This is a genomic window from Klebsiella sp. GB_Kp047 (assembly GCF_040065235.1).
Lineage (GTDB): Bacteria > Pseudomonadota > Gammaproteobacteria > Enterobacterales > Enterobacteriaceae > Klebsiella > Klebsiella quasipneumoniae.
Genome location: NZ_JBEAJG010000031.1, coordinates 57,427 through 114,615, shown reverse-complemented (window position 1 = coordinate 114,615; position 57,189 = coordinate 57,427). Strand labels below are relative to the sequence as shown.

Annotated in this window: 50 protein-coding genes and 1 pseudogene (2 of these 51 cut by a window edge); 23 read left to right on the top strand and 28 right to left on the bottom strand. The window is 62.0% G+C overall.

Annotation, left to right across the window (positions count from 1 at the left end):
- On the bottom strand, positions 1-127 hold the 5' portion of the coding sequence (gene ivy / locus ABLV76_RS13240; RefSeq protein ID WP_017899040.1) for an Ivy family C-type lysozyme inhibitor. It extends 320 nt beyond the left edge of the window; only the first 127 of its 447 coding nucleotides appear in the window; the start codon lies at positions 125-127; the stop codon falls past the left edge of the window.
- Positions 128-352: 225 nt separating this feature from the next.
- Between ivy and ABLV76_RS13235 the strand changes: the two are divergent.
- Positions 353-773 (top strand): annotated as a pseudogene (locus ABLV76_RS13235) (hypothetical protein).
- Entirely contained in the window at positions 674-1,609 is a 936-nt protein-coding gene (locus ABLV76_RS13230; protein ID WP_276418254.1) for a mechanosensitive ion channel domain-containing protein, read from the top strand. Before ABLV76_RS13235 ends, ABLV76_RS13230 begins: the two are co-directional and overlap by 100 nt.
- Here the strand turns inward: ABLV76_RS13230 and ABLV76_RS13225 are convergent.
- A complete protein-coding gene (locus ABLV76_RS13225) occupies positions 1,606-2,499 on the bottom strand; it encodes a LysR substrate-binding domain-containing protein (RefSeq protein ID WP_065696702.1) in 894 nt (297 codons plus the stop codon). The genes ABLV76_RS13230 and ABLV76_RS13225 overlap by 4 nt on opposite strands.
- A gap of 254 nt (positions 2,500-2,753) precedes the next feature.
- Between ABLV76_RS13225 and ABLV76_RS13220 the strand changes: the two genes are divergently transcribed.
- Positions 2,754-3,359, top strand: coding sequence for a glutathione S-transferase (locus tag ABLV76_RS13220; protein WP_023319931.1), 606 nt, complete (start codon positions 2,754-2,756; stop codon positions 3,357-3,359).
- Positions 3,360-3,411: 52 nt separating this feature from the next.
- Here the strand turns inward: ABLV76_RS13220 and ABLV76_RS13215 are convergent, their stop codons facing one another.
- From ABLV76_RS13215 to ABLV76_RS13180, 8 genes are all read right to left on the bottom strand, one after another.
- Entirely contained in the window at positions 3,412-4,197 is a 786-nt protein-coding gene (locus ABLV76_RS13215) for an SDR family oxidoreductase (protein WP_131076561.1), read from the bottom strand.
- A gap of 195 nt (positions 4,198-4,392) precedes the next feature.
- Positions 4,393-5,190, bottom strand: coding sequence for an SDR family oxidoreductase (locus ABLV76_RS13210; RefSeq protein ID WP_002893589.1), 798 nt, complete (start codon positions 5,188-5,190; stop codon positions 4,393-4,395).
- A gap of 61 nt (positions 5,191-5,251) precedes the next feature.
- Complete coding sequence (locus tag ABLV76_RS13205) at positions 5,252-6,319, bottom strand: ABC transporter permease (protein WP_002893591.1); 1,068 nt, start codon at positions 6,317-6,319, stop codon at positions 5,252-5,254.
- A 17-nt stretch (positions 6,320-6,336) separates the two neighbouring features.
- Positions 6,337-7,881 carry a sugar ABC transporter ATP-binding protein gene (locus tag ABLV76_RS13200; protein ID WP_335259045.1) on the bottom strand — a complete coding sequence of 515 codons (1,545 nt, stop codon included), beginning with the start codon at positions 7,879-7,881 and terminating at the stop codon, positions 6,337-6,339.
- Position 7,882: 1 nt separating this feature from the next.
- On the bottom strand, positions 7,883-8,503 hold the full coding sequence (locus tag ABLV76_RS13195; RefSeq protein ID WP_017899045.1) for a DUF2291 domain-containing protein: 621 nt from the start codon (positions 8,501-8,503) through the stop codon (positions 7,883-7,885).
- Positions 8,504-8,546: 43 nt separating this feature from the next.
- Positions 8,547-9,482: a D-ribose ABC transporter substrate-binding protein gene (locus ABLV76_RS13190; protein ID WP_004176926.1), complete on the bottom strand. Its 936-nt coding sequence runs from the start codon at positions 9,480-9,482 to the stop codon at positions 8,547-8,549.
- A 159-nt stretch (positions 9,483-9,641) separates the two neighbouring features.
- Entirely contained in the window at positions 9,642-11,162 is a 1,521-nt protein-coding gene (locus ABLV76_RS13185; protein WP_023319934.1) for an FGGY-family carbohydrate kinase, read from the bottom strand.
- A 347-nt stretch (positions 11,163-11,509) separates the two neighbouring features.
- Entirely contained in the window at positions 11,510-12,460 is a 951-nt protein-coding gene (locus tag ABLV76_RS13180; RefSeq protein ID WP_002893602.1) for a sugar-binding transcriptional regulator, read from the bottom strand.
- 382 nt (positions 12,461-12,842) lie between these two features.
- On the opposite strand from ABLV76_RS13180, the gene ABLV76_RS13175 reads away from it, so the two are divergent.
- Positions 12,843-13,673, top strand: coding sequence for a transketolase (locus tag ABLV76_RS13175; RefSeq protein ID WP_017899047.1), 831 nt, complete (start codon positions 12,843-12,845; stop codon positions 13,671-13,673).
- Positions 13,666-14,601: a transketolase C-terminal domain-containing protein gene (locus ABLV76_RS13170; RefSeq protein ID WP_043521714.1), complete on the top strand. Its 936-nt coding sequence runs from the start codon at positions 13,666-13,668 to the stop codon at positions 14,599-14,601. Before ABLV76_RS13175 ends, ABLV76_RS13170 begins: the two co-directional genes overlap by 8 nt.
- Positions 14,602-14,637: 36 nt before the next feature.
- On the opposite strand, the gene entD is transcribed toward ABLV76_RS13170, so the two are convergent.
- On the bottom strand, positions 14,638-15,267 hold the full coding sequence (gene entD, locus ABLV76_RS13165; protein WP_048294361.1) for an enterobactin synthase subunit EntD: 630 nt from the start codon (positions 15,265-15,267) through the stop codon (positions 14,638-14,640).
- 66 nt (positions 15,268-15,333) lie between these two features.
- Positions 15,334-17,562: a siderophore enterobactin receptor FepA gene (fepA, locus tag ABLV76_RS13160; protein ID WP_017899050.1), complete on the bottom strand. Its 2,229-nt coding sequence runs from the start codon at positions 17,560-17,562 to the stop codon at positions 15,334-15,336.
- 259 nt (positions 17,563-17,821) lie between these two features.
- Between fepA and fes the strand changes: the two genes are divergently transcribed.
- The 3 genes from fes to entF are packed head-to-tail and all read left to right on the top strand — an operon-like array spanning position 17,822 to position 23,153.
- Positions 17,822-19,030, top strand: coding sequence for an enterochelin esterase (gene fes, locus ABLV76_RS13155; RefSeq protein ID WP_348878347.1), 1,209 nt, complete (start codon positions 17,822-17,824; stop codon positions 19,028-19,030).
- A 27-nt stretch (positions 19,031-19,057) separates the two neighbouring features.
- A complete protein-coding gene (locus ABLV76_RS13150) occupies positions 19,058-19,261 on the top strand; it encodes an MbtH family NRPS accessory protein (protein WP_004178967.1) in 204 nt (67 codons plus the stop codon).
- 10 nt (positions 19,262-19,271) lie between these two features.
- Positions 19,272-23,153: an enterobactin non-ribosomal peptide synthetase EntF gene (gene entF / locus ABLV76_RS13145; RefSeq protein WP_348878346.1), complete on the top strand. Its 3,882-nt coding sequence runs from the start codon at positions 19,272-19,274 to the stop codon at positions 23,151-23,153.
- Positions 23,154-23,217: 64 nt separating this feature from the next.
- Here entF and fepC read toward each other — a convergent pair whose 3' ends face one another.
- From fepC to fepD, 3 genes are read right to left on the bottom strand one after another with little or no spacing between them, the layout of a single operon-like run.
- Complete coding sequence (fepC, locus tag ABLV76_RS13140) at positions 23,218-24,012, bottom strand: iron-enterobactin ABC transporter ATP-binding protein (protein ID WP_017899054.1); 795 nt, start codon at positions 24,010-24,012, stop codon at positions 23,218-23,220.
- Complete coding sequence (fepG, locus tag ABLV76_RS13135; RefSeq protein ID WP_004178971.1) at positions 24,009-25,001, bottom strand: iron-enterobactin ABC transporter permease; 993 nt, start codon at positions 24,999-25,001, stop codon at positions 24,009-24,011. Before fepG ends, fepC begins: the two co-directional genes overlap by 4 nt.
- Positions 24,998-26,005: a Fe(3+)-siderophore ABC transporter permease gene (gene fepD / locus ABLV76_RS13130; RefSeq protein WP_004885733.1), complete on the bottom strand. Its 1,008-nt coding sequence runs from the start codon at positions 26,003-26,005 to the stop codon at positions 24,998-25,000. The genes fepG and fepD overlap by 4 nt, the downstream gene beginning before the upstream one ends.
- A 112-nt stretch (positions 26,006-26,117) precedes the next feature.
- Between fepD and entS the strand changes: the two genes are divergently transcribed.
- Entirely contained in the window at positions 26,118-27,359 is a 1,242-nt protein-coding gene (gene entS, locus ABLV76_RS13125; RefSeq protein WP_348878345.1) for an enterobactin transporter EntS, read from the top strand.
- 131 nt (positions 27,360-27,490) lie between these two features.
- Here entS and fepB read toward each other — a convergent pair whose 3' ends face one another.
- On the bottom strand, positions 27,491-28,408 hold the full coding sequence (gene fepB / locus ABLV76_RS13120) for a Fe2+-enterobactin ABC transporter substrate-binding protein (RefSeq protein WP_153650209.1): 918 nt from the start codon (positions 28,406-28,408) through the stop codon (positions 27,491-27,493).
- A gap of 230 nt (positions 28,409-28,638) precedes the next feature.
- Here fepB and entC point away from each other — a divergent pair, with 230 nt between their 5' ends.
- The 7 genes from entC (at position 28,639) to ABLV76_RS13085 (ending at position 36,280) form a co-directional block, all read left to right on the top strand.
- Positions 28,639-29,814 (top strand): isochorismate synthase EntC, encoded by a 1,176-nt coding sequence (gene entC, locus ABLV76_RS13115; RefSeq protein ID WP_048323344.1) that lies wholly within the window; start codon positions 28,639-28,641, stop codon positions 29,812-29,814.
- 9 nt (positions 29,815-29,823) lie between these two features.
- Positions 29,824-31,431 (top strand): (2,3-dihydroxybenzoyl)adenylate synthase EntE, encoded by a 1,608-nt coding sequence (entE, locus tag ABLV76_RS13110; protein WP_348878344.1) that lies wholly within the window; start codon positions 29,824-29,826, stop codon positions 31,429-31,431.
- A gap of 13 nt (positions 31,432-31,444) precedes the next feature.
- Entirely contained in the window at positions 31,445-32,296 is an 852-nt protein-coding gene (gene entB, locus ABLV76_RS13105) for an enterobactin biosynthesis bifunctional isochorismatase/aryl carrier protein EntB (protein ID WP_064178062.1), read from the top strand.
- An 8-nt stretch (positions 32,297-32,304) separates the two neighbouring features.
- Positions 32,305-33,051: a 2,3-dihydro-2,3-dihydroxybenzoate dehydrogenase EntA gene (gene entA, locus ABLV76_RS13100; RefSeq protein ID WP_335894754.1), complete on the top strand. Its 747-nt coding sequence runs from the start codon at positions 32,305-32,307 to the stop codon at positions 33,049-33,051.
- Positions 33,052-33,465, top strand: a complete 414-nt coding sequence (gene entH / locus ABLV76_RS13095; RefSeq protein ID WP_023319943.1) for a proofreading thioesterase EntH — start codon at positions 33,052-33,054, stop codon at positions 33,463-33,465. It begins immediately after the preceding gene.
- 407 nt (positions 33,466-33,872) lie between these two features.
- Positions 33,873-35,978 carry a pyruvate/proton symporter CstA gene (gene cstA / locus ABLV76_RS13090; protein ID WP_348878343.1) on the top strand — a complete coding sequence of 702 codons (2,106 nt, stop codon included), beginning with the start codon at positions 33,873-33,875 and terminating at the stop codon, positions 35,976-35,978.
- A gap of 104 nt (positions 35,979-36,082) precedes the next feature.
- Positions 36,083-36,280 (top strand): YbdD/YjiX family protein, encoded by a 198-nt coding sequence (locus ABLV76_RS13085; RefSeq protein WP_004885759.1) that lies wholly within the window; start codon positions 36,083-36,085, stop codon positions 36,278-36,280.
- Here ABLV76_RS13085 and ABLV76_RS13080 read toward each other — a convergent pair.
- The 4 genes from ABLV76_RS13080 to ABLV76_RS13065 all read right to left on the bottom strand — a co-directional run bounded on the left by ABLV76_RS13080 (position 36,277) and on the right by ABLV76_RS13065 (position 39,031).
- Positions 36,277-36,681: a helix-turn-helix transcriptional regulator gene (locus ABLV76_RS13080; protein WP_023319945.1), complete on the bottom strand. Its 405-nt coding sequence runs from the start codon at positions 36,679-36,681 to the stop codon at positions 36,277-36,279. The genes ABLV76_RS13085 and ABLV76_RS13080 overlap by 4 nt on opposite strands.
- Positions 36,656-36,958 carry a type II toxin-antitoxin system RelE/ParE family toxin gene (locus ABLV76_RS13075; RefSeq protein ID WP_017899060.1) on the bottom strand — a complete coding sequence of 101 codons (303 nt, stop codon included), beginning with the start codon at positions 36,956-36,958 and terminating at the stop codon, positions 36,656-36,658. The genes ABLV76_RS13080 and ABLV76_RS13075 overlap by 26 nt, the downstream gene beginning before the upstream one ends.
- Before the next feature lie 183 nt (positions 36,959-37,141).
- Positions 37,142-37,885 carry a 3-oxoacyl-ACP reductase family protein gene (locus ABLV76_RS13070; RefSeq protein ID WP_004885764.1) on the bottom strand — a complete coding sequence of 248 codons (744 nt, stop codon included), beginning with the start codon at positions 37,883-37,885 and terminating at the stop codon, positions 37,142-37,144.
- 57 nt (positions 37,886-37,942) lie between these two features.
- A complete protein-coding gene (locus ABLV76_RS13065; RefSeq protein WP_062914493.1) occupies positions 37,943-39,031 on the bottom strand; it encodes an oxidoreductase in 1,089 nt (362 codons plus the stop codon).
- A 163-nt stretch (positions 39,032-39,194) separates the two neighbouring features.
- On the opposite strand from ABLV76_RS13065, the gene ABLV76_RS13060 reads away from it, so the two are divergent.
- From ABLV76_RS13060 to ABLV76_RS13045, 4 genes are all read left to right on the top strand, one after another.
- Positions 39,195-40,697, top strand: coding sequence for a sugar ABC transporter ATP-binding protein (locus ABLV76_RS13060; protein ID WP_094333910.1), 1,503 nt, complete (start codon positions 39,195-39,197; stop codon positions 40,695-40,697).
- Positions 40,694-41,692 carry an ABC transporter permease gene (locus ABLV76_RS13055; protein WP_004885781.1) on the top strand — a complete coding sequence of 333 codons (999 nt, stop codon included), beginning with the start codon at positions 40,694-40,696 and terminating at the stop codon, positions 41,690-41,692. The genes ABLV76_RS13060 and ABLV76_RS13055 overlap by 4 nt, the downstream gene beginning before the upstream one ends.
- A 20-nt stretch (positions 41,693-41,712) precedes the next feature.
- Positions 41,713-42,777 carry a sugar ABC transporter substrate-binding protein gene (locus ABLV76_RS13050; protein WP_004885784.1) on the top strand — a complete coding sequence of 355 codons (1,065 nt, stop codon included), beginning with the start codon at positions 41,713-41,715 and terminating at the stop codon, positions 42,775-42,777.
- A 128-nt stretch (positions 42,778-42,905) separates the two neighbouring features.
- A complete protein-coding gene (locus ABLV76_RS13045) occupies positions 42,906-44,147 on the top strand; it encodes an LVIVD repeat-containing protein (protein WP_004885786.1) in 1,242 nt (413 codons plus the stop codon).
- Positions 44,148-44,561: 414 nt separating this feature from the next.
- Here ABLV76_RS13045 and mtnK read toward each other — a convergent pair whose 3' ends face one another.
- Positions 44,562-45,761, bottom strand: a complete 1,200-nt coding sequence (gene mtnK, locus ABLV76_RS13040; protein WP_004151657.1) for an S-methyl-5-thioribose kinase — start codon at positions 45,759-45,761, stop codon at positions 44,562-44,564.
- Between the two features lie 101 nt (positions 45,762-45,862).
- On the opposite strand from mtnK, the gene mtnA reads away from it, so the two are divergent.
- Positions 45,863-46,891, top strand: coding sequence for an S-methyl-5-thioribose-1-phosphate isomerase (gene mtnA, locus ABLV76_RS13035; RefSeq protein WP_023319948.1), 1,029 nt, complete (start codon positions 45,863-45,865; stop codon positions 46,889-46,891).
- Positions 46,892-46,945: 54 nt separating this feature from the next.
- On the opposite strand, the gene ABLV76_RS13030 is transcribed toward mtnA, so the two are convergent.
- From ABLV76_RS13030 to codB, 7 genes are all read right to left on the bottom strand, one after another.
- Entirely contained in the window at positions 46,946-48,214 is a 1,269-nt protein-coding gene (locus tag ABLV76_RS13030) for a histidine phosphatase family protein (RefSeq protein WP_348878342.1), read from the bottom strand.
- A gap of 26 nt (positions 48,215-48,240) precedes the next feature.
- Positions 48,241-49,599 carry an MFS transporter gene (locus ABLV76_RS13025; protein ID WP_023319949.1) on the bottom strand — a complete coding sequence of 453 codons (1,359 nt, stop codon included), beginning with the start codon at positions 49,597-49,599 and terminating at the stop codon, positions 48,241-48,243.
- Positions 49,600-49,709: 110 nt separating this feature from the next.
- A complete protein-coding gene (locus ABLV76_RS13020) occupies positions 49,710-50,519 on the bottom strand; it encodes an inositol monophosphatase (RefSeq protein ID WP_017899069.1) in 810 nt (269 codons plus the stop codon).
- Positions 50,520-50,640: 121 nt separating this feature from the next.
- Complete coding sequence (locus tag ABLV76_RS13015) at positions 50,641-51,591, bottom strand: LacI family DNA-binding transcriptional regulator (protein WP_074194126.1); 951 nt, start codon at positions 51,589-51,591, stop codon at positions 50,641-50,643.
- Positions 51,592-51,736: 145 nt separating this feature from the next.
- A complete protein-coding gene (gene codA, locus ABLV76_RS13010) occupies positions 51,737-52,975 on the bottom strand; it encodes a cytosine deaminase (protein WP_049115729.1) in 1,239 nt (412 codons plus the stop codon).
- A complete protein-coding gene (locus ABLV76_RS13005; protein ID WP_004885804.1) occupies positions 52,972-54,207 on the bottom strand; it encodes a PucR family transcriptional regulator ligand-binding domain-containing protein in 1,236 nt (411 codons plus the stop codon). Before ABLV76_RS13005 ends, codA begins: the two co-directional genes overlap by 4 nt.
- Positions 54,204-55,466, bottom strand: coding sequence for a cytosine permease (codB, locus tag ABLV76_RS13000; protein WP_053810651.1), 1,263 nt, complete (start codon positions 55,464-55,466; stop codon positions 54,204-54,206). Before codB ends, ABLV76_RS13005 begins: the two co-directional genes overlap by 4 nt.
- 451 nt (positions 55,467-55,917) lie before the next feature.
- Between codB and ABLV76_RS12995 the strand changes: the two genes are divergently transcribed.
- Both ABLV76_RS12995 and ABLV76_RS12990 read left to right on the top strand, forming a co-directional pair.
- Complete coding sequence (locus ABLV76_RS12995) at positions 55,918-56,526, top strand: methylthioribulose 1-phosphate dehydratase (RefSeq protein ID WP_008805607.1); 609 nt, start codon at positions 55,918-55,920, stop codon at positions 56,524-56,526.
- Between the two features lie 12 nt (positions 56,527-56,538).
- Positions 56,539-57,189 carry the start of an FGGY-family carbohydrate kinase gene (locus ABLV76_RS12990; protein WP_004885807.1) on the top strand. The gene runs 846 nt beyond the window's last position, so only the first 651 of its 1,497 coding nucleotides appear in the window; it begins with the start codon at positions 56,539-56,541; its stop codon lies off the right edge, out of view.

Genomic DNA, 57,189 nt, shown 5'->3' with positions numbered 1-57,189 from the left:
TGACCATCTGGTTAAACGACGCCCGGGTGGCGCTATCGTGGGCCAGACTGTTCAGCGTGACGTCGCCTTGCGCCATAACGCTGGCGGAGGCGGCTAAGGCGATAATAGCGGTAAGCGTTTTAAACATGTTTCCTCCTGGACTTATTCCGTCCTGATAACAAGCCTCTTTATAGTGAGCGTAGATAATGATTAATGCAAACTTTGACATATATCCCGTGAATGATTAGCGGCGGTGCGCGCATGGACGTTACGCTAAGCGATATGCCATGATGCGGATTGATTAACTTTTTCCAATATATGCCCTTGTGATAAAGCAGTTAGCGAAATGGCATAGTTATTCAGGCGATAAAGCATGGCGTATGTGAATCATCTACTGACGTTTATTGAGAGTAATCCGGCGCTGGCGGTGGGATTTAACCTTATTCTGCTGCTGCTCTCCGGCATATTTGCCCACCTTTTATGCAAGTTCTTGCTGATTAAAGTGGTGCGTAAGGTCTTCTTTGGTAGCCATAAACAGGACGTGCCGCTGGAGAAGGATCGACGCATCGCCGAAAAGCTGTCCAATTTCATTCCGGTTATTATCGTCTATTACGTTCTGCAGTTTATGCCGGCGATGCCGGCATCGCTGGTGACGGCGATTAATACCGTCTGCGGGATCTTGTTTTTTATTTTTATGTCGGTGTTTTTCAACGAGATGCTGGATATTGTTAACAGCTCTTATCTGCGAAAAACCAAACGTAAAAATCATTCCATTAAGGGCTATATCCAGATAGGCAAAATCTTAGTTCACATCCTGGCGGCGATTATGATCCTCGCCGTGATGTCGAATAAATCGCCGATTATTATTATCTCCAGTTTGGGGGCGGTGGCGGCGGTGCTGATGATCGTGTTCCAGCATACCCTGCTGTCGCTGGTGGCGAACGTTCAGCTGTCGTCCAACGACGTGCTCCAGCTGGGGGACTGGATTGAAATGCCTGACAAGAACCTCAGCGGCGAGGTGACGGATATCGCGCTGCACACCATTACCATCCGCAACTGGGACAATACCATCTCCCGTATTCCCACCAAGAATTTCCTCACCGAGACCTATACCAACTGGCAGGCGATGTTCTCCTCCGGGGCGCGGCGGATCATGCGCAGTATCGCCATCGATCAGCACTCGGTGCGTTTTCTCGACCAGGAGATGCTCTCCTCGATGCTGGCCATCCGCGGGGTGAATGAGCCTTTGACCACGTTGCTTGACGGCCGGGATCCCGGCGGCGTGGCGGACCGCTGGTTTGTCGATAACGGCCTGACCAACCTGACTCTGTTTCGCCACTACCTGATGCACTATCTCGCCGAGCGGCCGGATATTATTAAGGAGATGTACATTGTGGCGAGAACGCTGAAACCGTCGCCGTCGGGTATCCCACTGGAGATTTACTGCTTCACCTCCTCGACGCTGTGGAAAGACTACGAAAACACCCAGTCGGCGATATTTGAGTACATTACCGCGGTGGCCGGGCAGTTCTCCCTGCGACTTTATCAGTATCCTGCCGGGCACGATTTCTGGCGTCTCTCCCAGGAGCACGCCGCCCGGGCGGGCCTGCCGCCATCGGCCGAAGGCTAAGCGCTGATCTGCTGGCGCCAGAGGACGATCTCCTCTTCCAGCCAGGCGATGAACCGGGCGATTTCCGGCCGGTTCTCCGCCTGCGGGGAGACGGTCAGCCAGTAGTGCCAGGGGTAGGGGACGGTGACGGCGGTGAGCTGCACCAGCTCGCCGCGGGCTATGGCTCCCGCCACCAGCGAGCGCCGCTCCAGCGCCACGCCGGCCCCCAGGCGAACCGCCTCCAGCACCAGGTTGGAGTCGTTCAGGCGCAGGCCCGCGGGGACGATGATCTTTTCCAGCCCCGCCTGGCTGCACCAGGCGTGCCACGACTCCATGGAAAAAACGATATCGCTGGCGGCGATCGCCTGCGGGGTGGTCGGCAGGTCGCCGCCGCGATAGTGCGGCGCGGCCACCACCAGCTGTTCATCGGCAAACAGATGCCGGCTTTCCATCCCCTCCCAGTCGCCTTGCCCCATGCGAATGGCCAGATCGATACCCTCCTGCTGCAGGTTGACTACCGCCAGACTGGTCAGCAGGCGCACCGCGATCTGCGGATGTCGCGCCTGAAAGCGCGCCAGCCGCGGCAGCAGCCAGTGGCAGCCAAAGGAGGGGAGGGTCGCCAGGGTCAGTTCCATCGTGCGGGGTTTTATCTGCACCATCCGCGTGGCGTCGGCGATGTGCTGTAACGCCTCGCGGATTTGCAGGGCATAGAGCCGCCCCTCTTCCGTGATGCGCACCCCGCGGCCGTGGCGGACAAACAGTGAGACGCCGACCAGGGCTTCCAGCTGTTTGATGTGCTGGCTGACCGCCGAATGGGTCACGCTCATTTCGTGGGCGGCCTGCGTCACGCTGCCGAGGCGCGCCACCGCCTCAAAGCTGCGCAGGCTGGCGACAGGGGGAAAATCTGCCATGGTGATCTCTCTGGTCAAGGAGTCGATACGTTAACGTTACTACCGGGTTAGCGGGTTTTATAGCCGCTACGAACAGGCTGTCGAGGGGATGCAGGCTGTCTCAGTCGGTATAGCACAGGGGAGACCGGCGAACTACCCCGTGGCGCCAGTTTGTTAGTTTTCCTAACCATTGCGGTAAGCATCCCCTGATATTCGCGGGGCGGGTTTTCCAGTAAGGTAAGCCAGCAACCCCTTTATCGCAGGCAGGAGTGACGATGAAACTCATTGGTATGATGGATTCACCTTATGTAAGACGCGTGGCGGTTTCTCTGGCGCTCTATGGCGTGGAATTTGAGAGCCTGCCGCTATCGGTCTTTAGCGGCTTTGACGAATTCTCCCGTATTAATCCGGTGGTCAAGGCGCCGACGGTGATTCTTGATAACGGGACGCAGCTGATGGACTCCACGCTGATCCTCCATTATTTCGAAACGGCCAACCCCGCCGGGCGTCGGCTACTTCCCGCTCATCCCGAGGCGCTGGCCCACGACCTGCACCTGCTGGGGGTGATCCTCGCCGCCAGTGAAAAAGCGGTCCAGCATGTTTATGAGCACCGTCTGCGGCCGGAAGAGAAGCAGCATCAGCCGTGGATAGCCCGGGTGACCGGCCAGCTGCTTGCCGCCTGTCGGGAATGGGACGCCCGGCTGGCAGACCGCGCTGTCGCCGCGCATCCGGACCAGGTGATGGTCACCAGCACGGTGGTCTGGTCCTTTATCCAGTTGATGATCCCGGCGGTGGTGCCGGCAGCGGAGTTTGCGCATATTCGCGCGCTGGCGCAGAAGGGGGAGGCGCTGCCGGCGTTTCAACAGTATCCTCTGGCTTAACGGCGGGGATGGAGAGGGGCGCCGCAGCGTGGCGCCCTGAAGCAGGAAATGATCACCAGCAGACAAACCCGCCGTCGACCACCAGGTCTACGCCGGTGCAGAACGAGGCGGCGTCGCTGGCGAGGAACAGCGCCGGGCCGGCCATCTCTTCCACCTTCGCCATCCGCTGCATCGGCGTCTGGCTTTCAAACTCGCGGGTTTGGTGCACCATCTCCGGGCGGGTATTCATCGGCGTGGCGGTATATCCCGGGCTGATGGAATTGACGCGGATCCCTTTGGCCACCCACTCCATCGCCAGGCTTTTCGACAGATGGATCACGCCGGCTTTGGAGCAGTTGTAATGCGCCTGGTCGAGGCCGCGGTTAACGATAATCCCCGACATCGAGGCGATGTTGATAATCGACCCGCCGCCGGACTCCAGCATCAGCTCCGCTTCCGCTTTGCAGGAATTCCACACCCCGGTGAGATTGATATCGATCACCCGCTGCCATTGCTCGCTCTCCATCTCCAGCGCCGGATTGGCGTTGGCGATCCCGGCGGCGTTAACGGCGATGTCGAGGCGGCCAAAGTGGCTTTTGGCCAGCGCGACGGCGGCGCGCAGGTCGGCCAGCTGGCGGACATCGCCGGTGTAGGCGCAGGCCTGGCCACCAATGGATTCAATATGACTGACCGTTTCCGCCAGCCCGCCGTCGTCGCGAAGATCAAAACAGACCACCCGTGCGCCGGCGCTGGCGAGACTGCAGGCGATGGTCTGGCCAATGCCGCTGCCGGCGCCGGTGACAAAGGCGACGCGATCCCGCAGGCTAAACAGCTGTTGTGCAAAGTCTTTACCGATCATAATGATTATTCTCTTCAATATATAGTGTCGAACGTCGGGGGCCTGTTTCCCGGATAGCGGCGCAGCGCGCCTTATCCGGGCTACTTTCGGCGGTGTTACGTAGCCCCGGTAAGCGAAGCGCCACCGGGGGCCGTCCCGGGGGGCGCCAATGCGGGACGCCTTATTCAGGCGATGGGGCCCGCTAACCTGCGGGGATTACGACATAATCAAACCGCCATCGATGTTAATGGTCTGTCCGGTGAGATAGCGGGCGTCGTCGGAGGCGAGAAACGCCACCAGCCCGGCGACGTCTTCCGGCTTGCCGGCGCGCTTCATCGGAATGCCTTCGACCCACTCCGCCATCAGCTCGCCTTTGCCGTAGCGCTTCTGCTCGGTGCTGAGAATTTCGCCCCACACGCGGTCGTTGTAATCCCACATTTCGCTTTCAATAATGCCCGGACAGAAGGCGTTGACGGTGATATTCCACGGCGCCAGCTCATGAGCCAGGCTTTGGGTAATGCCGATCACGCCCATTTTGCTGGCGGCATAGTGCGGGGTATAGATGAAGCCCTGGCGCCCCTGACCGGATGAGGTGTTGATCAGGCTGCCGTGATTCTGTTTCACCATATATTTGGCCGCCTCGCGGCAGCACAACCAGACGCCGGTGGTGTTGACCGCCAGCACTTTTTCGAAATCGGCTTTTGGCATCCGGTCGTAGTAATCGATGGTGATCACCCCGGCGTTCTGAATCGAGACGTCAATGGTGCCGAAGCGGGCGGCGGCCTGCTCATACAGCCCCTGCACCTGCGCTTCGTCGGTCACATCGACCTGCAGCGATAAAATGTCCGCCTGATAGCGCTGACGCAGGGTTTCGGCGGTCTCATGAACCCGTTCGGCGTTGGAAACCATTACCAGGTTCGCGCCGTCGCGGGCGAAGCGCTCGGCAATACCCGCGCCGATGCCGCGGCAGGCGCCGGTGATCACCACCGTTTTGTTCTGGAAATCTCGTTGCATATGTTGTTCCCTTTCGCTGAGCCGGGCACCAGGCCCGGCGGAAGATATGAATCGTTGCCGGTTAGCTGGAGGTGGCGCCGTTGGGGGGGATGGCGGCCAGTTTCTCCTCATGGCGGCGCATCAGGATGACCTTGCTCTGCAGCTTCTGCTGGAACTGGTCGACGACCACGGCGGTGACGATCACCACGCCTTTAATCACCATTTGCCAGAAATCGCTGACGCCCATCATCACCATGCCGTCGGCAAGGAAGACGATGACGAAGGCGCCGATAATCGAGCCGGTTACCCGACCACGGCCGCCGGCCAGCGCAGTGCCGCCGAGCACGGTGGCGCCGATGGCGTCCATCTCAAACATGTTGCCGGTCATCGGGTGCGCGGTTTGCAGCTGTGATGCGACGATCAGGCCGACAAAGGCCGCGCACAGGCCGGAGAAGGCATAGACGAATATTTTCGCTTTCACAATCGGCACGCCGGCGAGGCGGGCGGCGGACTCGTTGCCGCCGATGGCGTAGATGTAGCGGCCAAGCGGCGTTTTGGTGGTCAGCCAGTAGCCCAGCACCAGGAAGCCGATCATCAGCCAGATGGGCAGATAGACGCCGAGCAGGGTGCCGGAGCCGAGGGTGGCGAAACCGGTGTTGCCCAGCGCTTCCATGCCGTTGAGATTCGGGTAGGTGCTCCCGTCGTTAAACAGCAGCGCGGAGCCGCGGGCGACGTACATCATGCCTAAGGTGCAGATAAACGGCGCCACGCCGAAGCGGGTGATCACCGCGCCGTTGACCAGACCGACCAGCACGCCGAAGATCGCCACGCAGAGGATCACTTCCGGGACGTTAAAGAAGAGGATGTCGCCGTTCCACAGCGGCAGGCCGTTGGTCAGCAGCGCGCCTGCCACCATGCCGCAGATCCCCGCCACCGCGCCGACGGACAAATCAATGCCGCCGGTGAGAATGACCAGCGTCATGCCGATGGCCAGCAGACCGGTGATCGCCACGTGCTGGGTCATGATCAGCAGGTTAGAGGCGGTCAGGAAGTTGGGTACCATCACGCTGAAGAATGCGATCACCAGCAGCAGGGCGATAAAGGTGCGGGCCTTCAGCAGGTACATATAAATCATATATTTCTGGTTCATGATGGATTCCAGCCTGATTAATCTTGAGGTGTTGAAGCCGCGATTAACTGTTCGCGGGTCACCGCATGGCGCGGTAGATCGGCGGTAATGCGGCCATCGGCCATCACCAGGATGCGGTCGGCCAGGGCCATCACCTCATCCAGTTCAGAAGATGAAAACATCACCGCCAGCCCCTGCTGGGCCATTTTGCCGATCAGGTGATAGACGTCGGTTTTCGCACCGACGTCGATGCCGCGCGTCGGTTCGTCGAGGAACACCACCTGCGGCTGGGTCATCAGCGCTTTACCCAGCACCACTTTTTGTTGATTGCCGCCGCTCAGCGAGGTGATGGGCAAATTGGCGTCGCTGACCTTGATCGCCAGCTGCTGGATCATCGCTTTCACGCAGGTCTCTTCTTTTTGCGGATTCAACCAGCGCCAGGCGCGGCGAAAACCCTGCAGGCTGAAATCAGAGAGCGTCATGTTGGCCTGAATCGACATCATCTGCACCACGCCTTCGCCCTGGCGGTCCTCCGGCACCAGCGCCAGCCCTTTTTTCAGACGCTGCTGAAAGCGTGCTTTGCCGATGCTTTCGCCATTGAGGTGCACCTCGCCGCGCTGGCAGGGTATCAGGCCTACCAGGCCTTTGAACAGCTCGGTGCGTCCGGCCCCCAGCAGGCCGTAAATACCGATCACTTCGCCTTTGCTGAGGGTGAAGGTGACGTCATTAAGCTTGTAGCCGCCGCTGGGATGCAGCGCGGTCAGTCCCTTGACGTCAAGCACCGCGTTGCCTTTTGGCGCCGGTTGATAATCGAAATGTTTTTTCTTATCGCCGACCATCTGCTCGATGATCCACGGCACGCTGGCGTCGCTGACGTGACGCTCGCTGATAAAGCGGCCGTCGCGGAAAATGGTGATGTGGTCGCCGATCTCCATCAGCTCTTCGAGGCGATGCGAGATATAGATAATGGTCACGCCGCGGCGCTTAAGCTGCGCGATCACCTTGAACAGCACTTTCACCTCAGACTGGCTCAGCGCCGAGGTGGGTTCGTCCATGATCAGCACCCGGGTGTCTTTCGACAGCGCGCGGGCAATCTCGACTAATTGCTGGTGGCCGATACCGAGTTCGCCCAGCGGGGTGTAGGGATCGACATCCAGCTCCAGTCGCTCCAGCAGCGATTTGGCCAGCGCGTACTGATATTTTTCGTTGATGCGTCCTTTCTGAAAGAATTCATTTGCCATGAAGATGTTGTCCATCACATTCATATTGGGAAATAAATTCAGTTCCTGGAAAATAATGCTGATGCCGAATTTCTCTGCCTGATGGGTAGAGTTTAAAGTCACCGCCTCGCCATCGAGAATAATTTGCCCGGAGGAGGGCGTTTCCACACCGGCAAGCATTTTCATCATGGTGGATTTACCCGCACCATTTTCTCCGATCAGCACGTTGACCTTATTTCGATAGACCCGGTAATTGACATTATCCAGGGCGGTCACGCCGGGATAGACGCGCGACAGGCCGCGAGTTTCGATAATCACTTCAGACTCAACGGGCTGGGGAGCGACGAGATCGTGCGGCGCCATATTATTGCCCCCCCGCGTGAACGATTTTCGCCGGGGTAATTTCCGGGAGGGTTGGCGGAATATCCCACGCCGAGAAGACGCCGTACACGTCTACGCTGTCGCCGGTTTTGACGTTGGCTGTCTGAATCATTTTGACCGCCTGGCTGTTGATATTCTTGCTGTACTCGCCGAACAGCACCTGGTCGTTAAAGTCCTGATAGCTGGCGCCGCTGTAGCCGTCGCGCAGCTGGGTGCCGCGCAGGGTGGGGCCAATTTGCACCGTCACATTGCCGACGCTGGCGTCGGACAGGGTCATCTTGCCGCTGCGCGAGGCGGTATCGAGCTTGCTGACAGTACCTGAAACCTTGACGTAGAAGATGCAGGGGTTTTCGTCCTGCGCGCGGTAGCCAAGGGCTTTGCAGGCGCTATCGATATCTTTTGCCGCCTTGAGCGCGCTCATCAGTTCCGCCGCCGGGCGCGCTTTCGCCACCACCTGGGGTACGATGCTCTGCTGCCAGGTTTTATCCATGTTCGCCATATGCGGGTTGGGCGGCGATTTCAGATCTGCCAGCTCCTGCTGCGAGACGATGCGACAGCCCCCAAGCGCCAGTACGGCTAGCGTCAGACAGGTTTTCTTAAACATAATGCTCTCCTCTGCGCCCCCGCGGGGGCGCAACCACCCGAACTCAGGACTTAATGTTGAAATCCTGGACTTTATCGGCGTTATCCTGGGTAATCAGAATGCCGCGGAACATCACGCGCTGTTTGGCCGGCTTTTCGCCTTTTTGCAGGTAATTATCCAGATCGGTGACGCCCTGAGCGGCGATGGCCTGCGCTTGCAGCATCACGGTCGCCTGCAGGGTGCCGGCTTTCACGGCGTCGCGCTCATCGTTGCTGCCGTCGATGCCGACGACGATCACATCGCTACGGTTGGCCGCTTTCAGCGCTGCAATCGCGCCGAGGGCGACCGGCCCGTTGCCGCAGATCACGCCTTTCACGTCCGGGTGAGCCTGCAGAATGCTGTCCATGATGCGCTTGCCGTCGATCAGGGTGCCTTTGGCATCCTGTTTCGCCACGCTGACCATATCCGGATACTGGTCAATGACCTGATGGAAAGATTTAGAACGGGTGACGCAGTTATTATCGGCGAGGTTGCAGGTCAGCTCGGCGTATTTGCCTTTCTCCGCCATCTTCTCGACGAAGACGTTGGCGACCTCGGAGCCGGCCTGGAAGTTATTGTGGGTAATTTGTTCCAGCGCCACATCATCAACCGGAATTTCACGGTTAATTAAGACCACCGGAATGCCGGCTTTTTTGGCCTTTTCAATGGCGGCGACGCTGGCGGTGGAGTCGGCGTTATCAAGAATAATGCCCTGCACCTTTTTACCAATGGCGGTGTCGATAAGCTCATTCTGCTTTTTGACATCTTCGCCATGCGACAGCACGGTGGTTTTATAGCCGAGCGCCTGGGCTTTTTCGCTGGCGCCTTTGGCTTCCGAGGCGTAATACGGGTTATCCAGCGAGTTGACCATGATCATAATGGTGCCTTTCTCCGCGGCGTGCGCGGCAAAGGAGAAGGCGGTCAGGGTAGCAGCGGTTAAAAGGGTTATACGTAATTTCATGACTCTGTTCCTGTATTTTTATATTCGAACAAATGAGCCCCTGAGCGGGCAGGCTTTTACGGTCTGAAATTTCCCCTGATGTATTCGGGGATAGCGATATCGTTATGGGCCGGGTTTCTCCTGTGATAAGTGAATGCGTGTTGTCGCGCAGTCTGGCGGTCAGGCTGGCGAGTCCGGTTTCCATAATGTTCGGTCGACCGCATGGCGCCACTCCTGCCAGCGCGTTTGTAAGCGCTGGTGGCGGGCCATGTCGGGCTGAAAGGCGCTGTGTTCGGTTAAGAAGGCCTGCAGATCGGCGGTCGACCCGGGATGGAGCGCTTTGCGGGCCAGCAACGCCGCGCCGATGGCGGACAGCTCCGGCACGTCGCTGCGCATCACCGGGCAGCCGAGCAGATCGGCCTGGTATTGCATCAGCCAGTCATTGTTGGTCGGCCCGCCGTCCACCATCAGCGCCGTCAGGGTGAACTCCTCATGCTGACGCATCGCCACCACCACGTCGGCAATCTGATAGGTGATGGACTCCAGCGCCGCGCGGATCAGATGCGCGCGTTTCACCCCGCGACTCAGGCCGCAGATCACGCCGCGGGCGCTATCGTCCCACCAGGGGGCGCCGAGGCCGGTCAGCGCCGGCACGAAGTACACCCCGAGGGTCGAATCAACGGAGGCGGGAAGGGTGTTCAGCTCATGGGCCAGCTCGGCGGCAGAGAGCTCGCTCAGGCCAGTGCTGTCCGCCATCCAGGCGACGGCATCGCCGGTGTGGGGAATATTACCCTCCAGACCCCACACCAGCTGGTCGCCATCGTGCCAGGCGACAGTGGTCGCCAGCGCCTCGATATCGCACTGCGCCGATTTGACTGGCGCCATCACCGATGAACCGGTGCCGTAGGTGGCTTTCACGCAGCCCGCTTCGCCGAGCGCGTGGCCGAACAGCGCCGCGTGGGAGTCGCCGATCATCGCCATAATGGGAATACCGTCCGGAATGGCGGCCAGCCCTTTGGTATGGCCGAAGAGGCCGCTCGACGGTTTAATGTCCGGCAACGCCGCGCGCGGAATGCCGAACAGCGCCAGCATCTCGTCGTCCCACTCGCCGCGGTGCAGATTCAACAACTGGGTGCGGGCGGCATTGGAGTAGTCGCAGCAGAAGGCTTCTCCGGCGGTCAGATTCCACAGCAGCCAGCTGTCGATAGTGCCGAGGCAAATCTCGCCGCGTTCGGCGCGCAGGCGGCCATCGGCAGTCGCATCCAGCAGCCAGCGCATTTTGGAGGCCGAGAATAGCGGGGCGATCGGCAGGCCGGTGGCCTGTTTAATACGCTGTTCCTGACGATCGTGACGCAGCGTGTCGCAGAACGCGGCGCTGCGGGTGCATTGCCAGGTAATGGCTGCGTTAATCGGTTCGCCGCTGTCGCGATACCAGCCGATGGCGGTTTCCCGCTGGTTGCTGATGGCCAGCGCGGCGACGTTTTCCGCGCCGACGTGGGCCACCGCGCTGGCGATCACCGCCAGCGAGGCGGCCACCAGCGCCTCGCCCGACTGCTCCACCCAGCCGTCGCGCGGCGTTTGGAGCGCCAGCGGCTGCGAGAATTTGACGATAACCTTGCCCCGGCTATCCAGCACCACCGCTTTGGCGTTGGTGGTGCCTTCATCCAGGGCGATGATGAACTCTTTTGCTGTCGCCTGCATCGTGCTCTCCTCGGTCACCCGGTGTCCTGGAACAGCGGAGACGGGATATCTTCCACCGTCTCATGCGTTTACGCAGGCCATGATGTGACATTTCGTTATCATCTTCTTAATCACTGAATATATATTCGATAGTGATTATTTATTTGATACCTTAAGCCACAAACCCGGTGACGGGCTACCGGAAAAATCATCAATTGTGCTGGCAATCACATTTCGCCGATCGGCGAAAGCGGCGGCAGGCGGCTGGAGTGGTAGATTAAATCATTTAATTTCAATGCATTAACAGGGCCAGCCCTGAGGCTAAAAAAGCGCGTCAGGGCGGCAGAGAGGAAAAACAGCGCGGCAGGTTAGTCGCTGACCAGCATGCGGGCGGTAGGATAATCGGTGATTAAAACGTCAATGTAGCCGCCGGTGAGGGCGCCTTTGATGGCCGCGACTTTGTCAGTGCCGCCGGCCAGCGCGACCACGTTCGGGCATTTTTTGACCTTCTCCAGCGCCATGCCGATCACCGGATCTTCATCATCGCGTAACACCGGATGGCCGTTTTTGTCGTAGTAGTGCAGGCAGATATCGCCCACCGCTCCGCGCGCCGCCAGCACCTGCAGCATATCTTCGTGATAGTAGTTCCCGGAGGTTTTCAGCAGCTGGGAGGGTTCGAGAATGCCGATGCCGACGATGGCGATATCCACCTCGTCAAAGCGCGACACTACGTCCGCGACGTCCTTGCTGGCCAGCAGCCGGTTGCGCTCCTCCATGGATCCCTCAATGCTCTGCGACGGCAGCAGCCAGGCGTCGCAGTTCAGGCGCTGGGCGAGGGTCTGGGTAAGAATCGTCGCCTGCACGTTACCGTTGGGCCCGACGCCGCCGAGCAGCTGGATCACGCCGCTGGCCTTCAGATTCTGCGCATGAACTTCATCGACCATCGCGCGAATGGTTGAGCTCCAGGAGGAGACGCCAATCAGATCTTTTGGCCGCAGACGGGTTTCCAGGTAGTGGGCGGCGGCGGAGCCAATCGCCCGCTTAATGGTGTGATCGCTGGCCTCTTCCTCGGTATCCACCACCACCGCCTGCTTAAGACCGTAGCGATCCTCAAGCCCTTTTTCGAGCTTCAGAAAAATGTTTGACGGCTGTACGACGCTGATTTTGACGACGCCCTCTTTCTGGCAGCGGGTAATGGCGCGGGAGACAAATGACTGTGAGAGCGAGAGAAGTTGGGCGATATCAGACTGCTTTCGTCCTTCCAGGTAGTAAAGCGTGGCAATCTTAACCAATAGCCGTTGTTCATCCTGCTTAGCCATATTAATCCTCGAAAATCATTTATCGCCTGTGTTCAGACGCTTAGCGACAGCCATTTTATTTAGGGTATAGAGGCTTCTATCATACGCGAAAAAAAATCACACTTAAGTGTGACAGGCATCTAACTTTTGCCAATCCTCAAAATCGACTATGGACAAAAACAAAACAGCCAGGTCATAATCGAATAAAGAATCATCATTGAATATATATTCAAGGCGATTCCAAGTCAACGTGTTTCTCCGGGCTAAGTCCGGAGCGGGAGGCAGAATGTTCCTGAGTAGGGCGCTGTGGCAGAAGGCTTACCACCCGGCATAGGGATATCTGGTTTTTTTAGTTCTTGCTGGAATAAATATTCCATGCTGAAAATAAATTCAGAGGTGTGAAATGAATCCCTACAGATTTGATATTCAGACGCTGGAGCGTAAAGCCCGCGCGGTGCGGCGCCACATAGTGCGCTTAAACGCCAATAGTCCGGCCGGCGGCCACACCGGGGCCGACCTCTCGCAGGTCGAATTGTTAACCGCACTCTATTTCCGCGTTCTCAACGTCGCGCCGGATCGGCTCGACGACCCGCAGCGCGATATCTATATCCAGTCGAAAGGCCACGCGGTGGGCTGCTACTACTGCGTCCTGGCGGAGGCCGGCTTCTTCCCGGTCGAGTGGCTGGAGACCTACCAGCATGCTAATTCTCATCTCCCGGGCCACCCGGTGCGGCAGAAAACGCCGGGTATTGAGCTGAACACCGGCGCGCTGGGCCACGGTTTGCCTGTTGCGGTGGGGCTGGCGCTGGCCGCGAAGAAAAGCAACAGCACCCGCCGCATTTTTTTGATCACTGGCGACGGCGAACTGGCGGAAGGCAGCAACTGGGAAGCCGCTCTGGCAGCGGCGCATTACGGTCTGGATAACCTGGTCATTATTAATGATAAGAACAATCTCCAGCTGGCCGGGCCGACGCGCGAAATCATGAATACCGATCCGCTGGCCGACAAATGGCGCGCCTTCGGCATGGCGGTCAGCGAATGCCAGGGGAACGACATGGCCTCGGTGGTCGCAGCCATCGAGGGGCTGCAGCAGAAGGGTAAACCAAACGTCATTATTGCCAATACCACGAAAGGCGCGGGGATCTCCTTTATCCAGGGGCGCCCGGAGTGGCACCACCGGGTGCCGAAAGGTGAAGAGATCGCTCTGGCGCTGGAGGAACTGAAAGATGAGTAATGCAGAACACCTGGCTAACGTCATGGTCGAGGCCTTTATCGCCGCCGTGGAAAGCGGTGTCGATCTGGTGCCGGTGGTGGCCGACTCCACGTCGACGGCCAAAATCGCCCCCTTTATTAAGCAGTTTCCCGGCCGGCTGGTGAACGTCGGCATCGCTGAGCAGAGTATGGTCGGCACCGCCGCTGGTCTGGCGCTGGGCGGCAAAGTGGCGGTGACCTGTAACGCCGCGCCGTTTCTCATTTCGCGGGCCAATGAGCAAATCAAAGTGGATGTCTGTTACAACAACACCAACGTGAAGCTGTTTGGCCTTAACGCCGGGGCCAGCTACGGTCCGCTGGCCAGCACCCACCATGCGATTGACGATCTGGCGGTGATGCGCGGCTTCGGCAATATCCAGATCTTCGCCCCCTCCACGCCGCGCGAATGTCGGCAGATTATCGACTATGCCCTTGCTTATCAGGGCCCGGTCTATATTCGCCTCGATGGCAAGGCGCTGCCGGAGCTGCTTGACGAGTCGTATCGCTTTGTTCCCGGCGCCGTGCTGACCCTGCGCGAAGGCGAGGACGTCGCGCTGGTGGCCACCGGTTCGACGGTGCATGAGGTGGTGGAGGCAGCGCAGCGGCTTGCCGACCTCGGCGTTCAGGCGAAAGTGGTCAGCGTGCCGTCGATCCGCCCCTGCGATACCGCGGCGCTGCTGGCGGCGCTTCGGCCGTGCGGCTCGGTGATCACCGTCGAAGAGCATAACGTCAACGGCGGTCTGGGCAGCCTGGTGGCGGAGGTGCTGGCGGAAGCCGGCGTGGGCATGACTCTACAGCGCTTGGGGATCCCGGACGGGGAGTACGCCGCCGCCGCCGATCGCGGCTGGATGCGCCAGTACCACGGGTTTGATGCCGCCGCCATCGTCGCCCGGGTGCAAAACAGGGGCTGATGGCCTGAACGCCCGTCGCGTGAAGCGCGCGGGCGTTTACTGCTGCAATGCGCAAAGCGTGATGACCTGCTCCTCCGACGCGGTCCAGTGCAGCGGATAGCGTTGCCCCGCAAACCGCAGCGCTACGGTGCTTGCCGTTACCTCCACGATCTGAAAGTCGTCGAACCCCAGCGCGCGCTGGCTTGCCGTCGGCGTCGCCTTAAACCCACTCTCTTTCGCCGAAAACGCCAGCGTCAGCGCCAGCGGGAAGGGCAGGCCGCTGTGTAACAGCACCTTTTTTTCCACCTCGTTGATAATGCTGCTCTCCAGCTCCGCCGCCAGCGGTGGCGTAAACCGGCGCTCGATATCGACCCCCACCGGCCGGTCAGTCACTACCGCCAGCGCGCGCTGGCCGCAGTGGCTGATGCTGCCGAACCAGGGCGCGGGCCACAGCGGCTGGCGCCGATCGCCGATGGCGGGAGGCTGTTTTTCCCCGACCTCGCGCAGGGCGTACACCGCGGCGATGCGCCCGGCCAGGTGCTCCGCCTGCCGCTTGCGGCCCCAGCCGCTCAGGCTGGCGTGGTAGGGCAGCCACAACAGATCTTCAGGCTGGAAAGTCGCCGGGTCGAAATCGATCTGCTGCAGCGTATAGCCGGCCAGCGGCAGGGTGGCGTGATGGATGCGCATAGGGCAAGAATACCGTGGTTGTCCCCGCCCTTTATCCTGCAAGGGCGGGGCAGGGAGAACCCGCTATCAGAAGTGGGTGTTGACGCTCAGGTACCAGGTGCGGCCCGATTCGTTGTAGGTCTCGGCGCCGGCGCCGTACATCGTGCCGGTGGCACCCCCAGTGGTCTGGGCGTTGCCCGCGCGCCAGTGGCGCTTGTCGAAGACGTTATCCACGCCGCCGGTCAGACTAACGTATTTGGTGACGTCCCAGGTCGCGCTCAGGCCGAGGATGCTGTAGGGGCTGACCTCGTTCTTCTCGCTGCCGGTAACCGGTTGACCCTTATAGTTGTACTTCTTCGGCTCCTGTTTGCCGTACCAGGTAAAGGTCGATTGCAGCGAAACATCATCGCGTACCTGCCAGCTCAGCGTGGAGTTTAGCGTGTATTCCGGGATAATCGACAGACGATCGCCGGTCTCTTTGTTCTTACTCTGCAGCATATAGGTGATGTTGTTGGTCCAGTTGACGGTCTCGCTCACCGGGACGTTGAGCGTGCCTTCCAGGCCTTCCACTACCGCTTTCGGCACGTTTTCCCACTGGTAGAGATCGGTACCTTTACCGTTTTGATAGACCGGAGCATAGCCTGCCTCAATCTTGTTGCGGTAATCGTTGCGGAACCAGGTCACGCCCGCCAGCCAGCCGTCGCGTTTAAACTCAAGGCCAATCTCTTTGTTGATGCTGGTCTCGGCTTTTAAATCTTCATTCCCCTGCAGATAGCAGCCGTCTTTGCTGGCGTAGCAGCCCTGGCCTTTGCTGTAGAGAATGTAGTTCGGGTTGGTCTGATACAGGCTCGGCGCTTTATAGGCGCGGGCGATGCCCATCTTCAGCGTGAAGTCGTCCCACAGCCCTTGGGACAGGTTAAGGGACGGACTCCAGTTGTTGCCGACGATGCTGTGGTGATCGAAACGCAGCGCCGGGGTCAGCATGGTGGTGTCGGTCAGCTCCATGTTGTTCTCAGCGAACAGGGAGAAGATCTCCGCCTGCGAGTACGGGCTGCGGCCGGTGCTGTCGTAGCCCGGAATTTCTCCTCCCGACAGCGCCTGGGTATTGGAGGCATTATCCTTCATCCGCTGCTGGTTCCACTCGCTGCCCAGCGTCAGGTTCTGATTAACCAGATAGTCGAACGGGATGCTGACTTCGCTGTGCAGCATCACATCCGCCAGATCGATATCGGTGAACTGGTTGCTGTTGAAGATCCCCTCGGTACCCCCGGCCAGACCTTCGCCTTTGCGCGAGTTGCGGGTGCGTTCGTACTGCGCCCAGTTGCTGGTGGTCACGCCGTTGTCCCAGGCGCCGTTCCAGGTGACCGAGTAGGTGTTGCGGTACAGACGGTTGGTCTCTTTGCCGTAGTTCTCTTTCACCAGGTCGTTGGAGTTGGTGTTCTGAGTGTCGCCGGCATAGAGGTTCCCCTGGCGGCTGTAGCCGGCCTCAAACTCCAGCGACTGCATCGGGGCGAATTCCCAGCGCACCAGACCATCGATGTTTTTATTTTTTACCCCTTCGCGCCCGGCCGGCAGGGTGTCGGCATAGATCCCGGTGCGTTCGGACTGATGACCCTGGTTGATGTCCCAGGCGTCGGCCTGCGTTTTGTCGAGGTTACCGAACAGGCGGAAGCTGAAATCGCCGCCCAGCGGGCCGCTGAGGCTGAAGTTGGTGCGCTTGGTGGAGCCTTCGTCTTTGTGCTCCGGGGCGTTCATATAGGTGTTCCAGGAGCCGTGCCACTCATCGCCGGTTTTTTTGGTGATGATATTCACCACGCCGCCGGCGGCGCCGTTACCGTAGCGGGCGGCGGCCGGGCCGCGAATCACTTCGATGCGTTCGATCATCTCCGGCGGCACCCAGCTGGTGTCGCCGCGGGTGTCGCGCTCGCCGCGCCAGCCGAGACGCACAGAGTTGCGGCTGGTGACCGGCTTGCCGTCGATCAGGATCAGGGTGTTTTCCGGGCCCATGCCGCGGATATCAATCTGGCGGTTATTGCCGCGCTGGCCGCTGGTGGAGTTGCCGGTCAGGTTGACCCCCGGCATGGTGCGAATGATCTCCGAGACGTCGCGCGCCGGCGGACGCTTGCGGATCTCATCGGCGGTGATGGTGGAGACGCCCGGCGCCTGCAGGTTCTGCTCGGCGGCGGTGACCACCATGGTCTCTTCCGCGGCGCTGTTTTTATCGTCGGTGGCGGTTTCCGCTGCGCTTAACGGAAAAGCAACCCCGTAAATTCCCAGATTGACCAGCAAGGCCAGGGATTTGATCCTGTTATTCATTGTTATTCCTGCTTTTTTGTCGCCACGTTCCCCAAACGCCCCTTCCCACCGGGAGGGGAGGCGGCATAAATGTTGCCGGAAGAGGGCAAAGGCACTCCGTCGCTAGCTGAATAAGCTCTCTTCGACATGTGTTGTGAAAGACGCGCTTCCCACGGCGCGCTAATACGCTATTGCAAATGCAAATAGTTATCAATAATATTATCAATAAAGAATGACAATTAATTAAAAAAGTCACGCGATACATAGGGTTAATGACAGAATGTTAACGACAGGAAGCGAGGAGTGGTGGCGAACCCTGCAGGGGCCACAGTGCCGCGCGGTGGATGACGCCATCGAGGTGACGTTCTGGTGGCGGGATCCGGCAGGGGATGAAACGCGTTCTCCGCGCCGTCGGGTATGGCTCTATATCACCGGCGTGACCGACCACCATCAGAATGCGCGGCCGCAATCGCTGCAACGTCTGCCCGGGACCGACGCCTGGTGCTGGCGAACCACGCTGTCGCCGACCTGGCGCGGCAGCTACTGCTTTATTCCCTCCGACCGTGACGATGATTTTTCCCCTGAGGTGTTCAGCGCTGATAAGCCGGACCGCGCGCTGCTGCGCGAAGGCTGGCGCAAACTGCTGCCGCGGGCGATAGCCGATCCGCTGAACCCGCACAGCTGGCGGGGTGGACGCGGCCATGGGGTCTCGGCTCTGGAGATGCCGCAGGCGCCGGCGCAGCCCGGCTGGGACCAGCTTAATGCAGCGCATCCTCCCGCTCGTTGCCTTGAGTGGCGCAGCGCGCGTCTGGGCAACCATCGCCGGGTCTGGATCTACATCCCCGGCGAGGCCGTCGATCCGCAAACACGGCCGCTGGCGATCCTGCTTGACGGCCAGTTCTGGGCCGAAAGCATGCCGGTGTGGTCGCCACTGGCCGCGCTGACCCGCGAGGGGAGACTGCCGCCGGCGGTCTACCTGCTGATCGACGCGATCGATAACCAGCGCCGCGGGGTTGAGCTGCCCTGTCATCGCGATTTCTGGCTGGCGGTGCAGGAGGAGCTCCTGCCCCTGGTCCGCGGCCATGCCCCGTTCAGTGACCGCCCGGATCGGACGGTGGTGGCCGGGCAAAGCTTCGGCGGCCTGGCGGCGATGTTCGCCGCCCTCAACTGGCCGCAGCGATTTGGCTGCGTGCTCAGCCAGTCAGGCTCCTACTGGTGGCCGCATCGCGATGGCCGCGGGGAGGGCTTTATCGGCGAACGTCTGCGCCAGGGCGAGGCGTCCGCGGCCGGGCTGCGCATCTGGCTGGAGGCGGGCCAGCGTGAACCGATTATTTTTCGCGCCAACCAGGCGCTGCTGGCGCAACTCACCACCACGCAGCAGACAATTTTCTGGCGTCAGGTTGACGGCGGGCATGATGCGCTCTGCTGGCGAGGCGGGCTGACGGCAGGGCTTATCCAGCTCTGGCAGCCTCTGCTGTCGCCCCCTTAGCACAGCGCTTTACGACAGGAGTTTGATATGCAATTCAGTAACCCCTTCGACAATCCGCAAGGGCAGTTTTACATTCTGCGCAATGATCAGCAGCAGTACAGCCTGTGGCCGGCGCACTGCGACCTGCCTGCCGGCTGGGCGGTGGTGTGCCCCCCGCAGTCGGCCGAGGCCTGCAACGCCTGGCTGGCGGCCAACTGGTCAACCCTGACCCCCGCCCATCATGCGTCATAAGGAGCTGACAATGACCACTCGTTTACCGCTGGTTGCCGCGCAGCCGGGGATCTGGATGGCCGAGCGCCTCTCCACTCTGCCAGGCGCCTGGAGCGTGGCCCACTATGTTGAACTGCGGGGCGCGCTCGACCCGGCGCTGCTGGGTAAGGCGATTGTCGCCGGTCTGCAGCAGGCAGACACCCTCAGCCTGCGCTTTGAGGAACAGGAGGGGGAAGTCTGGCAGTGGGTAGCGGCGGAGCGCACCTTTGCCGAACCGCCCATCATTGACCTGCGTACGACGCCGGATCCGCATCGTGCCGCCACGGAGCGGATGCAGGCAGATCTGGCGCAGGATCTGCGCGTCGACGGCGGTAACCCGCTGGTGTGCCATCAGCTGCTGCGCGTCGGCGACGACCGCTGGTACTGGTATCAGCGTTATCACCATTTGCTGGTGGATGGCTTTAGCTTCCCGGCGATAACCCGGCAGATCGCCGCCATCTACCGCGCCTGGCAGCGCGGGGAAGCCACTCCTGAGTCGCCTTTCACCTCCTTCGCCGAGGTGGTGGACGAGTACCAGCGCTACGCCGGCAGCGAGGCCTGGCAGCGGGATAAAGCTTTCTGGCAGGCCCAGCGTCAGGCGTTACCGGCTCCCGCCTCACTCTCTGCCGCGCCGCTGGGCGGACGCGCCGCCGGGAGCGATATCTGGCGGATGAAGCTGGAGATGAACGCCGACGCCTTCCGCCGCCTGGCCAGCCATGTGCCGCAGTGTCAGCCCGCTGATCTGGCGCTGGCGCTCACCACGCTGTGGCTGGGCCGCCTGTGCAACCGGATGGACTACGCGGCGGGCTTTATCTTTATGCGCCGGATGGGCTCAGCGGCGCTGACCTCGACGGGGCCGGTGCTCAATGTCCTGCCTCTGGCGGTGCATATTGACGCCCAGGAGACGCTGGCGGACCTGGCGATGCGCCTCGCCGCTCAGCTGAAAAAGATGCGCCGCCATCAGCGCTATGACGCCGAGCAGATCGTCCGCGACAGCGGCAAAGCGGCAGGGGACGAACCGCTGTTTAGCCCGGTGCTGAACGTCAAAGTCTTTGATTACCAACTGGATATCGACGGCGTCGAGGCGGTGACCCATACTCTCGCCACCGGCCCGGTCAACGATCTTGAGCTGGCGCTGTTCCCCGATGAGACCGGCGGCCTGTCGCTGGAGATCCTCGCCAACAAGGCCCGGTATGATGAAGCCGAGCTGCGTCGCCACATGGCGCGACTGACCGCGCTGCTGGTGCAGTTTGCCGCCGATCCGACGCTGCGCTGCGGCGACGCGGAGATGCTCTCCGCCGACGAGCTGACCCGGCTGGCGGCGGTCAACGATACCGCTATGCCGCTGCCTGCCACCACCCTCAGCGCGCTGGTGGCCGACCAGGCGCGGAAGACTCCTGATGCCCCAGCGCTGGCGGATGCAAACTGGCAGTTCAGCTATCGCGAGATGCGTCAGCAGGTGGTGGCGCTCGCGCAGCTGCTGCGTCAACGCGGCGTGAAGCCGGGCGACAGCGTGGCGGTGGCCCTGCCGCGCTCGGTGTTCCTGACCCTGGCGCTGCACGGCATTGTCGAAGCGGGGGCCGCCTGGCTGCCGCTGGACACCGGCTACCCGGACGACCGACTGCGGATGATGCTGGAAGACGCCCGGCCGTCGCTGCTGATCGCCTCGGAGGATCAGCTGGCCCGCTTCAGCGATATCCCCGGGCTGGAGAGCCTCTGCTACCAGCAGCCGCTGGCCGTTGCGGATGACGCGCCGCTGGTGCTGTCAAAACCGGACCATACCGCTTACATCATCTTTACATCGGGCTCCACCGGACGGCCGAAAGGGGTGATGGTCGGCCAGACCGCCATCGTCAACCGCCTGCTGTGGATGCAGGATCGCTATCCGTTATCTGCCGACGACGTGGTGGCGCAGAAAACGCCGTGCAGTTTTGACGTTTCGGTGTGGGAGTTCTGGTGGCCGTTTATCGCCGGCGCGCGGCTGGTGATGGCCGAGCCGGAGGCGCACCGCGACCCGCAGGCGATGCAGCAGTTCTTCGCCCACTACGGCGTGACCACCACCCACTTTGTGCCGTCGATGCTGGCGGCGTTTGTCGCCTCGCTGGATGCCGACAGCGTCGCCGCCTGCCGCACGCTGCGGCGGGTATTCTGCAGCGGCGAAGCGCTGCCGACGGACTTGTGCCGCGAGTGGGAGCGCTTGACCGGCGCGCCGCTGCATAACCTGTACGGCCCGACGGAAGCGGCGGTGGACGTCAGCTGGTATCCGGCCTGCGGGCCTGAGCTGGCGGCGGTGACCGGCAGCAGCGTGCCGATTGGCTGGCCGGTATGGAACACCGGGCTGCGCATTCTGGATGCTGCGATGCGCCCGGTGCCGCCGGGGGTGGCGGGGGATCTTTATCTCACCGGCATTCAGCTGGCGCAGGGCTATCTGGGGCGTCCGGACCTTACCGCCAGCCGCTTTATCGCCGACCCGTTTGCCCCCGGCGAGCGGATGTATCGTACCGGCGACGTGGCGCGCTGGCTGGCGAACGGCGCGGTGGAGTATCTTGGCCGCAGCGACGATCAGCTGAAGATCCGCGGGCAGCGCATCGAGCTTGGCGAGATTGACCGGGCGATGTCGGCCCTGCCGGACGTGGCGCAGGCGGTGAGTCACGCCTGCGTCTTCAACCAGGCGGCGGCGACCGGCGGTGATGCCCGGCAGCTGGTGGGCTATCTGGTCTCTGACTCCGGCCTGCCGCTGGATACCGCGGCGCTGAAAGCGCGGCTGGCGGAACAGCTGCCGCCGCATATGGTGCCGGTGGTGCTGATGCAGCTCGCTGACCTACCGCTCAGCGCTAATGGCAAACTGGATCGCAAAGCGCTGCCGCTGCCGACCCTCGGCGGCGAGCGCAGCGGCCGGCCGCCGGAGCCCGGCATGGAAACTCTTGTCGCCGCCGCCTTCAGTCAGCTGCTGGGCTGCGAGGTGAATGATATCGACGCTGATTTCTTTGCCCTCGGCGGCCATTCGCTGCTGGCGATGCGCCTGGCGGCACAGCTTAGCCGCCAGCTGGCGCGACAGGTGACCCCGGGGCAGGTGATGGTGGCCTCGACGGTGGGCAAACTGAGCGCGCTGCTGGCGGCCGATCTCAGCGATGAGCAGGCTCAGCGCCTGGGGCTGGATACGCTTCTGCCGCTGCGCGAGAGCGACGGTCCGACGCTGTTCTGCTTCCATCCGGCCTCCGGCTTCGCCTGGCAGTTCAGCGTGCTGGCGCGCTATCTCAGCCCGCGCTGGTCAATTACCGGTATTCAGTCGCCGCGCCCGCAGGGGCCGATGGCCAGCGCCGCCAGCCTCGACGAGGTCTGCGAGCATCATCTGCAAACGCTGTTGGCGCAGCAGCCGCACGGCCCTTATTACCTGTTCGGGTATTCGCTGGGCGGCACCTTAGCCCAGGGCATTGCCGCCCGCTTGCGCCAGCGCGGCGAAGCGGTGGCCTTCCTCGGCCTGCTGGATACCTGGCCGCCGGAGACGCAAAACTGGGCGGAGAAAGAGGCTAACGGGCTGGATCCGGCGGTGCTGGCGGAGATTGCCCGCGAGCGCGAAGCGTTTCTTGCCGCCCAGCAGGGGCAAGCCTCCGGCGAGCTGTTCAGCGCCATCGAAGGCAACTATGCCGATGCGGTACGGCTGTTAACCACCGCACACAGCGCGAAGTTTGACGGCAAGGCGACGCTGTTCGTGGCGGAGAAGACGCGGCAGGCGGGGATGGATCCGCAGGTTGTATGGGGCCCATGGGTGGGCGAGCTGGAGGTGTTCAGCCAGAACTGCGCCCACGTCGACATTATCTCCCCGCAGGCCTTTGAAGCCATCGGGCCGGTGGTCAAGGAGATTCTGGGATAACGGTTGAGTTCGGGCTACAGCAGGTAGCCCGACTCAGGGTAGCGCAAGCCGGGGAAAGGGAGAATTACCGGCGGCCCAGCGGCACCACCAGCGGCGTATGCGCCACCGGATCCTCAATGATCGTGCAGCGCAGGCCGTAAATCCGTTCAATCAGTTCCGCCGTGACGATCTCCTTCGGCGCCCCCTCGGCGACGATCTTGCCGTCGCGCAGGGCGATCAGGTGGGTGGCGTAGCGGCAGGCCTGGTTAAGATCGTGCAGCACCGCCGCCAGGGTATAGCCCTTCTCGCGATTCAGCTCGCTCAACAGCTCCAGCAGGTCGATCTGATGGCTGATGTCCAGCCAGGTGGTCGGCTCATCCAGCAGCATAATCGCCGTTTCCTGGGCCAGCACCATCGCAATCCACGCCCGCTGCCGCTGGCCGCCGGAAAGCGTGTCGACGCTCTGCAGCGCCAGATCGCTGATCCCGGTCGCTCGCATCGCCTTGTTCACCGCCTCTTCATCTTCTTTGCGCCAGCGGGTAAACAGCGGCTGGTGCGGATAGCGCCCGCGGGCCACCAGCTCCTGCACCGTGATATCGCCAGGGGTGGTGGCATTCTGCGCCAGCAGCCCGATGCGGCGGGCAACCTCTTTACTGGCGTACTGCTGGATCTGCGCGCCGTCGAGCCAGACGTGGCCGCTGGCGGGCGTCATCAGGCGACTGAGGGTGCGCAATAGCGTCGACTTGCCGCAGCCGTTGGGGCCGATAATGGCGGTGAAGTGACCGTCAGGGATGGTCACGTTCAGCGACTCGGCGATGGTCTTGTTCCCGTAGGCCAGGGTTAACTGCTCGCCGCGCAAACGGGAGGGGACAGCACTCATTTTTTGCGGGACTCCTGAATCAACAATGCAATAAGGTAAATACCGCCGAGGCTGACGGTTAACACGCCAACCGGCAGCTGCCACGGCATAAACAGCCGTTGGGCGCCGTAATCGGCCAGCGCCAGGAGCAGCGCGCCGCACAGGGCCGACTGGGTCAGTCCCCAGCGGACCGTGCCGCTCAGGCGGCGGGCGATATGCGGCGCCACCAGCGCGATAAATGAGATCGGCCCGGCCAGCGCCGTCGAGGCGGCGGTGAGCACCACCGCCACCAGCATCAGCAGCAGGCGCGAACGCTCGACCTGCACCCCCAGCGCGCAGGCGGTATCGTCGCCCATCTCCAGCAGCCGCATCCGGCGAACCAGCAGGGCGCTGCCCACCAGCATCAACAGGATCAGCGGCGCCGACGGCCAGGTTTTACCCCAGGTCAGGCCGTTAAGCGATCCGGCGTTCCACAGGCCCGCAGAAAGGGCGGTCTCCAGCGAGGCGCGCAGCAGCAGCCAGGTGTTGAATGCCACCAGCATGGCGCGCACGCCGATGCCGATAATGATCAGGCGGAAGGTTTCGATCCCGTTGCGCCAGGCCAGCAGCCAGACCACCAGCGAGGTCAGCACCCCGCCGGCCATCGCCGCCAGGGCGATCGCCGTCAGGTTCTGGCCGAAGAGGACCATTGCCACCAGCACGCCGCTCCAGGCGCCGGTGTTAAAGCCCATCACGTCCGGGCTGCCGAGCGGGTTACGGGTCAGCGACTGGAAAATGGCGCCGCTGACGCCGAGCGCGGCGCCGATGAGCAGCGCCATTAACACCCGCGGCAGCCGCCATTCGTTCACCACCATCGCGACGTTGCGCGGCGCATCGCCGAACAGCGCCGAGAACACCTGGTCAATCGTCAGGGGCACCGGGCCTTGCGCCAGCCCGAGCAGGGAAATCAGCAGGCTGGCGGCCATTAGCAGCAGACAGCTGGCTATCAGGCGGCGGGACGGGGCAATCACAGGCCACCTCCCCGCGGCTGGCGGCGCACCAGCCAGATCAGCACCGGCGCGCCGAGAAAGGCGCTCACCACCGATACCCGCAGTTCGCCGGGCACCAGCAGGCGGCCAATCACGTCGGCAAACAGCAGCAGGGCCGGGGTGGCGAGCAGGGTGACCGGCAGCGACCAGCGATGATCGGCCCCCACCAGCCAGCGCGCCATATGCGGCATCATCAGGCCGATAAAGGCGATGGGGCCGACGACGGCGGTGGCGCTGCCGCACAGGACGGTGATGACGATCAGGCCGATCAACTGGGTGCGGGCGACGCGGCTGCCGAGGGCGGTGGCGGTATCGTTGCCGAGGCTCAGGCTGTTAAGCGCCCGGCTCAGCAGCAGGGCGGCGATCCCCGCCACCACCACCGGCAGCAGGACAATTTTCAGCGTCTGCAGGGTGCGGATATCCAGCGAACCGGCCTGCCAGAAGCGCAGCTGATCGTAGACGTCGGGGTTGAGCAGGGCGATGCCGTTGGACAGCCCTTCCAGCACCGCCGCAAGGGCGACCCCGGCGAGGGTGAGGCGCACCGGGCTCAGCTGGCCGCCGCCCTGGCTGCCGGTGAAGGCCACCAGCAGCGAGGCGCAGAGCGCGCCGCAAAACGCCAGCAGCAGCTGCTCCTGTGGAGAGGTGATCCCGAACAGCGCCGCGCCGAGGACGATGGCGAAGCTGGCGCCGGAGTTGACCCCCAGCAGGCCGGGGTCGGCCAGCGGGTTACGGGTGAGCGTCTGCATCAGCGCGCCGGCGAGACCGAGTGCGATGCCCGCCAGCAGACCGGCCAGGGTGCGCGGCAGGCGCGCATCCAGCACGATGGTGCAGTCGGCGCTTTGACAGGTTCCGCTAAAGGCGGTGAATACCGTGCCGATCGGCAACGATTTGGCGCCGATGGTCAGGCTAAGCGCGGCGGCTAAGGCGAGTAGTAGCAACAATCCGGGCACGGCGACAGAGCGTACCGCGGTCGTAGAAAACGACATAACTGACATCCCTGATATGATAATGATAGTAATTATCGTTATCGATTTTATTCAGCTATGGTAGCATGACCCACAGGAAAAAGGGTATTAAAAATAACGACAAGGCGCTGTAATGAACCGACAATCCTGGCTGCTTAACCTCAGCCTGCTGAAAACTCACCCGGCGTTTCGCGCCGTTTTTATCGCTCGCTTTATCTCTATTCTGTCGCTTGGTCTGCTGGGCGTGGCCATCCCGGTGCAGATCCAGATGATGACCCATTCGACCTGGCAGGTCGGGTTGTCGGTGACCTTGACCGGCGCGTCGATGTTTATTGGCCTGATGGTGGGGGGCGTACTGGCTGACCGCTATGAGCGCAAACGCCTGATCCTGCTGGCGCGCGGCACCTGCGGCGTGGGCTTTGTCGGCCTGTGTCTGAACGCCCTGCTGCCGGAGCCGTCGCTGGCGGCGATTTATCTGCTGGGGATCTGGGACGGTTTCTTCGCTTCTTTAGGCGTGACCGCGCTGCTGGCGGCGACCCCGGCACTGGTGGGGCGGGAAAATCTGATGCAGGCCGGGGCCATCACTATGCTGACGGTGCGCCTGGGCTCGGTGATTTCGCCCATGATCGGCGGCCTGCTGCTGGCCTCCGGCGGCGTGGCGTGGAACTTCGGCCTGGCGGCGGCGGGGACGTTTATCACCACCTTAACCCTGCTGCGTCTGCCGCAGCTGCCGCCGCCTCCGCAGCCGCGTGAGCATCCGCTGCGTGCCCTGCTGGCGGGGCTAACCTTCCTCTGTCAGAGCCCGCTTATCGGCGGGATTGCGCTGCTCGGCGGCCTGCTGACCATGGCCAGCGCGGTGCGGGTGCTCTATCCGGCGCTGGCCGGGAGCTGGCAGATGTCGGCCGGACAGATTGGCCTGCTGTACGCCGCGATTCCGCTCGGCGCGGCGCTGGGGGCGTTGACCAGCGGCCAGCTGGCCCAGACCGTGCGGCCGGGCGCGCTGATGCTGGCGACGACGGTGTGCTCCTTTGTCGCCATTGCGCTGTTCAGCCTGATGCCGCACTGGGCGTTGGGCGCGCTGTGCCTGGCGCTGTTTGGCTGGCTGAGCGCTATTAGCTCGCTGCTGCAGTACACCCTGATCCAGACCCAGACGCCGGAACATATGCTCGGGCGGATTAACGGTCTGTGGACCGCCCAGAACGTCACCGGCGACGCCATCGGCGCGGCGCTGCTCGGCGGGTTAGGGGCGGTGATGACGCCGGTCGCTTCCGCCAGCGTCAGCGGCTGGGCGCTGGCCCTCGTCGGCGTGCTGCTGGTGGGGCTGCTACGCGAGCTGCGCCGCTTCCAGCGCCCGGAAATCGTCAAAGAAAGTTAAGTAGGGGGCGATTGCCCGGTGGCGGCTGCGCCTTACCGGGCCTGGGGGCGCGGGCATTGTAGGCCGGGCAAGCGCAGCGCCGCCCGGCAAAGCGTTCAGGCTGGGTTCCCGTCCTGATGGCACAGCCCGCGCTAGCCGAACAGGCTGGAGAGACGCTGGAGCACCAGCAGGGCGCTGTAGTAGTCAAGACGGAAGGTCTCGGTGCCCAGCGGGTAGACGCGTTTCCCTTCGACCGCCGGGAGATGCGCCAGCAGCGGATTGGCGTAGATGGCATCGACATCTTTCTGGTCGCCAGCGAACAGGAACAGGCTCTGGCCGTTCAGTCCGGCCGCCAGGTTCTCCCCGCCCAGCTGCACGATATCGTGGCGTTTGCCCTGGCTGTGGCTGGCGGGCAGGCCGCCTGGCAGCGTCGCCAGACTAAAGCCCAACTGCTGGAGCATCTGCCCCTGGGCCGATTCCGGCGTCCAGATATTGGCGCTGTGCGCGGCCGCGGTATAGACGAGGGCGGTGACCGGCTGCGGCGGCAGCTTCATTTTTTCTTTTAACGAAACGAGCTGTTTATTGAAGTCGGCGATGCGCGCGCTGGCCTGCTGCTCATGGCCGGTGATCTGCCCCAGCTGGGTGAGCAGCGTTTGCCAGCTTTTATCGTCATAGTTGATGACCAGCGTCGGGGCGATCGTTTTGAGCTGATCGTACAGCGGCAGGGCGGAGTCGCCGCCGGTGGCGCTCACCAGGATCAGATCCGGCATCTGGGCGGCCACCGCTTCCGCGCTCGGTTCACCGATATACAACCGCGCCAGCTTGCGGGCTTTGGCGACCTCGCTCCACTGGCGCAGAAAGCCCTGGCTATCGGCCACGCGGTTGTTCGGGGTGGTGGCGCCGCTGGCGACCACCGGCGCGTCGATCGCCAGCAGCGAGCCGGTGAGGGTCACGCTGGTGGAGACAATGCGCAACGGCTGGCTCGGCAGGGTGTGTGTCCCGTAGCTGTCGGTGACCTGGCGCGGCCAGTCCGCCGCCTGGGCTGAGGTAATTCCTAAAAACAACAGCATGCCGGTCAGCGCACCGCGGCGGCAAAAAGAAGAGAAGTTCACGTCATCGCATCCTGATTCGAAGGGTAATAAATGCGTCTCATTTTCAACTTTGCGTTGACAGGATGCAAGCCAAAGTGGCGGCGCGATGACGTAACGCGGTTGACATGGCGGGCAATACCTTTTAGGTTAGCCAACCAAAATACAAATGATAATTATTCGTAATATATTTATCGTTTTTGGAGGATGATATGGAAACGTCACTGGCTGAGGATGTACAGAAACCTACCCGGACCTTGTCGCCGGACAGCTTCTTCTTTATGTCGCCGTACCGCAGTTTTAGCACCTCAGGCTGCTTCCGCCGCCTCTCAGCGCCCGCTGTCGGCGGCGATGCGCTGAACGGCGAGTTCCAGCAGCAGATGGCCGCCGCCTTTGCCGAGGCCCGGGCGGCGGGGATCCGCAAGCCGGTGATGGTCGGGGCCATCCCGTTCGACACCTGTCAGCCTTCCGAGCTTTATATCCCCGAGCGCTGGGAAGCGTTCTCGCGACCGGAAAAACAGCGTTCCGCCCGCTATGCCGCGCCGCTGGAGGCGATGGCGGTGGTGGATCGCCGGGAGATCCCGGAGCAGGACGCGTTTCTAGCCATGGTTGAACGCGCCGCCGCGCTGACCGCCACCCCGGAAGTCGACAAAGTGGTGCTATCACGACTAATCGATATCACTACCCGCGATCCTGTCGATAGCGGCGCCCTGATGGAGCGCCTGATCGCTCAGAACCCCGCCAGCTTTAACTTCCATGTGCCGCTCGCCGACGGCGGCGTGCTGCTGGGCGCCAGCCCGGAGCTACTGCTGCGTAAAGAAGGGGCGCACTTCAGCTCACTGCCGCTGGCCGGCTCCGCCCGCCGCCAGCCTGACGATGTGCTGGACCGCGAAGCGGGCAACAGGCTGCTGGCGTCCGGCAAAGATCGCCATGAGCACGAGCTGGTGACCCAGGCGATGAAGAGCGTGCTGGGCCCGCGCAGCAGCCAGCTGTCGCTGCCGTCATCGCCGCAGCTGATCACCACCCCGACGCTCTGGCATCTGGCGACGCCGATCGAAGGCACGGCGCTGGCGGAAGAAAACGCCATGTCGCTGGCCTGCCTGCTGCACCCGACTCCGGCGCTGAGCGGCTTCCCGCACCAGGCGGCGAAGCGCCTGATTGCCGAACTGGAACCCTTCGACCGTCAGCTGTTCGGCGGCATCGTCGGCTGGTGTGACGATGAAGGCAACGGCGAATGGGTGGTGACCATCCGCTGCGCGCGTCTGCAGCAGCGTACGCTGCGCCTGTTTGCCGGCGCGGGCATTGTTCCGGCCTCCTCGCCGCTGGGCGAATGGCGCGAAACCGGCGTCAAACTGACCACCATGCTTAACGTATTTGGCTTGAATTAAGAGGCAAGGATGATTGCATTTACCCGTTGGCCGGATGAGTTCGCGGCCCGCTATCGTCAAAAAGGCTACTGGCAGGATCTGCCGTTAACCAATCTGATCACCCGTCACGCAGAAAACGACGCCGTGGCGATTATCGATGGCGATCGACACATTAGCTACCGCCAGTTTAACCAGCGGGTGGACAACCTTGCCTGCTCTCTGCAGCGTCAGGGACTGAAGCGCGGAGAAACCGCGCTGGTGCAACTGGGCAACGTCGCCGAGTTTTACATCACCTTCTTCGCGCTGCTGCGCATCGGCGTCGCGCCGGTGAACGCGTTGTTCAGCCACCAGCGCAGCGAGCTTAACGCCTACGCCGCGCAGATTAAGCCGGCGCTGCTGATCGCCGACCGCGAGCACGCGCTGTTTGCCGACGATAGCTTCCTCCATGCGTTTATCGCTGAACATGCTTCCCTGCGCGTGGCGCTGCTGCGTAACGACGGCGGCGAGCGCGATCTGGCGACGGAGATTAACCGCCCGGCGGATAACTTTATCGCCAACCCAACCCCTGCCGACGAAGTGGCCTTTTTCCAGCTCTCCGGCGGCAGCACCGGGACGCCGAAGCTGATCCCGCGTACCCATAACGATTACGACTACAGTATCCGCCGCAGCAACGAGATCTGCGGGATCAACGCTGAGACGCGCTACCTCAACGCGCTGCCGGCGGCGCATAACTATGCGATGAGTTCCCCGGGTTCGCTCGGCGTTTTCCTCGCCGGCGGGCGGGTGATCCTCGCCGCCGACCCGAGCGCCACCCTCTGTTTCCCGCTGATTGAACAACATCAGATCAACGTTGCCTCGCTGGTTCCGCCGGCGGTCAGCCTGTGGCTGCAGGCCATTCACGAATGGGGCAGCAACGCGCAACTGCAATCGCTGCAGCTGCTGCAGGTCGGCGGCGCGCGCCTGTCGGCGACCCTCGCCGCGCGCATTCCGGCGGAAATCGGCTGCCAGCTGCAGCAGGTGTTCGGCATGGCGGAGGGGCTGGTGAATTACACCCGCCTTAACGACAGCCCGGAGCGGATCATCCATACCCAGGGCTGCCCGATGTGCCCGGACGATGAAGTGTGGGTGGCAGATGCCGAGGGCAACCCGCTGCCACGCGGCGAAGTGGGCCGCCTGATGACCCGCGGGCCCTACACCTTCCGCGGCTACTACAACAGCCCGCAGCATAACGCGGAGGCCTTCGACGCCGAGGGTTTCTACTGCTCCGGCGATCTGATTTCGATCGATGAAGACGGGTATATCACCGTTCAGGGCCGGGAAAAAGATCAGATCAACCGCGGCGGCGAGAAGATCGCCGCCGAAGAGATCGAAAACCTGCTGCTGCGCCATGAGGCGGTGATCCACGCCGCGCTGGTCAGCATTGAAGACAATCTGCTGGGCGAGAAGAGCTGCGCTTACCTCGTGGCGACCTCGCCGCTGCGCGCCGTCGCGGTGCGCCGCTTCCTGCGCGAGCAGGGGGTGGCTGAATTTAAACTGCCGGACCGCGTGGAGTGCGTAGCCGCTCTGCCGCTGACGCCGGTGGGCAAAGTCGATAAGAAACAATTACGTCAGTGGCTGGCCGAAGGCAAGCTGGGCTGAAGGAGAACAGAAAATGGCAATCCCTAAATTACAGGCTTACGCGCTGCCGGAAGCCAGCGATATTCCGGCGAACAAAGTCAGCTGGGCCTTTGAACCTTCCCGCGCCGCGCTGCTGATCCATGATATGCAGGAATACTTTCTCAATTTCTGGGGCGAAAACAGCGCGATGATGGAAACCGTGGTGGCCAATATCGCCGCCCTGCGCGACTTCTGCAAACAGAACGGCATTCCGGTGTACTACACCGCCCAGCCGAAAGAGCAGAGCGATGAAGACCGCGCCCTGCTGAATGATATGTGGGGGCCGGGGCTGACCCGTTCGCCGGAGCAGCAGCAGGTGATTGCCGCCCTGGCGCCGGACGAAAACGACACCGTGCTGGTGAAATGGCGCTACAGCGCGTTTCATCGCTCGCCGCTTGAAGAGATGCTGAAAGAGAGCGGCCGCGACCAGCTGATCATCACCGGCGTTTACGCCCATATCGGCTGCATGACCACCGCCACCGACGCCTTTATGCGCGATATCAAACCGTTCTTTGTCGCCGACGCGCTGGCGGACTTCAGCCGCGAAGAGCACCTGATGGCGCTGAAATACGTCGCCGGCCGTTCCGGCCGCGTGGTGATGACCGAAGAGCTGTTGCCGCTGCCGGCCAGCAAAGCGGCGCTGCGCGCGCTGATCCTGCCGCTGCTCGACGAATCCGACGAACCGCTGGATGATGAAAACCTGATCGACTACGGTCTGGATTCGGTGCGGATGATGGCCCTCGCCGCCCGCTGGCGCAAAGTGCACGGCGATATCGACTTCGTGATGCTGGCGAAAAACCCGACCATCGACGCCTGGTGGGCGCTGCTTTCCCGCGAGGTGCAATAATGGCGGCGCTGGATTTTCGCGGCCAGACCGTGTGGGTGACCGGCGCCGGTAAAGGCATTGGCTATGCCACCGCGCTGGCTTTTGTGGAGGCCGGGGCCAACGTCACCGGTTTCGACCTCGCCTTTGACGGCGAAGGCTACCCGTTTGCCACCGAAACGCTGGACGTCGCCGATGCCGACCGGGTACGCGAAGTGTGCAGCCGCCTGTTGGCGAACACCGAGCGATTAGACGTGCTGGTGAACGCCGCCGGGATCCTGCGCATGGGCGCCACCGACCAGCTGAGCGCGGAAGAGTGGCGGCAGACCTTCGCGGTCAACGTCGGCGGGGCGTTTAATCTGTTTCAGCAGACGATGGCCCAGTTCCGTCGCCAGCGGGGCGGGGCCATCGTCACCGTCGCTTCCGATGCCGCGCATACGCCGCGTATCGGCATGAGCGCCTATGGCGCCTCGAAAGCGGCGCTGAAAAGCCTGGCGCTAACCGTCGGCCTTGAGCTGGCGGGCAGCGGGGTGCGCTGTAATCTGGTGTCGCCGGGCTCTACCGATACCGATATGCAGCGCACGCTGTGGGTCAGCGACGATGCGGAGCAGCAGCGGATCCGCGGTTTCGGCGAGCAGTTTAAGCTCGGCATCCCGCTGGGTAAGATTGCCCGCCCACAGGAGATCGCCAATACCATTTTGTTCCTCGCCTCTTCTCACGCCAGCCATATCACCCTGCAGGATATCGTGGTAGACGGCGGCTCGACGCTGGGGGCGTAAATGGCCTGGAAACGAGCGCTCACGCTGGCGGCGCTGAACGCCAGTAGCGAAAACACCCTGGTGGCGCATCTGGGGATCGTCTACACCCGGCTGGAAGCTGGGCTGCTGGAGGCGGAAATGCCGGTGGATGCCCGCACCCATCAGCCGTTTGGCCTGCTGCACGGCGGGGCCTCAGCGGCGCTGGCGGAGACGCTGGGGTCGATGGCCGGCTGGCTGATGACCGAAGAGGGGCAGTGCGTGGTGGGCACCGAGCTGAACGCCACCCATCACCGGGCTGTCTCCAGCGGGAAAGTGCGCGGCGAGTGCCGCCCGCTGCATCTTGGCCGGCAGAGCCAGAGCTGGGAGATTGTGGTGTATGACGAGAAGGGGCGGCGCTGCTGCACCTGTCGTCTGGGCACCGCGGTGCTGGGCTAAGGAGCTGTTATTGCCCCGGCTCGCGCTGCGCTTAGCCGGGCTACGGTTTTGACGCCCGGCGGCGCTGCGCTTGCGCGGGCCTACGGTCTGCCCCGGCCTTCCGGGAATGTCTCAGCGATGTTGAGACCGCCAACACCGGCAGTTTCAGTCAGCATCGATGCCGTTGTAGGCCGGGTCAGCGCAGCGCCACCCGGCAAACTCACGGCGTAACTGGACCGATTCGGTCATCGACTGGCAACCCGCATAATCCTTTCATTCATTTTCCTGCCTTAAGTGATCTCGCTAGCAATGTGAGACAAATCTCTGTGGGTGGACGGCATCTGCGCTGTTTCGATGTTGTTAAATTCTGCGTTGTGATCTAGAAACAAAATGTAACATCCTGATTACCCTACCGGTGGACCACAACAATGAATAATTCAGGGAAATACCTTATCTGGGCACTGCTCTCCGTGATCGGAGCCTTTGCCCTCGGCTACATTGCTTTAAACCGGGGTGAGCAGATCAACGCGCTGTGGATTGTCGTCGCGGCAGTCTGCGTTTATCTGATCGCGTATCGTTTTTACGGCCTGTATATCGCCAAAACCGTGCTCGGCGTCGATTCGACGCGCATGACGCCCGCGGTGCGGCATAACGATGGCCTCGACTATGTCCCGACTGACAAAAAAGTGCTGTTCGGACACCATTTTGCCGCCATCGCCGGCGCGGGGCCGCTGGTGGGCCCCGTGCTTGCCGCGCAGATGGGCTATCTGCCGGGGATGATCTGGATCCTCGCCGGCGTGGTGCTGGCCGGGGCGGTGCAGGACTTTATGGTGCTGTTCGTTTCCACCCGTCGCGACGGCCGTTCGCTGGGCGAACTGGTGAAAGAGGAGATGGGGGCGACCGCCGGGGTGATTGCCCTGGTGGCGACCTTTATGATCATGGTGATCATCCTCGCGGTGCTGGCGATGATCGTGGTGAAAGCGCTGACCCACAGCCCGTGGGGGACCTACACCGTCGCGTTCACCATTCCACTGGCCATTTTTATGGGGATCTACATTCGTTACCTGCGTCCGGGACGCATTGGTGAGGTGTCGGTCATTGGTCTGGTGCTGCTGGTATTCGCCATTATCTCCGGCGGCTGGGTAGCGGAAAGCCCGACCTGGGCGCCGTTCTTTGACTTTACCGGCGTCCAGCTCACCTGGATGCTAGTGGGCTACGGCTTTGTCGCCGCGGTGCTGCCGGTCTGGCTGCTGCTGGCCCCGCGCGACTACCTCTCCACCTTCCTCAAAATCGGCACTATCGTCGGTCTGGCGATCGGCATTCTGATTATGCGTCCGACCCTGACCATGCCGGCGCTGACCAAATTTATCGACGGTACTGGCCCGGTATGGACTGGCAACCTGTTCCCGTTCCTGTTTATCACTATCGCTTGCGGCGCGGTGTCGGGCTTCCACGCCCTGATTGCCTCCGGTACCACGCCGAAGATGCTGGCGAATGAAAATCAGGCCTGCTTTATCGGCTACGGCGGCATGCTGATGGAATCCTTCGTGGCGATTATGGCGCTGGTCGCCGCCTGTATCATTGACCCGGGCGTCTACTTCGCGATGAACAGCCCGATGGCGGTGCTGGCGCCGGCGGGAACCACCGATGTGGTGGCGTCGGCGGCGCAGGTGGTGAGCGGTTGGGGCTTTGCGATTACCCCGGAAACGTTGACGCATATCGCTAATGAGGTGGGCGAGCAGTCCATCATCTCCCGCGCCGGCGGGGCGCCTACGCTGGCGGTGGGCATGGCCTACATTCTCCACGGCGCGCTGGGCGGGCTGATGGACGTCTCGTTCTGGTACCACTTTGCCATTCTGTTTGAAGCGCTGTTTATCCTGACGGCGGTGGATGCCGGCACCCGTGCGGCGCGCTTTATGCTGCAGGATCTGCTGGGGGTGATCTCCCCGAACCTGAAGCGTACTGATTCGTTACCGGCTAACCTGCTGGCGACGGCGCTGTGCGTGCTGGCGTGGGGCTACTTCCTGCATCAGGGGGTGGTCGATCCGCTGGGCGGTATTAACACCCTGTGGCCGCTGTTCGGTATCGCCAACCAGATGCTGGCGGGGATGGCGCTGATGCTCTGCGCAGTGGTGCTGTTCAAGATGAAACGTCAGCGCTATGCGTGGGTGGCGCTGGTGCCGACGGCCTGGCTGCTGATCTGTACCCTCACCGCCGGCTGGCAGAAAGCCTTCAGCCCGGACAATAAAGTGGGCTTCCTGGCGATTGCCAACAAGTTCCAGGCGATGATCGACAGCGGCAAAATTCCGGCGCAGTACACCGAGTCGCAGCTGGCGCAGCTGGTGTTTAACAACCGTCTCGATGCCGGGCTGACCATCTTCTTTATGATCGTGGTGGTGGTGCTGGCGCTGTTCTCGATTAAAACCGCGCTGGCGGCGCTGAAGGAGAATAAACCGACGGCGAAAGAGACACCCTATGAGCCAATGCCTGAAAACCTGGACGCGATGGTGACCCAGGCGAAAGGGGCGCATTAACCTGTGTGCCGGGTGGCGGCTTCGCCTTACCCGGCCTGTCTTTCTGATCCTCCCTCTCCCTTTGGCAGAGGCTCGGGGTGAGGGAAACAAAAGAGAAATGACTTATGTTTGACACCCTTTCCAAAGCAGGTAAGTACCTGGGCCAGGCCGCCAAAATGATGATCGGCGTGCCGGATTACGACAACTACGTCGAGCACATGCGCGTCAACCATCCGGATCAGACGCCAATGACCTGGGAAGAATTTTTCCGCGAACGCCAGGACGCTCGCTACGGCGGCAAGGGCGGGGCGAAGTGCTGTTAACCCTCTTTCGGCAGATAGAGGCTGATCTGCTCCTGCTTACAGCCGTAGAGCGCCGCCAGCTTTTCGCGGGTGCGCTTCTGCGGCCGGGAGTCCAGCGCTTCCAGCTGTGACACGGCGGACTGGCTGATACCGAGTTTCTCCGCCACCTCCTGCTGGGATAACCCACGCAGGATACGCCACGCGGCCTGCAGGCTGACGTTCTCGCTATGCATGATGTCGCACACTTCACCCGGTAAACCTACGTTATCGTAGATATCTGATTCGTAAGGGATGTCTTCCCAGTCGTTTTCATCATCGTCATCATACTCAAGCATGGCTAAACGCATGCGAAAATATTCACCGTAGGGAATGACAACATACTGTTTTTTTCCTTCTTCATCCTTGATGAACTGAATAGTCATATTCCGTATGCTCCTCATGAAGGTAGGTGGTGGTTGTCCGGCGTTTTACCGCCACTACGTAACAGGTATCACCCGGCGGGTCTCCGAAGGTGTAAATGACCCTGTAATCACCTAATCGCAACCTGTAGTGGTTTTCGGGAGAAGATAATTTCTTGATATCCGCGACAGGTGATGTTTTATCATCCATCTTCTCCAGCCTGAATTTAATGCGGTTCTGATATCGCGTATCGATTTTAGAAAATTGCTTCTCTGCTGTTTTTGACCAGACAATCTTCATCCGTACCTCCACTGTACGCCCACACAGAATATAAGGAAATAATAAGACTATTAGATAAATTCCGAATTTCTAATGGGTTACTGTAGAGCGGAGAAAAACCGGGAGAAAGCGGCAAAACGGGAACCGTCGAGGGTGCTCGGGAAGGCCTCTGCCGGACGACAGAGGCTTGCAGGAAATGTGCGATCAGGCGTTCAAACCACCGTCCACATCGAGACCGGTACCGGAGATCTGCCCGGCGGCCGGGCTGGCGAGGAAGGTGACCGCCGCGGCGATGTCTTCCGGCTGGCCGTAGTGGCCTAACGCAATAAGTTGACGCTGAGCATCGGCCTGCTCGCCGTCTTCCGGGTTCATATCGCTGTTGGTCGGGCCGGGATGGACGAGGTTAACGGTGATACCGCGGGGGCCTAAATCGCGCGCCAGGCCGCGGGTCAGGGAGTTGAGAGCGGACTTGGTCATTGAGTAAACCGCGATGCCCGGCTGCGCCACGCGGTTAGCCAGACAGCTGCCGATGTTGATGATGCGGCCGCCGTCGGACATATGCACCAGCGCCTCCTGGATAGCGATAACCACCCCACGAATATTGACGTTAATAAGCGCGTCAATGTCCGCCAGCGTCATGGACTCCAGCGGGCCGCCGCGCGCGATCCCGGCGTTGTTGACCAGAATATCCAGCCCGCCGAGGGAACGCGCCGCATGGGTCACAGCATCCTGTATCGCCTGCGCGCTGGCGCTGTCGGCCTGCACCGCTTCACCGTGCCTACCCAGCGCCTTTATTTCCTCGGCGACCGCCTGGGCTTTATCGGCCGATTTTTCATACGTTATAACCACATCGGCGCCGGCGCGCGCCAGCGACAGCGCGATAGCGCGCCCCAATCCACGGCTGGCGCCGGTAACCAGCGCCTTCTTACCTGTTAAATCGATCTGCATGATGACCTCGTTGCGAGAGTGGTGAGCATCATCATTAGGTATAGACGGTCGGGGTGATTAACGGCTGAAGTATTCCACCTTCTCAAACGCCGCGCGCAGAACCCCAGGGGTTAAGGTCACCGGTAAATAATGAATCGACTCGCCCGGGCGCAGGGTATGAGCAATGACCCGGTCAAGCTCTGCGCGGTTATTGATATCAACCTCCAGCGCCGCCAGCGTCGCCGGCAGGTTAAAGCGCTGCCAGGCCTGCACCAGCTGCGCCAATACCTCATCCTGACCGAGCAGGGCGCTTTGCACCAGAATGCCGTAGGCCACCTTGGTGCCATGGAGGAATTTATCCGTCTGCGGCAGCACCGTCAGCCCGTTGTGCACCGCATGGGCGGCGGCGACCCGGGTGTAGCGTTCCCCCAGCCCGCCAACCATCCCGCCGCCAGCGATAACTGCATCCACCACATCGCGAAACGCCTGGGTCAGCTCGCCGCGGCGCTGGTCCGCCAGCGCCGTTTCGCTGCTGTCCAGCAGCACGTCGCGGATCGCCAGCGCGCCGTTAATCCCCAGCCGCACGGTGAGCGGCAGAGCCTCCGGCTGCGGCGCCAGTACCACGGCCTCATACCATTTGGCTAAGGTGTCGCCAATGCCCGCCAGCAGGTACTCCGCCGGGGCGTTGAGAATGATGCGCGGCTCGACCAGCACCAGGAAATTCGCGTCATCGAACATCTCAAAATTCAGCGCCTGTCCGGCGTCGCTGTACCACACCGACAGCGGCGTCCACGCCGCGCAGGTGGCGGCGATGGTCGGGATGGCCACCAGCGGAACCCCCAGGCGGCGGGCCAGCACTTTTGCGCTGTCGAGCAGCGCGCCGCCGCCGACGCCAATCACTACCGCCCGATCGTCACCTGAGGCCTGTACCAGACCCGCCACGTCGCGTTCGCTGCAGTGGCCGGTAAAGCGGATCTTTTTCGCTTCCGGCAGGTGGAAGGCCGCCGGCAGAAAAGGCTCGGCGCCGGCCAGGGCGCGCTCGCCATAGACCCACACCGCCCGCGACAACTGGTCGGCGTTAAAAAAATCGCTTAGCCGCTCAAGGCTGCCAGGATGGGAGTAATAGTTGGCCGGGCCGGGCACGACGCGGATATCGCTGTTGCTCATGGGTGCTGTCCTTATTGGTGTTGGGCTAACCTGATGTTATGTCTGGACATCCAGATGGCTAATATTATTTCGTTGTATCTTATGCTTTTTACGCAGTTGTCAGCCAGCGGCGGCTATGAAAAATTCGTTAAATCAGAAGATTAATTGCCGCACGGGAGCAGTGATGAGCGCGAATCGCCTTGAGATGCATAACATTAGCCTGGCCTTCTCCGGCTTTCAGGCGCTGAACAAGGTGGCCTTCACCCTTTATGGCGGGTCGGTGCATGCCCTGACCGGCGCCAACGGCGCGGGTAAGTCGACGCTGATGGCCGTGTTGTGCGGCACCCACGCCCACTATGAAGGCGAGGTGACGATCAACAACCAGCCGGTCACCATTCGTTCGCCGCGGGATGCCAAACAGCTGGGGATCCACCTGGTGCAGCAGGAGGTGGACGTGGCGCTGGTGCCGGGCCTGAGCATTGCCGAAAACATCATGCTGGACAGGCTGGCTGATCCGGGGACGACCTTCCGCTGGGCGCGGGTTCGGCAGCTGGCGCGCGAGGCGCTGGCGCAGCTGGACGTGGCGCTGGACGTCAGGCGCTCTATTGATAGCTGCACCCTTGCTGAAAAACAGCAGATCCTGCTGGCCCGCGCCCTGTCGCACCATTGCCGCTTTTTGATTCTGGATGAACCCACCGCGCCGCTGGATCAGCATGAAAGCGAACGCCTGTTTGCGGTGGTGCGCCGTCTGCAGCAGCAGGGGATCGGGGTGGTGTTTATTTCGCACCGTATTCACGAGCTGAAGGCGATCTGCGACACCCTGACGGTGCTGCGTGACGGGCGGTTGATTGAGAGCGGCCCGATGGCGCCGCTGAGCGGGGAACAGATTGTCGAAAAGATGCTGGGCCACGAGCTGAGCGATATCTTCCCGCCGCCGCGACCGCCGCACGGTGAAGAAGTGCTGCTGCAGGTAGAAGGGCTGCACGATGAGGCGCTGCTGCAGGATATCTCGCTGCGCCTGCGCAAGGGGGAAATTCTTGGTATCGCTGGGCTGGCCGGCGCGGGCAAAACTGAGCTGTGCAAAGCGCTGTTCGGCGCCAGCAAAAGCCGGGTACAGCGCGGCGAGCTGAACGGCCAGCCGTGGCGGCCGCGCGATCCGGCCGATTCGGTAGGGCGCGGCCTGGCGCTGGTCCCGGAGGAGCGGCGCAAAGAGGGCATTTTCATCGAAGAGCCGATCGCGATGAACCTGGCGGTCAGCGCCGATAACAGCTTTTCGCGCTGGAGCCTGTTCGGCCATCGGCAGGCCTGGCGCTGGGCGGAGGAGGTGATTGCCCGCCTCGGCGTGCGCGCCACCGGTCCCGGTCAGACGCTGCGCCGTCTGTCCGGCGGCAATCAGCAGAAAGTGGCCATTGGCAAATGGCTGCGCAGTCATGCCAATGTTTTGATTTTTGACGAACCGACCAAAGGTGTCGATGTGAAAGCGAAAACCGATCTGTTCATGCTGATCGATGGTCTGGCACGGGAAGGCAAAGGGGTGATTTATGCCTCGGGTGAATTCGCCGAGCTGGTCGGTTTATGCGACCGCATCTGCGTACTGTGGGACGGACGGATCGTGGCGGAGATCCCCGGCGCGGAAGCCCGGGAAGAGACACTGCTTTATTATTCAACCGGAGGAGCGGCAGCGTGAGCAAGGCCCTGGCAGTGAACGCGACGGTATCGGGCCGTCAGCGATTTTTTGATTTTCTCTATAAGTGGGGCATGTTGCTGACCGTGGTGCTGCTGGTGGCGGTCTTTGGCCTCGCCTCGGACAATTTCCTTGACCCGTTCAACATCATCAACATTCTGCGCTCGATTGCCATCGTGACGGTGATTGCCATTGGGGTGTCGATTTCCCTCACCATCGGCGGCTTCGATCTGTCCGTCGGATCGACGGCATCGCTGGCCAACGCCCTGGTGATCTCCCTGTTCGTCTGGCATGGCCTGGGGACCACCGAAGCAATCCTGATCACCCTCGTGCTCTGCACTCTGGTAGGGCTGTTTAACGCCTTTCTGATCGTGGTGCTGCGCATCCCCGACATGCTCGCCACCCTGGCCAGCCTGTTTGTGATTCAGGGGGTGGCGATGACCTACAGCTACGGCGGGTCGATTACCGAAAACATGGTGCTGCCGAGCGGCGAGATGGCGGAAGGCACCATCCCGGCGGCGTTTGGCGCGCTGGGCCAGGTGCCGACTATCGTCATCATCATGCTGGTGGTAACGCTGGTCGCCCAGCTGGCGCTGTCGTTCACCACCCACGGCCGGCGGATGTACGCCATCGGCGGCAACCCGGAGGCGGCGAGGCTCTCCGGCCTGCGGATCACGCGTTATAAAGTGGCGGCGTATGTGATTGCTTCGCTGCTGGCCGGGCTGGGCGGCATTCTGCTGGCCTCGCGTATCGGATCCTCGCAGGTTAATGCCGGCGGCGGCTATCTGATGGACGCGGTGGCGGCGGCCTGGATCGGCTTTTCGCTGGCCGGTTCCGGGAAACCGAACGCCCTGGGGACGCTGGTGGGGGCGGTGATCCTCGGCGTGCTCTCCAACGGCCTGGTGATGCTCTCGGTGCCGTATTACGCGATGGACATTATTAAAGGGCTGGTACTGGCTGGCGCGCTGGCACTGACCTATTTTCAGCGCCGTACTTAACATTTTACAGGGTAAACCGCATGAAAAAGATCGCACTCTCTCTCATTACGCTGGGTCTGCTGCAGTCGACGGCGGCGCTGGCCACCGCCCCGACGCCGGTGCCGGCGGCCATTGCCGAACACAACGGCCCGATCCGCATTGCCGTGATCCGCAATCTGGGGTCTGACGATAACACCACCCAGTTTGTCGCCGGGGCGCTGCAGGAAGGCAAAAAGCTCGGTTTCAAAATCAGCACCTTCCTGAGCAACGGCGATGACGCCAAGTTCCAGGACTTCGTCAACCAGGCGATCAGCCAGAAATATGACGGCATTATTCTCTCCCAGGGGCGTGACCCCTATTCGACGGCCCTGGTGAAGAAGGCGGTGGACGCCGGGATCAAAGTGGCGGTGTTCGATACTGCGGTGAGCGGTGAGATCCCGGGAGTGACGGTCAGCCAGCAGGATGACGCCTCACTGACCGAGCTCTCCTTTGGCCAGCTGGTGAAAGACTTCAACGGCAAGGCCAACATCGTCAAGCTGTGGGTGGCGGGCTTCCCGCCGATGGAGCGCCGTCAGGCGGCTTACCAGACACTGCTGAAGCAAAATCCGGGAATTAAAGAGCTGGAGTCGATCGGCGCCGTTTCATCCGATGTGCAGGGCGACACCGCTAACAAGGTGGGGGCGATCCTCGCCAAGTATCCGAAAGGGAAAATCGACGCTATCTGGGGCACCTGGGATGCCTTTAGCCAGGGGGCCTATAAAGCGCTGAAAGAGAACGGCCGCACCGAGATCAAACTCTACAGCATTGATATTTCCAACCAGGATCTGCAGCTGATGCGCGAAGCCGGCAGCCCGTGGAAAGTGAGCGTGGCGGTGGATCCGAAGCTTATCGGCGCGACCAACGTGCGGCTGATCGCTAATAAGATTGCCGGCGAGCCGACGCCAGCCACCTACGACTTCAAGGCGGCGGCGATCCCGCAGGCGCTGCTGGCGGCCCAGCCGGGGGCGGTGAACGTGGCCTCGCTGGGGAAAATCATTCCGGGCTGGGGCCAGACGGAAGACTTTATCGCCCCGTGGTTCGCGACGCTGGAAGCGAAAAACAAATAAAACGAAGCCGGGTGGCGGTGGGGCGGTCTGGTGCCCTCACCCCGCCCCTCTCCCGCAGGGAGAGGGGGAACACCAACTGCACTCGTAGGCCAGGTAAGCGTAGCGCCACCGGGCGTAAGGAATCCACTATGTCAGCATTACCTTCCCCCGAATACAGCCGCAATATGCGGCTGATTGGCCATAGCGACCAGGGCGGTCGTCCGGACGGCGTGCAACTGATGGTGCACCGCGGATTCGCCTATATCGGCCATATGGTGTCGCAGGGTTTTTCCGTGGTCGATGTTCGCGATCCGACCCGGCCCACTACGGTCAACTATATTGCCGCGCCGTCGGGCACCTGGAACGTGCACCTCCAGGCGCATGACGATCTGCTGCTGGTGATCAACGCCCGGGACCTGTTTGCCGACGCCCGTTTTGCCGATGAGAAGGTGTACTACACCCGATCGGTGGGTGACACAGTCAGCGATGTGCAGGACAAAGGCTGGAGCGCCGGGCTGCGCGTGTTTGATATCTCCACGCCGGATAAGCCGCGTGAAATTGGCTTTCTGTCGCTTAACGGCATCGGTATTCACCGCATCTGGTACGTCGGCGGCCGCTGGGCGTACGTGTCCGCGCTGATCGACGGTTTTACCGACTACATCTTCCTGACCATCGATCTGGCCGATCCGCGTAAACCGCAGGTTGCCGGGCGCTGGTGGCTGCCGGGGATGCACCAGGCAGGCGGCGAAACACCGGACTGGCCGCAGGGCAAACGCTACGCGCTGCACCACGCCATTATTGCCGGGGATACCGCCTACGGCAGCTGGCGCGACGGCGGCCTGACGCTGCTGGACGTCAAAGACCGAACTCAGCCGACGCTGATTAGCCATCGCAACTGGAGCCCGCCGTTTGGCGGCGGAACGCATACCGCGCTGCCGCTGCCGGATCGCGATCTTCTGGTGGTGCTGGATGAAGCGGTGCTCGACAACCAGGAGGACGGCGAGAAGCTGATCTGGCTGTTTGATATCCGCGAGCCGGCGAACCCGGTGAGTATCTCAACTTTCCCACAGCCGGATGAAATCGACTATGTGGCGAAAGGGGCGCATTTTGGCCCGCACAATCTGCATGAGAACCGGCCGGGGAGCTTTGTCAGCTCAACGCTTATCTTCGCCACGTATCAGAATGCCGGCGTGCGGGCGTACGACATTTCTAATCCTTATCGCCCGCTGGAGACCGGGGCGCTGGTGCCGGCTGCTCCTGAGAGAATGATGGATACCCGTCCCGGCCGCCCGCGGGTGATCCAGTCCTGTGACGTGTTTGTCGATGCCCAGGGAATTATCTACAGCACCGATTACAACGGCGGGCTGTCGGTGATTGAGTATCTGGGGTGAGGGCAAGGTAAAAGCAAAATTGTGCTCGCATTTCTGCCGGGTGGCGGCTTTCGCCTTACCCGGCCTACGAAAGACTGCAAGATCAAATCGTTATGCGGTTATCTGTAGGCCCGCGCAAGCGTAGCGCCGCCGGGCAATCTCAGAAAATTGCACTTTTTAGGGCTTGCTCCCTCTCCCTGTGGGAGAGGGCCGGGGTGAGGACAAGGTAAAAGCAAAATTGTGCCCGCATTTCTGCCGGGTGGCGGCTTTCGCCTTACCCGGCCTACGAAAGACTGCAACATCAAACCGTTATGCGGTTATCTGTAGGCCCGCGCAAGCGCAGCGCCGCCGGGCAATCCCAGAAAATTGCACTTTTTTAGGGCTTGCTCCCTCTCCCTGTGGGAGAGGGCCGGGGTGAGGGAAAACAGGCCGCACTCAGCTGTACTGGCGCACCCGCGCCAGCAGCTCGTCGACGCTGTCGATACGCTCGGCCAGCACGATCAGCGCTCTGCCGAGGGTAATGGCGTGGCGCAGGCACTCATGACGCATGGCGTCGTCCTGGATAGTGTCGATATCCGCGACGTGCGACAGTCCGACGCTGCGGCGGATCAGTTCGCTGCCGCAGAAGCCGACCGCGTCCGCCCACACCTTTTTCAGAAAGGCGGAGGCATAGCCGGGGTAAGCCAGCGCCGCGTCGCGGGTTTTCTCCGCCGCCAGCGCCTGGAAGCGCTCGGCAAAGGTGGTCCACAGTTGGTGGATGTCGTTCAGCCGCTGCTCGCGCGCGGCGGCGGCATCGCGAATGCCGAGCTGGCCCGGCAGGCCGCAGTAGTTCAGCAGCAGGTTGCCGATGGCGGTGCCGATATCGAAGCCGATGGGGCCGAAGTAGCCGAACTCGGCGTCGATGGCCTTCAGGCTGCCTTCGGCAACGAAGATCGACCCGCTGTGGATATCGCCGTGCAGCAGCGCTTCCGCATGGGCAAAGAAACGGTGCTTCAGCGCCGCCACCGCCAGCTTAAGCTGGGCGTCGTCGCGCAGGGCGGCGACATCGGCCTCCAGCTCCGCCGGGTAGTTATTGCGCTCGTGGATCTGATACGGGTCGTTAAAGAACAGATCCTCGGTGATCTCGCACATCGCCGGGTTAATAAACTGCGCTACCTGCGCTTTTTTCTCGTGGGGATGAAGATAGAAATCGCTGGTGTGAAACAGCACCTGCGCCAGATAGTCGCCAAGCTGGCGGGCCGCCTGAGGGTAGTAGACGTTAGCGATAAGCTCCCCGCGCCAGATGCGGTGGTCGGAAAGATCTTCCATCACCATCACCGCCAGCTCGGGATCAAAGTGATGGATTTTTACCGTGTGCTGCGGGCTGTGCTGATAGTGGGCGACCAGGGTCTGCGCTTCGAGACGGGCGCGGTCGAGGGTCAGCGGCCAGGATTCGCCGACGCAGCGCACGTAGGGCAGGGCCTGTTTGACGATCGCCCGGCTGACGCCCTGGCGATCGAACACTTTAAACACCAGATTGAGGTTGCCATCGCCCACTTCCTGCGCGCTGACCAGCTCAGATGGGTTGTCGATGCCGGCGAACTGCTGCGCGTAAGCCACGGCGTCATGGGCGGTGAAGGTATGGTATTGCGACATTGCCTCGATCCTCGAATTCTGATTAAGCCGTTCAGACGTCTATACTTCTGGATTCCATCCTGACACAATGTGATACAACAACGCAACAGGGATTTAACGACATGCAGACATTACAGACCACCAGCCTGCGGGTGAGTGAAAATCAGCTTTTTATTCTCGACCAGCAGGCCTTGCCGCAGGAAAAACGCTGGCTGGCGGCGGATAACGTTGCGCTGCTGGTGGACCATATTCACGCCCTGCGGGTGCGCGGCGCGCCGTTGATTGGCCTGTCCGCCAGCCTGCTGCTGGCCCTGCTGGCCCAGCGCGGCCTGAGCCGGGATGAACTCCAGCAGGCGCTGGAGACGCTGCGCGCGGCGCGGCCGACGGCGGTCAACCTGATGAATAATCTGGATCGCATGAAGCAGGCGCTGGCCCGGGAGGATTATCCGCAGGCGCTGGAAGCGGAAGCCTTGCGTCTGGTCGAAGAAGATAAACAGCTGTGCGACCGCATCGCTGAGGCGGGCAGTGCGCTGGTGAAGCCCGACAGTCGATTGCTGACCCACTGCAACACCGGTGGCCTGGCGACCGCCGGGGTAGGTACCGCCCTGGGGGTCATTGCGCTGGCGCATCAGCAGGGAAAAGTGGCCAGCGTGTGGGTCGATGAAACCCGGCCGCTGCTGCAGGGCGGTCGTTTAACCGCCTGGGAGCTGGGCGAGCTGGGCGTGCCCTATCAGCTGATCGCCGATTCAATGGCCGCCAGCCTGATGGCGCAAGGGAAGGTGGATGCGGTGTGGGTCGGCGCCGACCGCATCGCCGCCAACGGCGACGTGGCGAATAAAATCGGCACCTATTCCCTGGCGGTATTGGCCCATTACCACCAGATCCCGTTTTACGTCGCTGCGCCGCAGACGACCCTCGACCGCCATTGCCCGAACGGGGCGGCCATTCCCATTGAGCAGCGCGCCGCGGCCGAAGTGACCGGAGTGGCGGGCAGCTTTGGCGCGGTACAGTGGGCGCCGACCGGGGCCGCCGTGTACAATCCGGCGTTCGATGTCACGCCTGCTGGGCTGATAAGCGGCTGGGTGCTGGACAGCGGGGTGGTCACCCCGGCGCAGGTCTCCGCCGGGGCGTTTGCGCCGGATAACGGATAACGGACGCCGTGCCGGGCCTGGAAAAAACGGCTTTCCCGGGCCCGGCAAACGCCGCTACGGCAGGACCATCGCTACCGTCGGGGCGGAGGGCCGATCGATACGCTGACCCAGCGCGGTGATGGCCGCCTGGAAGGGGCACAGCGTACCGACGTCGGTCTGACGGCAGCCCGGCTGACGCCACTCCTGACGCAGCATCGGGTGCTGCGCGTCCGGCGTCTGCAGACGACGCAGGTCGTCGAGGCCTTGCGCCTGGAAATAGACCCGCAGATAGCGTTCCCCGCTCTTCGCGTCGCGCCAGCGCTCCAGCACCAGGCTACTGCCCGGCGGGATATTCCCCCGGCTGTAGCCCGGCAGCTGCCAGCTAAAGTTCATCAGCGTGCGCACCATGGCGATGTTGGTGTCATGCGCCACCAGCAGCAGCCAGCGTACGTTCGGACTCGCCTCTGGTTTGACGCCGTCGAGCATGGCGTTGAGCAGCACCGACCCGCGTTTTTGCGCGGTATACAGCACGTCGTTACTCAGATCGTAGTTTTCCGTTAACAGCGGCAGCAGGGCCGTGATCTGACTGGCCTGGGCGATCTTGCCCCACGCCAGCTGGCTGAGAGGCAGGTTTTCACTCCAGCCGAGACGCAGCGTTTCCACCATATTGGCCATCACGCTCAGTCCGCTAATAGTGGTCTTGCCGCTTTTGCTCTGCTCGACCTGCCATGGGGTATCGAAGATAGGGCAGGGCTTATCGGCCTGGCAAACCGCCTGTTTCAATAGCTGGATAGTCGGCGCCAGCGCCTGCCGACGCTGCGCCAGATCCCCGGCCTTCTCTTTCACCGCCGCCAGCTGGCGGGCGGGGTCGGTTTGCGTGGCGGCGAACTTGTCGGTCTGAAACAGCGGATCGGCATCCCTGCTGACGTAATGGATAGCGACGCCACAGCCTGGGAAGGCGCCATCCACCAGCGCCTGGGCGGTCGCCCGCGTCCGCTGCAGCGGACTGGCGCGCACGTAAATCGACTCCGCCGTCGGGCATCCCGCCTGCAGCAGGCCGAGCTGGCGATAGTGCTGGCCTTCCTCACGCCCTTTGTTGACCACGGCGGCATAGCCATGACCGGTGAGCTCGCCGTCATGGGTGGTCCACTCGGTCCATGGGCGTCCGGTGGCGGCCTCGATGGCTTCCCGGTTGCCGGCCGTCGGCGGACGAATGCCGTGGCGGCTAAGCTCCACCACTTTCTCCAGCTGCCAGTCTGCGGCGGCGGCTGATTGCAGCGCCAGCAGCGGCAGCGCGCAGGCGATAAACAGGCGTAACAGCCCCTGATGTCTTGCAGGCATCATATCTTCTTCCTTAATTCGTTAATCGGTTATGAGGAGAACGAGGTCTGCCGTTCGACGGCATGGCGCCGGGCGACGATGGCGGCAGTGGTAAAACAGAGTAGCGCGGAACCCAGACCGGTACCCACCCAGAACAGCGCCAACGTGCTGAAATCATACAGCGTTTTGCCGTTCTCAAGGATAGCTGTTTTATCAATAATGATCCCGGTGAGAAACTCGCCCAGGCCGGCGCCGGCGTAGCTGGCGATGCCGATGGTGCCGAGCGCGGCCCCCGCCGCTTTGCGCGAGGAGATATCGACGGCGATCAGCCCGCCGAGGAAGCAGGTCAGAGCGCCAATGGTGGCCCCGAAGATAATCATCGCCAGAATATCAGTGTAATAATTGTGCGGCGACCAGAGCATCAGGGCGAAGCCGGCGGTGTTCAGCAGGCTGATAAAGCCGGCCATCACGCTGCGGTTGCGCGGGAAAAAGCGGTCGGAGAGCATGCCGGCAATGATGGTCCCGGCGATGCCGGCGATGGCGTTGACGCCAATAATCCCGGACGCCTCCAGCGTGGAATAGGCTTTATCCTGCTCGAGGAAGAAGATCCCCCAGGAGTTGACGGCGTAGCGGTCGATGTACATAAAGGCGGAGGCGAGGGCGAGGGTCCACAGCGCCGGGTTGCGCAGCGCCAGCAGCTGGTTTTTAAACACCGAGCCGCGGGCTTCGACCTCCTCCTGCGGTTCATCGCGGATGACGTTGATGGACGGGAAGCCGCTGCTCTGCGGCGAATCGTGCATGAACAGCACCAACAGCACCACGCCGGCGGCGCCGAGCGCGGCGGTGGACAGGTAGCCCATCTGCCAGCCAAACCCGGCGATCACCGCGGCGATCACCATATAGGTGACGGCCTCGCCGATATTATGCGCCGTCGACCAGATGCCATAGAAGGTGCCGCGCTCTTTAACGCCGTACCAGCGCGCCAGCGAGACCGCGCAGGGGCCGACGCCCATCGACTGCGCCCAGCCGTTGATCCCCCAGAAGATGGCCAGCAGCAGGGCGTTGGTAGTCATCCCCATCATCAGGTTCATCCCGGCGCTGAGCAATAAACCGAGGCTCATATAGCGCACCACGTTGGCGTGATCGGCGATAAAGCCATTGACCAGCTTGCCGATGGCGTAGCTGAAGAACAGAGTGGAGCCGATCATGCCGAGCTCCGTCGGGGTGATCCCCAACTCCACCAGCGCGCTTTTGGCGACGGTGAAGGATAACCGGCAGACGTAAAAGGTGACGTAAGCCAGGGTCATGGCGATAAAGGTTTGCCAGCGCACCCGGCGAAAACGCTGTTCATCAAACGCGGCGCCCGCTTTCGGCGGCGACGCCCGGAAAAAAGCGATAATTCCAGACATAGGTGGTTCTCCGCAGGTCGGAGGCCTGACTGATTGATGTGGTTCGTCCGTGAATGAAGTTATCGTTACTGTGTAGAGTACATAATCAGAAATAGCCTGACCCGTAAGGGTTAATGTAATGGTTGTGGGATCATCTTTTTCAGCTGCGGGTAGAGCGTTGAGCTGGCCAGCAGCAGCGGGTTGCCGCGCTGGATCCCCTCCTGCGCCAGAAAATCGTTGCTGGCGCCGCCCGCTTCGCGCATCAGCACCAGCCCCGGCAGGGCGTCCCACGGGTTCATGTGCGGCTCGTAGTAGCCAATCAACCGGCCTGCCGCCGCCCAGGCGCTCATCAGCGCGCCGGAGCCGTTGCGGATAAACATGCCGCCGTCGCTGAGCAGCGCCTGCAGAAACGGCAGAAAGTCCGCCGGGGTGACGCGATGCGAGGTGCCGACGCCCATCACTCCCTCCCTGACCGTCGCCGCGGGGTGCGGACGGATCGGGGCGTCATTGAGCCAGGCGCCATGACCCCGCAGGGCGTGAAACAGCTCGCGATGGTTGGGGTCGTAGACCACGCCGATGACCGGTTCGCCGTCGGCGACGATCGCCAGCGACAGGCACCAGGTGTGCAGGCCGTTGAGGAAACAGCTGGTGCCATCGATGGGGTCGACCACCCACAGCACTTGCGCGTCGGGCAGGCGGGCGCCGCTCTCTTCGCCGAGAAAGCCATCCTCCGGAAACGCGCTCTGAATACGCTGTTTCACAAAGGCCTCCACCCGCTTATCGGCCACGCTGACCACGTCCTGCAGGTCGTCGCCTTTATGGTCGACGGTCAGCGCTTCGCGTTGCTGATAGTATTCAAACGCCAGCTCAGCCCCTGCTTTCGCCAGCTCGCAGGCCAGGCGGTAGCGGGCCTGTAGCGCTTCTGATTCCTGAGATTGCATATTGACTCCCTATTTTGCACACGTGTGCATTTTGCGTGAAAAAAACAGCCCCGAAGGGCCGAATGAGTGTGGCCGGGTTTCGCAGAAGATTCTGTGATCGCTCCAGCATAAAATGATTTTTTCATTTCGCACTTTGACGAATAATTAATTTCACCGGCACTTCGCGATGGCGCGAGGGCAGGCTGAAGCGGGCGATCCGCGTCATTAACAGATCCACCGCGTGGTGGGCCAGCAGGGCGGTATTCTGCTGAATGGTGGTAAGCTGGTAGGGTTGCCAGTCCGCCTGCGGGATATCGTCAAAGCCGACGATGGCCGGCAGCGGGGCAGCGGCGTCCCGCAGGCCGTCCTGGGCGCCCAGCGCCAGCATATCGGTAGCGCAAAACAGCGCTTGCACCCCGGGGTTTTCAGCAACGATTTCTCTGGCAGCCTGGTAGCCAGCCTGATAGCCGCCGCCGTCGCAGAAGCGGCTGGTCACCGTCATGCCCGACGTCTGCGCGATGAAAGCGTCATAACGCTGGCGGGTGCTGAAGTTCTCGCGATTTTCGCCTATAAAGCCAACCTGCCGCCAGCCTCGACGACTGAACAAGTCCGCCACCAGCTTCGCCCCCTGGGCGTTATCGCTGCACACCCGGTCGCAGCCGGCGAGATCCGCATGACGGTTGATCAGGGTGACGGGGATCTTGCGCTCCAGATACTCTTCCGCCAGCGACAGCGGCGGCGCGCCGGAGGTGATGATCACCCCGGCGACGTGGTAGCTCAGCAGCTGCTTAAGCGAAGGGGCGAGCTGCTGCGGATCGTCAGCGTTCATCAGCAGCGGCATAAAGCCGTTGAGCGCCAGCTGATGGACCAGCGGCGCCAGCAGTTTGCTGCGAAACGGGTTGTCGAAACCGGCGGTGACGATGCCGATAAAATTACTGCTGCCGGTGATCATCGTCCGGGCGATGATATTCACCTGATAGCCCAGAGCTTCCGCGGCGTTCAGCACCTTCTGCCGGGTCTTCTCCGACACCGAGGCGCCGGGGGTGAAGGTGCGGGAGACCGCCGAGCGCGAGACCCCGGCCAGTCTGGCCACGTCCTCGGCCTTAATCCATTTTTTATCGCTCATCGTCGTTTCGCGCCGTCTGTTTTCCAGGAAGCCAACGCCCGGACGGGCGTCGGTCACGCACACTGCCTGAAAAGGTATCACAGAAAGGCGCCGACGCGCAGCGCCTTGCGCCTTATGCCGGATAGCGGATGTGCTCCACCTCACGCTGCAAAATCACCTTGCCGTGGCGAATGGAGGTCAGCACCCGCGCCTGGCGGCGGACGGCCTCGTAGTCGTTTTCCGCATCGAGGATCAACAGGTTAGCCGGGCGGCCTTCGGCGAGGCCGTAGTTATCGCCCAGACAAAGCGCCCGGGCGCTGTTGTCGGTGACGAAGTCGAGACAGCGCTGTAGATCGTCATAGCCGAGCATATGGCAGATGTGCAGTCCGGCATCCAGAATGCGCAGGATATTGCCATTCCCCAGCGGATACCACGGATCCTGAATCGAGTCCTGAGCAAAGCAGACGTTGATGCCGGCGCGATCCAGCTCCGCCACCCGGGTGACGCCGCGCCGTTTCGGCCAGCTGTCAAACCGGCCCTGCAGATGAATGCTTTCGGTCGGGCAGGAGATAAAGTTGATCCCCGAGGCTTTCAGCAGGCGAAACAGCTTCGAACAGTAGGCGTTATCATAAGAGCCCATCGCGCAGGTGTGGCTGGCGGTGACCTGCGCCCCCATACCGCGCACCCGGGCCTCTTCCGCCAGCACTTCGAGGAAACGCGACTGCGGATCGTCGATTTCATCGCAGTGGACATCCACCAGGCGGCCGTAGCGCTGGGCGAGGTCCATCAAAAACATCACCGAGCTGACCCCTTTGTCGCGGGTATTCTCATAGTGCGGAATGCCGCCCACCACGTCGGCGCCCATCTCGATGGCGCGCGTCATCAGCTCCCGGCCGTTGGGATACGATTCGATCCCCTCCTGCGGAAAGGCGACAATCTGTAGATCGATGAGATCGGCGGCCTCTTGTTTCACCGCCAGCAGCGCCTGCAGGGCCGCCAGCGACGGGTCGGTGACATCCACATGGGTCCGGACGTGCTGAACGCCGAAATCGCGCAGCATGCCGATGGTTTTCAGCGCCCGCTGGCGGGTGTCCTCCGGGGTAATGCTCGCTTTGCGCTGGCTCCAGCGGGTGATGCCTTCAAACAGGGTGCCGCTGCGGTTCCACTCCGGCTCGCCCGCGGTTAGGGTGGCGTCAAGATGGATATGCGGCTCGACGAAGGGCGGGATCGCCAGCCGACCCTGGGCGTCGATATCCCCGGTGTCGGCGGTCTGCATCGCGGTTTGGGCGGTCATGCGGCGAATGATGCCGTCCTGCAGCTCAAGGGTAAACAGCGCCTCCTGGCGGCGCAGGCGGGCGTTAACAATTTTCATGGTTGGTCCTGTAAATGGTTTTGCGATAAACGCCAGATCACCAGCGCGACCGAGGCGTTGAGATGAAACTGAGGGTGGCTGACCGGGTAGCCGGTCAGTTTTTCAATACGCTGTATGCGCTGATGCAGGGTGTTGCGATGGAGACCCAGCCGGTCGGCGGCTCGCACCACGTTGCCGTTCTCCTGCAGCAGCGTCTCGAGGGTCTCCAGCAGCAGCCACGGCGCTTTACGGCCCGGCTCGATCAGGCAGCCGAGGGTGTCGTGCATAAAATCGTTGAGCAGCGCCGGGTCGCTGACCGCGGACAGCAGTTTGATAAACCCCAGCTGCTGATAGTCGCTGATGCGCTGGGTCGGCCGCAGGGTATCGCACAGATCCAGCGCCTGGCGCGCCTGCGACAACGCCCGCGGGTAGCCCTGCAGCTGCCTGACCGGCGCCGAGAGGCCGCAGAGCAGCGACAAACGCTCTTCCCCCTCCGCCAGCGTCTGCAGCCACTGCTGCAGCCACTTTTTCTGCTGAAAGTCTTCCCCCTCCTCATCCGGCAGCAGGAAAAGGAACATGTTGCTGCGTTCCAGAAGCGGGAAGGGGTTGCCCTGCTGGTTGAGCTGCTGCTGCAGCTGCTGGCGCACGCTGCGGTGGGCCTGCTGCAGCCAGGCTTCGGCCTGTTCGGGCGGGAACTGGCGAAACAGGCGGGACAGCCCCTCCAGGCGCAGCGCCGCCAGCCGCAGCGGGCGGGTAAAATCGAGCTGCTGATGGAGGGCGCGCTGGTGAAGCATCTGCAGGTCCGGATAGTCGCCGGTGACCAGCTGCATCAGGATGTCGCGCTGCGACTGAAGGGCGTTTTCGCTGCGGACCAGCGCGGTGCCGACCCGCTCGGTGACAATCACCATCTTCAGCAGGTAGGGCTGCTCGATCAGCGGAATGCCCAGCTCGTCGGCGAGGGCGATCAGCGTGGCTGGAATGGCGTGGATATAGGCCTCGCCGGTGAGGATCACCATCCCGGCGATGCCGCGCTGTTTGCCCTCCATCAGCAGCTGGATCAGGTTGGCTTCATCCCGGGGATGGTTGATGCCGGTGATAAAGACCAGCTCGCCGCCCATGATCCACTCGGCGATATGCTCATTTTCCGCCACGTAGTACCAGCGTACCGCCCGCTGCAGCCCTTGCTTTCCCGCCCGCAAACGCAGGGCGGAGAGTCCCTCAAGGGCCAGCAGTTCGCTGACCGTCAGGCTCATGGCTCTTGCTCCGCGACGGCGGCAGGCTGACGTTTGCTGACCATGGTCAGGGCGATATAGACCAGCGCGGAGACGGTGATCCCCACCAGCGGCGCGATCCACGGTGACAGATAAGCCACCACCGCGCCGGCGGCGTAGGCGCCGAGTCCCAGCCAGTTAAAACGCGGCAGGCAGGCGTTCTGCAGCAGGGGATAGCGCCCGCCGCGGGCGAACCAGTAGTCGGCGAGAATCACCCCGCCGATGGGCGGGATAATGCTGCCCAGCAGCACAAGGAACGGGATCAGCATTTCGTACATTCCGCCAATGGCCAGCACAATGCCCACCCCGGCGGCGGCGAGGGTCAGCGTGCGGCGGCGTTCGCTGCGCAGCAGATGGCAGGCGGCGGCGGAGACGTTATAGATGGTGGGGCCCTGGATGGTCAGCAGGTTGAGACACAGCATGATCACCGCGGCGACTGACAGCCCCTGCAGGATCAGCACTTCGACGATATCGGCCTGTTGATAAACGATGGCGCACCAGGCGCCGGCGACGATCATCAGCCCGTTGCCGATGAGGAAGCTGCCCATGCTGGCGAGAATGGCGGTCCGGCTGGAGTTGGCCAGCCGGGTCCAGTTTGTCGCCTGGGTGGCGCCGCTGGCGAAAGTGCCAAAGACCATGGTGATGGCCGCCGACCAGGTCATGGTGTCGCTCGGCGCAATGCGGGTCATCGCCTGCCAGCCGCCGGCGTGGTGCAGCGCCAGATACATGGAGACCACCAGCAGCACGAACATCAGCGGCACCGACAGGCGCGACAGCGCGTCCAGCCCCTTGTAGCCCACCAGCGCGGTGACGCAGAACAGAATGCCAAACAGCACCATCAGCGGCTGGGTCAGCGCCTCGGGCAGGGCGAGGATCTTCACCAGCGAGATAGCGACCGTGGCGGTCCCCCAGGCGTACCAGCCCAGCTCGGCAAAGCCAAGGATAAAATCGGCCAGCTTGCTGCCGATCTCCCCGAAGCAGAACCGGCCCATCAGCACCGTATTCAGGCCGCTGCGCGCGGCAATCCAGCCCAGCGATGCGGCATAGAGAGCCAGCAAGGCGTTGCCGATGACGGCTATCCACAGCAGATTGACGATGGAAAAGGAGACGCCGAGTTTGCCGCCGGCAAACATCGTGCCGGTGAAAAAGGTAAAGCTGAATAACACCATGGCGATGGAAAATACGCCTTTGCGTCCGGCGGTGGGCGCTTCGACGAGGGGAAAATCATTGCTGTTTGACATCCTGGAACCTCTGGCTGGTAGATGAGCGGTGATTGCCGGAAGTAGCAAGAGATGTGCCAGGAAAAACCGGGCATGAGGAATAGCGCATAGTGTGCAATGTGCACGGTTATTGAGGGATTCAGGAGGCGTAATGCCATTTTAGTGTGCATCCTGCCATGTTTTGCACCAGTCCGGGGCAGAGGAGGGCGGCGACGGCATGCCTGGCGCAGAAGGAGAATTTCAGCCAGCACAATCCGCCAGCGTTGTGGCGCCAGGCAGCAGGGGATCGTAGCGGATTCACTGCGGTTGGTTAAATTGCTGTGAATAAAGGTTATTTAATATGCATTTATGATATAACCATTTGTCTTATGTGTGTTTCCTGAAATATTGTTCCCTCCGGTTAGCGGTGTTAGTATCGGATAAATAGCCATTTAGACGGCTAAAAAAATCATCGCTAACCTAAGGAACTGCTATGTGGCAAGAAAGACTCGCGCAACTGGTCACCACCTGTCATTGGATCGGCGCGAAAGGCTGGGCGCCGGCGACCGGCGGCAATATGTCGGTGCGTCAGGATGATACCTGGTGCTGGCTAAGCGAGTCGGGCCGCGATAAAGGCAGCCTGACGACCGAGGATTTTCTGCAGGTGGAGATCGCCACCAATCAGGCCCCTTCCGGACGGAAACCGTCGGCGGAGACCGGCCTGCACACCCTGGTCTACCGCCTGTTCCCGGAGGCCAACGTGGTGCTGCATGTGCATACCGTCAATGCCACCGTGCTGTCGCGCATCGAAAAAAGCGACACGCTGGCGCTGCAGGGGTATGAAATGCAGAAAACCCTCAGCGGGCAGCACAGCCATCTCGATACCGTTCCGGTCGCCATCTTCGATAACGATCAGGATATTGACGCCCTGGCGGCGCGGATTGCCGATTATGCGCAAACCCGCCCGCTGCGTTACGGCTTTCTGCTGCGCGGACATGGCCTGACCTGCTGGGGGAAAGATATTCAGGAGGCCCGCCGGCAACTGGAGGGGCTGGAGTTCCTGTTCGAGTGCGAGCTGATGCGCCGCCGCTACGAGCCCTGAGCCGGAGCAGGTATGGATTTTTATCTTGGTATCGATATCGGCACCTCCCGGGTGAAAGCGGTGCTGTTTGATCAGCATTTCACCGCGCGCGCCAGCGCTGCGGAAAACACCTCCCCCCGCCTGTCGGCCAATGGCTACGCGGAACAGGATATGACCCAGCTGTGGCATTCGGTGCTGGCTATTCTGCGCCAGATTGCCCGCCACCCGGCGCTGCAGGAGGGGCGGCTGCGGGCCATCGGCCTCGCCGGGCAAGGGGAGGGGGTCTGGCTCAGCGATGCGCAGGGCGAACCGGTGGGGCCGGGGATCCTGTGGAGCGATACCCGCAGCCACGAGCTGATGAGCGAACTGCTGCGCCGGCCCGGTTTTGACCGCCGCTATTTCGCCGATACCGGCACCCACCTGCAGCCCTGCAATACCAGCCTGCAGCTGTACTGGCTGAAACAGTATCAGCCGGAGCGGCTGGCGGCCGCGCGCTATCTGTTTTTCGCCAAGGACTGGATCCGCTTTCGCCTGACCGGCGTGGCGGCGCTGGAGCTGACGGACGCCAGCAGCTCATTACTCAATCAGCAGAGCGGCAGCTGGTCCTCGGTGGTGATGAACGAGATGGGGCTGGACGAACTGCTGCCGCTGTTTCCCCCTCTGCTGGCCCCGGACGCTCCGGCC

Coding starts and splice junctions, on each gene's coding strand:
- ABLV76_RS13210 (WP_002893589.1), bottom strand. CDS start 5,190: ATGCAACGAGATTTCCAGAACAAAACGGTGGTGATCACCGGCGCCTGC.
- mtnA (WP_023319948.1), top strand. CDS start 45,863: ATGCAGACATTACAGACCACCAGCCTGCGGGTGAGTGAAAATCAGCTT.
- entH (WP_023319943.1), top strand. CDS start 33,052: ATGGCCTGGAAACGAGCGCTCACGCTGGCGGCGCTGAACGCCAGTAGC.
- codB (WP_053810651.1), bottom strand. CDS start 55,466: ATGTCAAACAGCAATGATTTTCCCCTCGTCGAAGCGCCCACCGCCGGA.
- ABLV76_RS13170 (WP_043521714.1), top strand. CDS start 13,666: ATGAGTAATGCAGAACACCTGGCTAACGTCATGGTCGAGGCCTTTATC.
- ABLV76_RS13205 (WP_002893591.1), bottom strand. CDS start 6,319: ATGAACCAGAAATATATGATTTATATGTACCTGCTGAAGGCCCGCACC.
- ABLV76_RS13065 (WP_062914493.1), bottom strand. CDS start 39,031: ATGAGCAACAGCGATATCCGCGTCGTGCCCGGCCCGGCCAACTATTAC.
- ABLV76_RS13075 (WP_017899060.1), bottom strand. CDS start 36,958: ATGAAGATTGTCTGGTCAAAAACAGCAGAGAAGCAATTTTCTAAAATC.
- ABLV76_RS13195 (WP_017899045.1), bottom strand. CDS start 8,503: ATGTTTAAGAAAACCTGTCTGACGCTAGCCGTACTGGCGCTTGGGGGC.
- entB (WP_064178062.1), top strand. CDS start 31,445: ATGGCAATCCCTAAATTACAGGCTTACGCGCTGCCGGAAGCCAGCGAT.
- fes (WP_348878347.1), top strand. CDS start 17,822: ATGTTAACGACAGGAAGCGAGGAGTGGTGGCGAACCCTGCAGGGGCCA.
- ABLV76_RS13085 (WP_004885759.1), top strand. CDS start 36,083: ATGTTTGACACCCTTTCCAAAGCAGGTAAGTACCTGGGCCAGGCCGCC.
- fepB (WP_153650209.1), bottom strand. CDS start 28,408: ATGCTGTTGTTTTTAGGAATTACCTCAGCCCAGGCGGCGGACTGGCCG.
- mtnK (WP_004151657.1), bottom strand. CDS start 45,761: ATGTCGCAATACCATACCTTCACCGCCCATGACGCCGTGGCTTACGCG.
- ABLV76_RS13215 (WP_131076561.1), bottom strand. CDS start 4,197: ATGATCGGTAAAGACTTTGCACAACAGCTGTTTAGCCTGCGGGATCGC.
- ABLV76_RS13150 (WP_004178967.1), top strand. CDS start 19,058: ATGCAATTCAGTAACCCCTTCGACAATCCGCAAGGGCAGTTTTACATT.
- ABLV76_RS13225 (WP_065696702.1), bottom strand. CDS start 2,499: ATGGCAGATTTTCCCCCTGTCGCCAGCCTGCGCAGCTTTGAGGCGGTG.
- ABLV76_RS13200 (WP_335259045.1), bottom strand. CDS start 7,881: ATGGCGCCGCACGATCTCGTCGCTCCCCAGCCCGTTGAGTCTGAAGTG.
- entD (WP_048294361.1), bottom strand. CDS start 15,267: ATGCGCATCCATCACGCCACCCTGCCGCTGGCCGGCTATACGCTGCAG.
- ABLV76_RS12995 (WP_008805607.1), top strand. CDS start 55,918: ATGTGGCAAGAAAGACTCGCGCAACTGGTCACCACCTGTCATTGGATC.
- fepD (WP_004885733.1), bottom strand. CDS start 26,005: ATGTCGTTTTCTACGACCGCGGTACGCTCTGTCGCCGTGCCCGGATTG.
- ABLV76_RS13025 (WP_023319949.1), bottom strand. CDS start 49,599: ATGTCTGGAATTATCGCTTTTTTCCGGGCGTCGCCGCCGAAAGCGGGC.
- ABLV76_RS13045 (WP_004885786.1), top strand. CDS start 42,906: ATGTCAGCATTACCTTCCCCCGAATACAGCCGCAATATGCGGCTGATT.
- ABLV76_RS13175 (WP_017899047.1), top strand. CDS start 12,843: ATGAATCCCTACAGATTTGATATTCAGACGCTGGAGCGTAAAGCCCGC.
- entC (WP_048323344.1), top strand. CDS start 28,639: ATGGAAACGTCACTGGCTGAGGATGTACAGAAACCTACCCGGACCTTG.
- ABLV76_RS13060 (WP_094333910.1), top strand. CDS start 39,195: ATGAGCGCGAATCGCCTTGAGATGCATAACATTAGCCTGGCCTTCTCC.
- cstA (WP_348878343.1), top strand. CDS start 33,873: ATGAATAATTCAGGGAAATACCTTATCTGGGCACTGCTCTCCGTGATC.
- fepC (WP_017899054.1), bottom strand. CDS start 24,012: ATGAGTGCTGTCCCCTCCCGTTTGCGCGGCGAGCAGTTAACCCTGGCC.
- fepA (WP_017899050.1), bottom strand. CDS start 17,562: ATGAATAACAGGATCAAATCCCTGGCCTTGCTGGTCAATCTGGGAATT.
- entE (WP_348878344.1), top strand. CDS start 29,824: ATGATTGCATTTACCCGTTGGCCGGATGAGTTCGCGGCCCGCTATCGT.
- ABLV76_RS13070 (WP_004885764.1), bottom strand. CDS start 37,885: ATGCAGATCGATTTAACAGGTAAGAAGGCGCTGGTTACCGGCGCCAGC.
- ABLV76_RS13185 (WP_023319934.1), bottom strand. CDS start 11,162: ATGCAGGCGACAGCAAAAGAGTTCATCATCGCCCTGGATGAAGGCACC.
- ABLV76_RS13020 (WP_017899069.1), bottom strand. CDS start 50,519: ATGCAATCTCAGGAATCAGAAGCGCTACAGGCCCGCTACCGCCTGGCC.
- ABLV76_RS13180 (WP_002893602.1), bottom strand. CDS start 12,460: ATGGCTAAGCAGGATGAACAACGGCTATTGGTTAAGATTGCCACGCTT.
- ABLV76_RS13050 (WP_004885784.1), top strand. CDS start 41,713: ATGAAAAAGATCGCACTCTCTCTCATTACGCTGGGTCTGCTGCAGTCG.
- ABLV76_RS13005 (WP_004885804.1), bottom strand. CDS start 54,207: ATGAGCCTGACGGTCAGCGAACTGCTGGCCCTTGAGGGACTCTCCGCC.
- ABLV76_RS13230 (WP_276418254.1), top strand. CDS start 674: ATGTCGGTGTTTTTCAACGAGATGCTGGATATTGTTAACAGCTCTTAT.
- ABLV76_RS13190 (WP_004176926.1), bottom strand. CDS start 9,482: ATGAAATTACGTATAACCCTTTTAACCGCTGCTACCCTGACCGCCTTC.
- entS (WP_348878345.1), top strand. CDS start 26,118: ATGAACCGACAATCCTGGCTGCTTAACCTCAGCCTGCTGAAAACTCAC.
- ABLV76_RS13220 (WP_023319931.1), top strand. CDS start 2,754: ATGAAACTCATTGGTATGATGGATTCACCTTATGTAAGACGCGTGGCG.
- codA (WP_049115729.1), bottom strand. CDS start 52,975: ATGAAAATTGTTAACGCCCGCCTGCGCCGCCAGGAGGCGCTGTTTACC.
- ABLV76_RS13080 (WP_023319945.1), bottom strand. CDS start 36,681: ATGACTATTCAGTTCATCAAGGATGAAGAAGGAAAAAAACAGTATGTT.
- ABLV76_RS13030 (WP_348878342.1), bottom strand. CDS start 48,214: ATGATGCCTGCAAGACATCAGGGGCTGTTACGCCTGTTTATCGCCTGC.
- entF (WP_348878346.1), top strand. CDS start 19,272: ATGACCACTCGTTTACCGCTGGTTGCCGCGCAGCCGGGGATCTGGATG.